The sequence below is a fragment of the Shewanella sp. QJM3NY_23 genome, assembly GCF_056173105.1.
Genome location: NZ_CM149657.1, coordinates 2,422,203 through 2,479,873 on the forward strand (window position 1 = coordinate 2,422,203; position 57,671 = coordinate 2,479,873).

Genomic DNA, 57,671 nt, shown 5'->3' on the forward strand with positions numbered 1-57,671 from the left:
TAGCCCGGTAAACGATAAATTCGCCTACGGTGTGGCGCTGTTCAGTAACTTCGGTACAGGTACCGATACCACAGACTTATCGACTCAACTCGTGGGTGGTAAACTACCCGCGCCGCTCGATCTATTGGGCAAGACTGAAGTCACCACGCTTAACTTCAACCTAAGTGCATCATATCGCTTCAACGACCATTTTAGTGTCGGTGCAGGCCTTGATATGATCTACGGTAAAGGCACGCTCACTCGTGGCGGTACAGTGCCCACGCAAACTGGTAGCATTGAGCAAGAGCTAGTTGATGTCGATGCCGATGGCGTGGCGTTTGGTGGCATTATCGGCGCTGTGTATGAAATCAATGCCGATCACCGTTTTGGCATGAGCTACCGCTTTAGCCCAGACTTTAAAGCCTCGGGTGATATTAATATCTACAACCCACAAGCACAGGCAACAGTTGCCTTTGATGAGATCAATATTCCACTACCCGATATTTTCCAAGTGGCTGGTTTTCATCAATTAACCGATAAATTTGCGCTTCACTATACTGCGCAATTAACCACTTGGGGTGATTTCCACGAGCTAACCGTGACTGATGGGACGTTAGGGCCAGTATCTGTTGGCTCAAGCAGCTTAAAGACCTACGCATGGGATGACTCATGGTTGTTCAGTGTCGGTGGTACTTATAGTCTAAACAACACTTGGACTCTGCGTGCCGGCTTTATGGCTGATGAGGGCGTTGTGGGTGAGCTGAGTTCAATCTCTATCCCAGACTCTGATCGCAAATGGTATACCGCAGGCGCGACCTACGCCTTATCGACCAACACCAGCATCGATTTTGGTATCGCCGTGGTGCGCGGTGAGGATGTCCACCTGATCGAAAACAGCTCAGTCACGGGCGGCTTACCTATTGGGCCAAACACTGGTATGGTCAATGCCACGACGCGCTCAAATGCAACCTATTATTCAATGCAGTACAACTACACGTTTTAAGTACAAGACTGTTTAAATTGTACTGAGCGATAACTGCAATAAAAAAACCGCACATCTGTGTGGTTTTTTTATATTGCAGCCCCCCCTTTTTGATTCAAATAAAACAAAATAGACTATTTAATCAAATATTTAAATAAATAATTTTATCAGACAACCTTGATAATCAAAGCCATTACACACCTAATCTCATAAGAGTAAGAGCTGGTAAACAAGCAAGCTCACCCCATCACAAGACAAGCCTAAAAAATAGGCTAGATAAAAAACCTTAACAAGCATATGCTTTATAAAGCACAACAAGCAATTAGGACGCTTTTTTATGCAAAAATCACTCCCCACGATCCTGCTCGGCGCGTTTATCTGTATTGGTCTCTATCTGCTGGGCAGCCAAGTGGGCAATAGCCTCATCACTATGCGCGCCATGGAGCGCACCGTCACCGTAAAAGGCTTAGCTGAATTGGAAGTGAATGCTGATACCGCCATTTGGCCCATCCGCTTCACTGAGGTGGATAACGACTTAAATAATCTCTACCTCAATGTGCAAAGCAAAACCGATAAAGTGGTTGCTTTCTTGATAAAACAGGGATTTAGCAGTGATGAGGTGTCGATATCATTGCCTTCTATCCAAGACAGACAAGCGCAAGGCTATGTCGATCCTAATGTGCGTTATCGCTACGCCGCACAAGTGACTATCTCCCTTTACACTCAGCGCGTTGAGTTATTACTGCGCATACAAAGCAATCTATTGGAATTAGCCAAAGAAGGTATTGCGATATCGAGCCAAGATTATGATAGCCGCACCGAATTTATTTTTACTCAGTTAAACGACATTAAACCGCAAATGGTGCAGTCTGCCACTGAGAATGCGCGCCAGACAGCAGAAAAATTTGCCATCGATTCGGCCTCAAAACTGGGCAAAATCAAACAGGCCTCTCAAGGGCAGTTCACTATTTCCGATCGCGATAGCAATACGCCCAGCATCAAAAAAATAAGAGTGGTCTCAACACTGACCTATTACCTTAATGATTAATCGCGCAGACAGAATCTTAAACAATACCACTTACCTAACGGGTGCAAGTGTAAAATAAAATACGATAAGTCATTAAATGCCTTAAATTAAGTCGATAAATGCCATAAATGAAGTCGTAGCGCAAACGTCTCACATCACTTCATCGCATTTTTCTAATTAAAGATTGCACAAGCTTGAAAAGTTCATTAGAATTTTCTTATGAAGTTTTTGGAGGTCGTTAGTCTCATGCGTATTCAACATCTATTATCAATCACATTGCTGCCATTACTGCTGAATGTTACAGCGTCCGCTAATACCTTGCAGACGCTAACCGTCACCGCAAAAGAGCAACCCCAATGGGTCACCTTAGATGCGCAGCTTGAAGCGGTAAAATCTGCCACCGTATCGGCGCAAACCTCAGGCAGGATCATTAAGCTTTATTATGATGTGAATGATATTGTGCCCCAAGGCGCGCCATTACTCGAGATCACCAGTAAGTCTCAAGGTGCAGAGCTCGACGCTGCAGAAGCCGAATACGCCCGAGCCCGCGCACAAAATGAAGAAGCGCAAAAACAACGTCGCCGCTTTGAAGAGCTGTTTCCACAAGGTGCGATTTCACAGGGGCAGATGGATCAAGCCATTGCCACCGCCCGCTCGGCCGCGCAAGCCGTTAGCGCCGCCAAAGCGCGGATCGTGCAAGCCAATGAGTCATTGCAATATACCGTGGTCAGCGCCCCTTTTGCTGGCGTGTTGACTCGGCGTTATGTTGAAGAGGGTGAAACGGTCGCCCCAGGTCAAGCTTTACTCAGTGGGTTTTCAACCGAGCACATGCGCGCTGTGACTCATGTACCACTGCGTTATATCGACGCCCTACGTAACCAATCTAGCGTTGAACTGCAGCTTAGCGACGGCCAAAAAGTGGTATCACAACAGTTAACCATATTCTCCTTTGCCGATCCTTTGAATCATAGCTATAAAACGCGCATTGATTTACCTGAAGGCATGAGTAACTTAATGCCGGGCATGTGGGTTAAAGCCAAGTTTATTGCAGGCCAGCGCAGCACTATTACCATTCCTCAATCGGCGATTATTTATCAAAATGAGATGAGTGCAGTCTACCTTGAGCAACAAGGGACATTCCAACTCACCCAAGTGCGCCTAGGCGCGCAACGAGATGATCAATTTGAAGTGCTTGCAGGCTTAACCGCAGGTGATGTCATCGCGACTGACGCTTATCAAGTCCGACTTAACCTAGCCCAATAATATGAGCGCTGTAATGGACTTGGCCGTTTAATAGGAATCGTAAATAAGATGAAGCCGTCACATAATCAAGATAGCGACAAGCAACAAAACAAGCCCTATTCACTGGGTTTTTCCGGGCGAGTCGCCGCACTATTTCAACTCAGCGCCATCACACCGCTATTGGCATTGCTCGGCATTTTACTGGGGCTATTCGCGGTACTCGTCACCCCTAAAGAGGAAGAGCCACAGATAGATGTTACCTTTGCCGATGTCTATATTCCTTTTCCTGGAGCAACTCCGAGTGAAGTCGAACAATTAGTCACCCTACCAATGGAGCAGGTACTGTCGCAGATAAAAGGGATAGATACCCTGTATTCGTTTTCACAACCTGATGGCGCCTTACTGATCGCCATTTTTGAAGTGGGTATTCCCCGCAACGAGGCGATTGTAAAGCTGTACAATCAGGTCTACTCCAATATGGATAAAGTGGCCACTCAAGCCGGGGTCGGCGAGCCCCAGATCAAGCCACGTGGTATCGATGATGTGCCCATTGTCAGCCTGACCCTCTGGTCAAAGTCGACCTTAACCTCTGCCGAACAATTAACTCAAGTGGCTAAGGGGCTCGAAACTGAGCTAAAACGCATTCCGGGTACCCGCGAAATTTACACTGTTGGTAGCCATAATGTGAGCCTTAATGTACGTATCGATCCGGCAAAAATGAGCTTTTACGGCTTAACCTATGACGCGATCAGCAATAGCCTTGCCAGCAATAACCATGTATCCATGCCGGTATCACTTATTCAAGATAACCAAGAAATTAAGATTCAAACCGGGCAGTTTTTACAATCCCAACAAGAAGTTGAGCAACTGGTTGTCGCTGTCTATCAAGATGAGTCCGGCCGCAGTGCGCCTGTGTATCTCGCCGACATAGCCGATATTAGCCTTAGCAGCGATATCCCGACCCAAAACGCGTGGCACAGCGACAAACAAGGCACCTACCCTGCGGTCACTATCGCCATTGGCAAACAACCTGGTGAGAACGCGGTTGATATTGCCAATGAGATCTTGGCTCGCGTTGATGCGGTCAACAACGTGTTAATTCCTGCCGACGTAGAGGTGACGGTATCGCGTAACTACGGTAAGACCGCCGGAGATAAAGCCAACACCTTAATCTTGAAATTGGTGTTTGCCACCTCGGCTGTGGTGGTATTGGTATTTCTTGCCATGGGGTTACGCGAAGCCATCGTGGTCGGTATTGCCATTATTATTACCTTGGCCATCACCCTCTTTGCCTCTTGGGCATGGGGTTTCACCTTAAACCGAATCTCATTGTTTGCACTTATTTTTTCAATAGGGATTTTAGTTGATGATGCCATAGTCGTGGTAGAAAACATCCACCGCCATATGGCGCTGGGACAACGGGAATTTACCCAATTAATTCCGATTGCCGTGGATGAGGTCGGTGGCCCTACGATATTGGCCACCTTCACCGTCATTGCCGCCCTAATGCCGATGGCTTTTGTGTCTGGACTCATGGGTCCTTACATGAGCCCAATCCCCATTAATGCCAGTATGGGGATGTTAATCTCACTGGCGATCGCCTTTATTGTTACCCCGTGGCTGGCCACTAAACTGTTAAATAAATCTCACAAACATCAGGAGAGCAGCGACACCTCCAGCAGCAATCGTATGGTGGCGATCTTTACGGCGCTCATCTCACCCTTTGTGCACGGTAAACAAGCGGGTAAAGCTCGTCTGGGTCTGGCTGCTGGGATTGTGGTGCTCATTGCCATTGCTATCTCTTTGCCTGTGACTCAACTGGTGGTACTCAAAATGCTGCCTTTTGATAATAAATCAGAATTTCAAGTGATGCTTGATATGCCCGAAGGCACGCCGGTGGAACAAACTCAGCGCGTACTTAAAGCCTTAGGACAGCAGCTTAACCAAGTGGCCGAGGTCGAGAATTACCAGCTATATGCAGGCACCAATGCACCGATGAACTTTAACGGCTTAGTGCGCCATTACTTTTTACGCCAAACACAGGAGCTTGGCGATATTCAGGTCAATTTAGTCGATAAATCTGAGCGCGATCGTGACAGTCACAGCATCGCCGTAGCGGTGCGCGAATCACTGCAAGCTACTGCGGCGCACTATAATGCCAATGTGAAGGTGGTTGAAGTCCCTCCTGGCCCACCGGTATGGTCACCCATTCTGGCCGAGGTGTATGGGCCAAACGAAGCGCTCAGAGAAACCGCCGCCCTGCAGCTGCAAGCGTTATTTCATCAAACTCCAGATGTGGTCGATATCGATATCTATCTGCCTGCGATGCAACAAAAATGGCAGGTGTCCATCGATCGCGCTAAGGCCAGTTTATTAGGCGTGCCTTACAGCAATATCGTTGATCTGGTGACCACCTCCATTGGCGGCAAGCAGGTGAGCTACTTACATAAACCCAATCAAACCACACCTGTGCCAATTAAATTGCAGCTTGAGGAGGCTGCCAAGATGGATCTTGAGCAGGTACTAAACCTCAGACTCACCACTCAAAGCGGTGACTCAGTGCCGGTGTCTGAATTGGTGCGCATTAATAAAGGCAGCATAGATGCGCCCATTATTCATAAAAACATGATCCCCATGATCATGGTGGTTGCCGATATGGCTGGGCCGCTAGACAGCCCGCTATACGGTATGTTTGAGATGGCCGCCGACATAGATAGCGAGACAGGCTTGGGCTTTGATCAGCATTATGTCAACCAACCCTCAGGCTTAGACACCATTGCTGTATTGTGGGATGGCGAGTGGAAAATTACTTACGAAACATTCCGTGACATGGGGATCGCCTATGCAGTGGGCATGATTGCGATTTACCTCTTAGTAGTGGGTCAATTTCGCTCCTACTCCGTTCCGCTGATCATTATGGCTCCCATTCCGCTTACCATCATAGGAGTGATGCCGGGTCATGCCCTGCTCGGAGCTCAATTTACCGCCACCTCAATGATCGGCATGATCGCCCTTGCCGGGATTATTGTGCGTAACTCAATATTACTGGTCGACTTTATTAACCAGGAGACAGAGTCGGGCGTACCCTTTGAACAGGCGGTTATTCACTCTGGTGCGGTCCGAGCAAAGCCCATTATGTTGACAGGCCTTGCGGCCATGATTGGTGCCTTATTCATTCTGGATGATCCCATTTTTAATGGATTAGCCATCAGTTTGATCTTCGGTATCTTAGTCTCAACCTTGCTTACCTTGGTTGTGATCCCTGTGCTCTATTACACAGTGATGCGCCACCGCATACCACAAAAAACGGCAAATACTGCCGCTTAATTAAGGAGTTAATTATGTCTATCGAACGTAGTATTTTCGCTTTTGCTGGCTTTATGGTGTTACTGTCTCTCGCGTTGACTGCATTAGTACATCATAATTTTATCTGGCTTACCGCCTTTGTTGGCGCTAATCTATTACAAAGCGCTTTTACTGGGTTTTGCCCTGCAGCCATGATAATGAAAAAACTGGGTGTAAAGAGTGAAGCCGAGCTTGAACGCGCTAAATCACACAGTTAATACCAAGGAGTTTACGTGGGACAAGCCACTACATTACTTAGCCGATTCGGCGCACTGATTGCGCTACTTTTTGTGACCGCTATCGGCTTATCATCACCTAGCATCGCGGCTGAACAAGACATTGAAACCGCATGGAAGATGATAGATAACGGCGCCATGATAGTCGATGTGCGCACCCCTGAAGAGTTTGCCCAGGGGCATTTAGCTAATGCGATTAACATCCCATTTGAAAATATTGCCGCTGAATTTGCTAAACGTAATATAGATAAAGCGACCGATGTGGTGCTGTATTGCCGTAGTGGACGTCGCAGTGATATTGCCCAAATGAGTTTAATTGAGCAAGGTTATACCCACACTTATAATGGTGGTGGCTATCAGACTCTAAGCCAGCAGCAAACCAAATAAGCTGCAGGGCCTGTGTAAATCAATGATAAAGGCACCTATGGGTGCCTTTTTTATGAATAACTTGGCGTCTCCCCTTGGCTACACATCCATTAACAGCATATCCTTTAAGCTGAACTGATAGGTTATCAGCACAAAACACCAACCATGCGTCAATACGAACATGCAATAAGGCAACCTAATACCGATAAAACCCAATAACGCCAAAGCGGGAAGCTGGAGCGAGTGGTTTTTTATCAACCCACCTCCATATAAACTGATATAATCAGCCTAATTTACATGGACAATCGCACAATATGACACAAGCAAATAATCCTCTGCACGGCATTAAACTCGAAACAATTCTCACCGATTTAGTCGACCATTATGGGTGGGAAGAACTGGGCACACGTATCGACATTCGTTGTTTTAATCATGATCCTAGTATTAAATCTAGCCTTAAGTTTTTACGTAAAACGCCTTGGGCCAGAGAAAAAGTGGAATACCTTTACCTCAAAATGAATAAGCTACCGCTACCTAAGCCGAAAGCGGACAGTGAGGTACGCACATCTACTCGAGTGGCAAGCCCTGCCAGCAGCAACAAGAGTGCAGCTAAAGGTGCTGATACCGACAGTACTAACGCACAGATTTGGGGAAAGAGTTAAGCTGGCATATTAATGGGCTTTACCGCCGTCATCATCAGCTTATTGCATAAGATGACCCGCTCAAATAGACTGTTTGCGATTCACATAGATAGGCGCCAAAGCTAAAAGTGCGATGAAAGCACAACACCGCAACTATCATTTTGAGGTTGCAGGTTTTGCAGGTTTTGCAGGTTTTGCAGGTTTTGCAGGTTTTGCAGGCAGAGAGTAAAGAAGCTAAGCGCGGCAAACAAGGACACTGCCGCAATCGCCGCAGTGTCTTGATAGCGTTGACACACTAAAAAAAGCGCGAACGTTACTCAGCCTTAGGGGGCTTAACGACGTTTGCTTCTTCAGTAAAATGATACTCAGACATCATATGTCCCAGCTCTGTTGACTTGGTTTTTAAATATGCTTCATTGTAGCGATTTTTGCCTACTTGCAGCGGAACACGTTCAACCACATCAATACCGAGCTCTTTCATTGCTTTAACTTTACGAGGGTTATTGGTCATCAATTTAACTTGATGTACGCCAATTTTCTCCATCATCGGCTTGATCATGTCATATTTGCGCATGTCGGCTTCAAAACCGAGTCGCTCATTTGCTTCGACCGTGTTAGCGCCTTGATCTTGTAGTTCATAGGCACGGATTTTATTGAGTAAGCCTATACCTCGCCCTTCTTGGCGAAGGTATAAAATAAACCCTTGTCCTGCCTCGGCAATATTTTGCATCGCCGTTTGTAGTTGAAAACCGCAATCGCAACGCAAACTAAACAGCGCATCGCCAGTTAAACATTCTGAATGAATACGCCCAAGTATGGGGGTATTGGCATCTAGTTGACCAAAAGTGAGTGCGACATGTTCTTTGCCAGTGTCTGTGTCTTCAAAACCATGCATGGCGAATACGCCCCAAGGCGTAGGTAACTTTGAAGTGGCGACATACTTAATTGACATGAAATAACCTTTACTACTCGCTCTGTCCGAGTCAAAAAAAGAGGTAGAAAATAACTAAGGCTAGGATGCGGCCTTACTATCAGACTGAGCATTTTATGTGTTTTTGCCTTACAGTGAAATAGCCGAGTAATTGAATCGGTTATTACTTCACCCGCAGCGTATTAAAGAGCGCTAAGCATACGCCGAGCGAACGATAAGCAATATGATATCGCTCACGTACGCTAATCAAATATCGGCAATTGAGGATTAAAACGCTTTCGGGGCGAAGCCTGTGACTTGGGTTAAGCCCATTTCACGCCCTAATGCTGTCATTGGATGTACAACGACTAATCCTTTGACTGATTTTTTTAATTTACCCATATCGGCTTGCTCAGCTTTAGTCAGTGCACGACTAAAAGGCAGTGACTTTACATCGGTGCCTTTTTTGTTCAACAAGCGAGTCTGTTGGTTTTTAACATGGGCAATCTGTTTCGTTACAGCATTGATCTCTTGCTTAAACTGCAAAATCACCGCTTGATCACCGCGTTTTTCTGCCGCATCTAATTTACGACGACATTTGTCGAGTCGGTCATTAAGTTGCTGTAACTCTTGCTTTAAATTCATTAACTTGCCTTAAAATAAATCTATAATACTCGGCCAATCAAGCAAGATTGCTGACTGCGCCTATCTGTTTGGCCGACATTATATCACTATTGCTGGAAATGGTGGATCACCTGATTGCTACTGCCACGAAATCTTAAGCTTGGATCGGCAAGCGATTGCTCAAATTTGCCATCCACCAGCACATCAACATAATGCAGCACCTGGCGCTGGGCTGTCGATAATTCATCTAAGCGATAACCGCTCCACAGCCAAATATCTTTATCTGGACACTCATGCTTAACACGCTTTACTAGCGCAAGTATCTGGGCAACATTTTGAGGGTAAAGCGGATCGCCGCCTGATAACGATAAACCCCGGCGCACGATACGTGTATCTTGCAGATCCGTGATGATCTGCTCAACCATGGCGGCATCGAATAGATGACCCGCTGCCGGACTCCAAGTCGACTGATTATAACAGCCGCGGCATTGATGCTCGCAACCAGACACAAACAGGGTCGCTCGCGTACCAGGGCCATTGACCACATCGACTGGAAAGTATTGCTGGTAATTCATCTAAGCCTCAAGCTTATTAACACTTAGGCGCGCATCAGCGCGCCAACCGTTACACCCTAACGCCTACAGGTGTTTTACCCGGCGCTTAACCTCTTCTTGCTTACCATAGTTAAATGGCCGCGCATCTGGGCTGCCTAAATAACCGCACACTCGACGCGTCACTGAGACTCGACTGGGCTCATGATTACCGCATTTAGGACAGGTAAAGCCCTTACTGGTACAGCTAAATTCACCTGTAAAACCACAGTCATAACACTCGTCAATCGGCGTATTTGTGCCGTAATAAGGCACGCGGCTATAACTGTAATCCCACACGTTTTCGAGCGCTTCAATATTATGCTGCATATTGGGATATTCGCCGTAGCAGATAAATCCACCGTTGGTCAGTGCTGGATAAGGCATCTCAAAATCCAGCTTATCGTAAGGATTGACCTTTTTTTCCACATCTAAGTGGAAACTGTTGGTGTAGTAACCTCTGTCGGTCACGCCATCAATCACCCCAAAAGCCTTAGTGTCGAGTTTACAAAAACGGCTACAAAGGTTTTCACTCGGTGTGCTGTATAAACTAAAGGCATAACCGGACTCGTCACGCCAGCGCACTGTTGCCGCTTTAAGGTGTTCAATAATGGCAATTGCTTTGGCGCGCAGCTGCTCACTGTCAAACAGGTGGATTTGATTGCCGTAAAGCGCATTAACGGTTTCATGTAGCCCTATATAACCTAACGAAATTGATGCGCGGCCATTTTTGAAAATCTGGCTAATATCATCATCGGCGCGCAAACGTACACCACACGCCCCTTCCATGTACAAAATCGGGGCAACGCGCGCTTTCACTCCTTCTAGACGCTCAATACGTGTATCTAATGCGCGTCTGGCAATGGCTAAACGTTGATCTAAAATGGCAAAGAAACGCGCTTCATCACCATTGGCTTCTAAGGCGACTCGCGGCAAGTTTAAGCTCACCACACCCAAGTTATTACGCCCATCATGCACCAGTTCGCCGTCTTCTTCGTAGGTACCTAAAAAGCTGCGACAGCCCATTGGCGTCTTAAATGAGCCGGTGACTTTTTCCACTTGCTCATAATTTAAAATATCTGGATACATGCGCATGGTGGCACATTTTAGTGCTAACTGCTTGATATCGTAGTTACAATCACCTTGCTTATGATTTATACCATCTCGAATAGCAAACACCAGTTTGGGGAACACAGCCGTTTTACGGTTTTTACCCAGCCCAGCCATACGCACTTTCATCATTGAGGCTTGAATTAATCGCGACTCCCACGAGGTGCCTAAACCAAAACCAAAAGTCACAAACGGGGTTTGCCCATTGGCGGTATGTAAGGTGTTGACCTCATATTCCAACGACTGAAACGCATCGTGACACTCTTTTTCTGTCTGCGCGGTGGCAAAGGCTTTAGCATCTGTAATGCCCCACTTTAAGGCCACTTGATAATGTTTGTCATAGCTTTTAGCCACAAATGGCGCCAGCACTTCATCGATGCGGTTAATGGTGGTGCCACCATAAATATGGCTTGCTACCTGAGCAATAATTTGCGCCGTAACTGCTGTGGCCGTTGAGATCGATTTTGGGGTTTCAATTTCGGCGTTGCCCATCTTAAAACCATGAGTCAACATGCCGGCTAAATCAATTAGCATGCAGTTAAACATCGGGAAAAAAGGCGCGTAATCCAAATCGTGATAATGGATCTCACCCGCTTCATGGGCCGACACCACATCTTTGGGTAAAATATGGCGAGTCGCATAATGCTTGGCCACAATACCGGCGAGCAGATCACGCTGAGTGGGGATCACTTTTGAGTCTTTATTGGCGTTTTCGTTAAGCAAGGCAGCATTACTTTGTTCAACTAGGCCACGAATATCGCGATTAAGTCGACTGCTCTGCTCTCGATGGACATCTCTATCGTGACGATATTCGATATACACGCGCGCTAAGGCTTTATAGGGGCCTTCCATCAGTTGGTTTTCAACGGCGTCTTGCAGATCGTGAATATCCACTTCGGCCACATCAGCCATGGCACGGCTCACTTGACTCGCGACTTGAGTAGCATAGGCAACATCATCAATACCTGCTGAGTTTGCAGCGGCAATTACCGCATCTCTGATCCTTGTTTCGTCAAAAGGCGTGCGGTAACCATCCCGCTTAATAACTACTGGCATTGTTTAATATCTCCTCAAGTAACGTTTAAAATGACACCATATATAGTGCCAAGAAAACATTAAGACACAATATGTAGCGCATTAAGCTACAAAGTCACTTGAAGTACCTTGATCCAGATCATGATTTTACCGATGGTATTTTGCGACAAAAGATTACTGCAAACTAGGCCACTTATCTTAAAAAGTGGCCTTGACCAAGCATCGAAACAAGGCTAGATAATGTAAAAAGTCGGGACAAACTGTGGATAAGTGTAGGTAAGTTACGTAAGCCGCTTAGATAACGCCAAATAACTGCTTAATTGGCCGCTCGATTGTTGTGAATTTCCCATCGAGGCAGCTAATTGCATGGTCGATTTTAATCCTTGCCACTGCTCTTTTTCCATGGCAGGCATATTGGTATCGGCATTGATCAACACAGTTAACTGCGCCGATACTCGAGCGGCGGTTTGGCTGTATAATGCGCCATCAATACCGTCCATGTTATTCAGCACGGTTTTAGCGTCATCGAGCATTTTATGCTGCGCCTTATCAGGCTCCGATTGCGTTAACCCTGCTTGCTTACTGTCAATAAAGTCCAGCAGTGATTGCGACGCCTCATTGGGCTCTGGGATCTCAAACCCTGCAGAGCTTAAGCGATTTAGCTGGTTATCTGACAAGATACCATCTTGATGTAACCGCTGAATAAGCTTAGGGATATCATTGATACTAAACTCGCCAGCACTAAAAAAGTCGCCCGCCATCGCCTCAATTTTTTGTGCTCGCTGCGCCCGAGGCGATAACGACACTTCTTCTTGAGGGATAGTCGCCCCGTTTGCCTGTACTGGGCCTGTTCGCTCGCCTAAGCTCACCCTGTCAGCTGGAGCATTAGCGCCTTGAGTTTGATGATTAACCGCACCACTATAGGCGTCGGCAACCTGTTGATGACTTGAAGTTGTTGGAAGATGACTAATTGAATTCATTGTCAAAATATCGACGACAGCTAAACGAATACTCTGTTAAAGCAAAAACTAGGCCGTTTTTTAACAAAATACCGCAAGAGATCCGATGATAGCTAATAAATACCTTAGGTCTTACCTGATTAAATATCATCGAATCACTATCAAGTCCGCATAGCGTCTATTGACACGCTAGGCAACCAAATTTAATCGCCTTAACTGATAAGCAAGTAATAGCCGTTTAAATTGATTATTTATGCGGAAACTCTTCCAGCATAGTGGTGATAACATGAGCCACCTGCTTCACCGCTTGCTCTCCGGCGGCTATCGCTTCATTAGCCCGATGAAATTCCATGGTGCCGATGTCAGCCACATTTGGGGTGATCAGCAGTTCGGGAGGATCGCCCATTAACCGTACCCGTTTATGGCGCTGCTCTAAAATATCCATCGATTGTGACATCACAGCCAACATCCCTGGTTGATTGCGATTACCCAGAGAAAACTTATCGGTTAATCCCGACACATATTCTCGGCCTCGCGCCAGCAGATCCATAAAGCCGACATCTTGTCCTTGAGCCTTTGCCTCCTCTGCGGTTGGCACCGACGCTTGCGCGCTAGACGACAACGACACGGGCAGTTGTTCTAGGCGTGTCTTGCGATGACCATAAAGATCGACCGCAATCACTAAATCGACCCCCATGGCTCGGCTCACCGATATTGGCACAGGGTTAACGACGGCGCCGTCAACCAGCCAACGATCGCCAATGCGCGCCGGAGGCAAGATGCCAGGCATAGAGCAAGAGGCGCGCACCGCATGACGCAAATCCCCTCGTTGAAACCAGATCTCCTGACCACTATATAAGTCGGTTGCCACGGCGGCAAAGGGACGCTTCATCTGTTCAATGTCGAGCACGCCAATGTGCTGTTGCATCACATCAAACACCTTTTCACCACCAATTAAGCCTCCTTTACGCCAGCTTAAATCCATTAAGCCAAGGACATCCCAACTAGAAAAGCCACTCACCCATTGCTGCAGTTCACTGAGGTTATCTTGGGCATAGGCAGCACCGACCACAGAACCAATAGAGCACCCTGCCACTTTGTCTGGCTTTATTCCCATTTTAGCTAATTCATTGAGCACCCCAATATGGGCCCAGCCCTTAGCTGCGCCGCTGCCTAACGCGATACCGATAGTCGCCATCTATTATCTCCCTTACTCATCACTGCCTCGTATCAATTAAAGGCATAACCCTTATCTGCCATCATAGGCTAAAGCATGACGCGCGAAAATGGCTTATTTGCCTTGATTACGATATCCGTCCTCCACAAGCACTAATCCTAATGGCTGAAAGCCCCAAGTCGATGTATAATGCGCTCTTATTGATATTTTGGAGCACACCTTTGCAATTTTCAGATTTTTCACTCGATAAACGCCTACTAACCAGCCTAGAACATATGGGCATCGACAAGCCGACCGAGATCCAAGAGCAATCGATACCTGTAGGCCTATCGGGAAAGGATCTAATGGCATCGTCTAAAACCGGCTCGGGTAAGACCTTGGCGTTTTTACTGCCCGCTATGCAGCGTATTATCTCGACCAAAGCATTGAGTAAACGCGATCCTCGCGTACTCATTTTATTGCCAACTCGAGAGCTGGCAACGCAGGTATACAGCCAGTTACGACTGCTGGTCGCCAATACGCAATACAAGGCGCTTAAAATTCTTGGTGGCGAAAATTTTAATGACCAAGCGAAAGCCCTCGCCAGAGACCCACATATTGTAGTGGCGACGCCTGGTCGCCTGGCCGACCATCTTAAACAGCGTCATCTGCACCTCAACGGGCTCGAATTACTTATCCTTGACGAAGCCGACCGAATGCTGGACTTAGGCTTTGCCGAACAGCTGCGCGCCATTAACCAAGCGGCCGATCATAAACGTCGTCAAACCTTGATGTTCTCTGCGACGCTAGATCATGGTGAAATTAACGAGATAGCGGCTGAGCTGCTAAAAGAGCCCGTGCATGTGTCGATTGGGGCTTCAAACGTTGAAAACCAAGATATTACCCAAAAAGTCTATCTGTGCGATAACTTAGGCCACAAAGAAAAGCTGTTACTGACGCTACTGAAGCAAGAACAACATAAGCAGGTGATCATCTTTACTGCCACCCGCAGTGATACCGACCGTCTAGCCACAAAACTCGCCGATGAAGGCTTTACCACCGCCTCACTGAGCGGCGAGCTAAAGCAGTCAGCCCGTAATCAGATAATGGATCAATTTAGCCGAGGTCAACAACAGATCTTGGTCACCACAGATGTGGCTTCACGCGGCTTAGACTTACTCAACGTCTCTTTGGTGATTAACTTCGATATGCCCAAGTTAGCCGAAGAGTACATTCACCGCATTGGCCGTACTGCCCGTGCAGGTGCTAAAGGTGATGCTATATCACTCGTGGGTCCAAAAGATTGGGATAACTTCAAACAAGTGCAGCTATTTTTACGCCGCACATTTGAGCTAAGCGAAATAGCAGGATTAAAACCCAAGTTTAGCGGCCTCAAAGCTAAACCTAAAGGTAAGCCCGCCACCGCTAAAAAAGCGGCGCAAAACAAGACTAGGCCCGCTAAGGCTAAATCGACCACTAAGACTAAAGATAACCGCGATAAACGCTTTATCACAGGTGTCGATATTGGCGATGCGCCTATGCTGCGCAAACCTAAGTCTACCTTGCAAGACACCCCTGAAGAATAACCGCACTTTGTAAAATGAGCGGCCAACCAGCCGCTCAACGCTTTGGGATCCCTTGCATAACGGCTAGGATTTACAGCAAAAGATGATTTTTATGGCGTAATTTGTTTTAGCAACTGCTGCTCATTATGCCAATTAAGGTTACAATAACCCCCATTACAGTTTTATTATTAGGTTTATCATGAGAGTTTGTGGCGTTGAGTTAAAAGGTGGCGAAGCCATCATCAGTTTATTAAGTTATGAAGGTGAAACCTTTAACGTGCCAGAATGCCGTTCTCGTTCATTAACGGTATCAAATTCGGCTAAAACAGAATCGATTAAAGAGTTTCATTTTGCCTTTTGTAAATTGATGGAAGACTACAAAGTCGATGAAGTGGTTTTAATCGAGCGTGAGCAAAAAGGTAAGCTTGCTGGCAGTGCCACCAGTTTTAAGATGGAAGCGGCAATCCAGTTGTGCGGCCTACCTGTACACTTGATCTCACCTGTTACCATCAAAGAGCAACTCAAGCGCAACCCGCCTATGGTGGATTTTGATGGGCTCGACCTTAAGCGTTTCCAAAAGAATGCCTTTGAAGTGGCTTACGCTTATCATAACCAACGTATCTTTGCCAAACCTGAATAATTGCCGCCATCGCGCAAGCTTTATTCATCAAAGCACGCCGGGCACCCTAGCCCGGCCGATATGAGTTCGACTAAGATCACATGACCCATCTTCATTACCTACAAGGTTACCGCCCCGAGATAATTACTCAGGTCGAGGCACTTATTGCACAAAATCGACTCAAGAACGTCCTGCAACAGCGTTATCCCGACATTCACGATATCCGCAGCGACAAAGCCCTGTACGATTACACTATCGCGCTTAAAAACCGTTATCTCAAAAAGTCGCAACCACTTAATAAGGTGCTCTACGATGACAAGATCACCTTAAAGAAGCAGGCCTTGGGTTTACACAGTTACATCGCTAAAAATCATGGCGGCAAAACCAAGACCAAAAATGAGATCCGCATCTCCTCTAAGTTGCGTTATATCCCCGAACCCTTGCTACGCATGGTGGTGGTACATGAATTGGCGCATTTAAAGGAGAAAGATCATAATAAAGCGTTTTATCAACTCTGCTGCCATATGGAAAATGATTACCACCAACTAGAGTTTGATTTACGTTTGTGGCTCACCATGCTTGAACTAGAGTCCAACGTAACGACATAAAAAAGCCGCTATATTAGCGGCTTTTTTATAACGAGATGTAGGGTGAAACAACTACCACGCTTGGGAACACTAGCTTTGTCCCATGATCATTTTGCGCACCTTCACTAACTGCGCAAACTCCTTCATCTGTTTATTGGACAATTTACTCGCCATGGGAATATTCGCTTTCATCGGATCGACTGGGCGACCATTAACGTGAAACTCATAATGCAGGTGTGGACCGGTTATTCGCCCCGTTTTACCCGATAACGCAATCACTTGACCCCGGGATACTCGCTGGCCTTTATGCACTAAGGCTTTGGAAAGGTGCAGATAACGGGTGCGATATTTGTTGCCATGCTCAATCACCACATACTTACCTGCATAGCGATGATCTGTCACTAACGACACGATACCATCACCTGGGGCCACAATTTTGGTGCCCACTGGCGTGGCAAAATCGGTACCATTATGCGGTGCAGTGCGCCCCGTGACAGGATGGTGACGGTGACGGTTAAAACGAGAGCTAATACGGTAATTTTTGTCTAATGGTATACGTTGAAATGCTCTGGCTAAGCTGCGGCCTTGTTCATCATAAAAGTTACCATCACTGTTTTGATAAGCATTAATACTGCTGCGGCCACGCTGAATGTTGACCCCTAAAATGTCACGATTTCCCGTGACTTCGCCGTCAATATACTGTTCGCTCATTAATACTGAAAAGGTATCACCGGCACGCAAGTCACGGGCAAAGTTGAGCTTTTCTTTGAGTAGTGATTCGATACGTTGAATGTCAGCAGCGTTAAGCCCAACGCGCTGCGCCGATAGGTAAAAGGAGCCTTGGATATCCCCCGTCAGTGAGCGATTTTGCCAAATGCCCTCAATATTGATCTCTTCAACATTAAAGCCGCCTTCCTCGTAGCGGCTAAAAACCACCTGACGAGCGGCATTAAAATACAGCTCTAGTTGCGTTAATTGGCCACTGTCATCGAGCCAAAATCGAATAATATTGCCCGGTTTTAATGTGTCTAAGGCCAAAATATTGAGATCGGCTTCGAGCACCTTATACATGGTTTGTTGATCGACATTGGCATCTAAAAACAGGCCGCTTAAGGTATCGCCGCTGACGATGGTTTTGACGTAATCAGGACGAGCAACAACCGTCTCAGTTAGCATCTGCTCTGCTGGCTGCACGAATGATTCAATATCAAGCGCGACAGGGATCCGCTGGGGTAGCATCTGTTGCTGACTCGGCCATAACAGTGCGATGCCGACTAACCCACCCGTGATCATTAACAGTTTCTTATGGGGTGACGGCAGCGCCGCCAAACGGGATAGAGACATAGTGACCAAAGAAAATTTATTTGTTCGCAACCTAGCCTCTACTTTTTATTATGGTGGTTATCAATTAAACGGTCTTATCCCATGAGCAGGAACGCCAAGGGCAAGTTATATCAAAATTTTCGCCAGATACAAATAGATCGAGAGCACAAAATAAGCTGATCAAACGCCATATTAACGACTCAGAAGGCTAAAAGTAGCATTTTACCTATAAAAAACGTGCCATTACAGCACGTTTACCTTCAGCAATAACAAATTAAGATTAAGGTAAAATAACCTTAATGGTACTGCCCGTCGCCGTTTTAATGATATCGAGGCGGCTACCAATCTGCTCTTTCATCTCACTCACATGGGAGATCACCCCCACCATTCGTCCAGCCGATTGCAGATCCATTAATGTTCTTATGGCCAGTTCGAGTGAATCTTGGTCCAAACTGCCAAAACCTTCATCGATAAACAGGGTATCGAGCTTTATGCCGCCCGCATAGGCTTGCACCACATCCGATAATCCCAGCGCCATCGATAGCGCCGCCATAAAGCTTTCTCCGCCACTTAAGGTCGCCACCGAGCGTACTTTTGCGGTGTAGGCATCTTCCACCTCAAGTTCGAGCCCTGAGGCTTTGTTGCCTTTAGCCCTATCCTCTTTACGAAGTAAGCGATAACGCCCCTTACTCATCATTTGCAATCGATGACTGGCTTCAAGTAACACATCATCGAGTAGCACACTGAGCACGAAACGCTGCAAGCTTATCTTATTACCCGTATTGCCATTGGCGACATCGGACAATGTCCCGACTACCGCATACTGGGCTTCAAGCTTTTTCGATTGCATGTCTAGGCTGTTGAGCTGCTCTGCAGTTTGCTCCAGTTGTCGCATACGGCCGCTCAGTTGTTGCCACTGATTAAGCACATTTTGCTGCGCTATTTCAAGCTGTGTCTTACTGTCTGTTATCGCTGCGATATCGGGTCGTGTGCTGTCAGCAAGTTTGGTTTCTAATTGCGCAATATTAGCTTGATTAGTAATACAGCGCTGCTCATATTGCTTGATCTCCTGCTCTAAAACCGCAATTTTATCGTCTGTTTGCATGGCAAGATTAAATGCGGATAAGGAGTCAAACTTAGAGGCTTGCAACTGTCGTTCAAACTCATTGACGGCAAGCAGATGTTGCTGCTGTGCTCTTGCTAATGTTTCATTCGCTGATTGCAGTTGCGCCGCAGCGCTGGCTACTCGCTGCTCGGCTTGAGTATGTTGCTCACGCAAAGATGAAATCTGCAGCTTCAACTGCGCTGCAGTTTGCTCCAGCTTATCGATCTCTTGCTCGAGTGCCGGTAAGTCAACGAGTTCTTGCGGTATCGCGGCCTGTAACTGCTTAAGCTGACCTGCGCTTTCATTAAACTGTTTTTCCAGTTGACGATATTGTTCGCGCTCTTGCTCAAGCTGCTGATTAAGCAGCAGCTCTTGCTGCTGCAAGGCCGTCAGGCGGCTGTCAATATCAACCAGTTGTTGCTGCGCTTTCGTCGCCTCTGCAAATTGTTGTTCAAGCTGCCCCAGCGTGGTTTCAAGGCCAGCTTGAGTGAGGCTGTCGATACCGGGTAGCTGCTCAGCTAACTCACGATTTCTTTGCTCAACATCCTTTAATTTTTCTATTAGCTGACGATAGTCTGAGCGAGCATTGGTCAACTCAGTTAATGCGCTCTGCTCATTAGCTTGCGCCGCTTCGCGCTCCTCATCTGTAGGCACGACCTGTTCACTTTGTGCGGGCTGTGGATGATCAAGACTGCCGCAAACGGGACACGCCTCGCCAGCAGATAGCTGTGCCGCTAAGATGGCCGCTTGGCCCTGATGCCAACGTAACATCAACCCTTGATTGTGGATTTCGCACTGTTTGTGGTGCGCTTGTAGTTGCACCCCATGCTCTTTTGCGCTAACTAAGCGAGCATTGATTTGCTCCATCTCAGCGCTGCCGCGCAGCCACTGAGCATAAAACTGCAAATGATGTTTGGTATCGCTTATCTGTTGCTGCAACGTGAGCAACTGCTGGCTATGGGCTTTTAGCTCTGGCACTTGGGCCTGGGCTGCCAGCTTTTCATCATTTAACTGCGCCAGTTTTGCTTTTGTCTGCTTACCTTGCTGCTCGGCATGAGTCATCTGCTGCTGACTGTCACTCACATGGGCCTTCAGTTGCTCAAGCTGTTTAAGTTGCGGTAATAAGGTACGACGCTGCTGGACCGTGGTTAATGTCTGTTGCTGCTGAGTTTCTAGTGCGGGGAGCGTCTCTATCGCAGCAAGACTTTGATTGAGCATAGCTTCACTTTGCTGCTGATGCGCCTGCGACTTCAATTGCTGCTCAGTAGCCTGGGTTAACTCAAGCTTGCGAGCCTCAACCGCCTGATAAACAGGTTGCAGCTGCTTGGCATTACGCGCGGCGAGTAACTGCTGTTGCTGCTGGTCGATCTGCGTTTTTTGCTCATCGAGTTGCCTAGCTAATAAGTTAAGCTGCTCTAGCGAGGAAAACTCAGCAGTTAACTGCTTAGCCTGCTCCAGTTGCTGACTCACCAGTTGAACCTGTTTATCTATCTTAGCCTTTTTTTCAGTCGCGCTGGCAAGCTCGGGAGCCAACGCCTTAAGCTCATCATTGAGCGCCGCATCGCTTTCAAGGTCAGCGCCTTGCAAAACACCGTCGCGGCGATTGCGCATCGCCTCGACCTCTTTTTTAATGCCTAAGGCTTGCTGCTTGAGTTTGTCTTCAATCTTGCGATAAATATGAGTTTGAAACAGTTGGCTGAAGATTTTTTCGCGCGCCTTAGAATCGGCCATCAGCAGCTCGCGAAACTTACCTTGTGGCAATACCATCACTTGACGAAATTGATCCACATCGAGTCCGGTTAATTGCTCTATCTGCGCTGTTGCTTCCGACACTTTAGCAGCCACCAACAGCACCTCAGTGCCATCGCGTTCGATACACGTAAGCTGAGCTTCAGGTTTTTGTACCGTATACCCATCGCCACTTTTTTTGGCTCTAGGTTGCTCTGGTACACGGCGAATATGGTATTGCCGCTCACCGAGTTCAAAGGTAAAGCTCACCTCTGTGAGGCGCTCGTCATCGGCCATATCACAGCGCATCTGTGATCCTTCGCGCTCATCACCGGTGGTTTTACCATAAAGCGCAAAACAGATGGCATCTAAGATGGTGGTTTTACCCGCGCCGGTAGGGCCATTGATTAAAAATAAGGGGTTTTTACCCAGCAATTTAAAATCAATCACTTGCTCAGTAGCAAAAGGGCCAAACGCTGCCATGGTCAAACTTAACGGTCTCATTGGCTAGCCTCCGCTTTATGCAAGCTGTCGAGAAGCTCGGCCATTAATTGCTGCTGCTCTTCGGACATCGGCTCGCCGGCCACTTGACTAAAGAAATCGGTAAACATGGCTAACTCACCCTTTTTGATATGGTCACTGCGAATGGCAAGCTGATCGGTTTGGGCCATTAGCCCTGTGCGCTCAAGATGCAGCACATTGGGATACACCGCCCGTAGTTTGCCCATCGCATCTAAAATGGCGCTTTTATCGGATAAACGCACCATCAAATAATCGTCTCGCTGGGGATCGTTAACACCATCGGCTAATAACTGCGCCAGTTCACCTTCGATAATACGTACATCTCGAAGCGGTGTGAGTGGCAACAGCTCAATATTGACCTCGCCTACCTCATCGAGTTCTACCAAGGTGACCGATTTATGTTGATGCTGTTCGCTGAAGGAATACTTCAAAATGGAGCCCGAATAACGGATATAAGGTTGGCCCTTGTATTGTGGGCCATGCAGATGCCCCAGTGCGGTATAGCTAAAATCCTTAAACAGCTGTGGGGCAATTTTATCGGCGCCGCCAATACTCAAGGGGCGCTCTGAATCTGACTCACTGCCGCCATCTAAGAAGCAGTGGCTAATCACTACCTTTGGCAATCCTTGACTATCATGCTCTGTGACCTGCTCAAGCAGTGTAGCCATCGCCTCTTCATGGCTAGACACATCACAATCGAGCACATGGCGCACCGTTGCTGGCTCAACATAGGGCAGCGGATAAAAGAGGGCATCACCACTTGCACTGGTAAGTTTAATCGGCCGTACTGTGTCACTTAGCGGCCCAATAATATGTAAACCACTGCTCAGCATCTGCCGCGAAGCAAAGGCTAACCGCTCATGCCCATCATGGTTGCCGGCAATTAAAATGGCCGGAATGCCCAGTTCATTGACCACCTGATTAAGCACATCATCGAGCAGCGCCACAGCGTTGGCGGGCGGCACGGAGCGATCGTAAATATCACCCGCCACCACGATGGCATCGACTTGGTGCGCCTTGGCTAATTGGATAATTTGCGCTAACACATGGCGCTGATCGTCGAGCAAACTTTGATTATGTAGCTGACGACCAATATGCCAGTCCGAGGTATGGATAAATTTCATCAGTTCTCGTTTAAAAATGAGGAGGATACGAACGTATCTAATGCTTGTTATAGTAAGAAATGCCGCAACAGATGGCAACGACCTTAGGTGCCTCCCGAAAATTAATCGCGCCCCTCAAGCCATAAGAAGCAGGTACACCTGTAGTTGAACCTGGTCGATAGCATAAGCGGCGCCACATATTAGCCGTCTAATACCTGCTATTGTTCACGTGTATCACACAACTACACGCCCAGCTGTCCTCAATGTGCTTTATATTTGAGAACTAACTTGTCTAAAAATTGAAACAACAATCGATTCATGGCGCGCGTGTCCGTAGCAGCCATGTCAGCGGGATGCTGCACCCATTGCTCACCAAACATAGCGCCTTGCTCGAAAGCAGAGGCGATAAGTGCAGATATTGATGTTTGAGTAAACTCTAAGTGGCATTGAAAGCCATAGATGAGATCGCCATACTCAACAATCTGTCTCGGACAAGCTTGGCTGTAGGCAAGTACTTTAGAGGTCGGCAATAGACCGGGCATATCATTATGCCAATGGCCAACCACTTCTGTGAGTTGAAAATATTCAAATAATGGCGAAGCTAACGCTGCATCAGTCATAGTGATCGGGAAGTAGCCGATCTCTCGTTGCGGGCTATGTTCAAACTTGGCTCCGAGAGCCTCACCAATTAACTGTGCTCCCAAACACACGCCCACCAAAGCTTTGCCCTTAGCAATACATCTATTAATCAAGCTAATCTCCTGTTCTACATCAAAATAGGCGCACTCATCACGCCGAGTTAATGGAGACTGAGGGCCGCCTAAAATGACCAGTAGGTCAAAATCTATTACCGCAGGGAGCGATTCACCTAAATATAAGTGTGTCGAGGTTTGTTTAAAGCCGTTATCAGTAACCCACTGACTAAAAGCCGCTGGACCTTCGTAGGATTCATGAATAATAAAGTGAATATGCATCTAGTTACCTTGATGGTGAATATCAGTAGGGTATGATGCTATCTGAAAAACAGCTGTCTCAATTTACCTGTTAAGACATAAAACATCGATAAGTCGCCACATATGCCTGCAAATGAAAAAATAGCGCTATTTTCACACCATCAAATGGTGAGTAAAACCATCGACATGCAAGCCCATTATATTGACGATTGGCATACACACCCATGGCATCAAGTCATTTTTCCTGTCTCGGGCTTACTACAATCCACTATCGAGCAAAATACTGTTATTGTTCCTCACAATGCCATGTTGTACATACCGGCAAACACACGTCATAAATCAGTGGCGGTCACCCAGACACAATTTTTAACCTTATACCTAAATCCCAACCACACCGTTAGCTTCAGAGCACACTCAAATCGTGTTTTATCACGCCATTTTTGAAAAGCCTGATATTACTGTTAATCGACCATGCTCACTGCAACAACACAGAACAGATGCTGAGTAATCTACTTATTGTATTGCAAGATCAAATCACCATCGCTAACCCCTATGAAATCCCTCTGCTTATTCCTAGCGATAGAAGATTAATGTCGATATTTATACAATTACAAAAACAGCCTGACTCAGCATTAACACTCACACAATGGGCAGAAAAAGTTGGTGCATCGGGCAGGACGTTGTCGCGGTTATGTAGCAAAGAGTTTGGCCAGTCATTTTCGTCATGGCGCCAACATATTAAACTGGTCCTCTCGTTACAATTATTAGAAAGCTCCTTATCAATACAAAGCATTGCCATCGAGTTGGGTTACCACTCTGACTCAGCCTTTATTCATGCTTTTAAAAGCATTTTCACTCAAACACCGAGTCAATATCGTAAATCTCATTTGTCCCATTGTGGCACAAATCTAAACGACTAATGGTGATGAGAGTAAGTAATCAATTTGTAGGACTTGCCTATAAAACCCCGCTTCGTATTAGCCCGCGCCTGACGTTTTTACACAGTTTACCGAAACGGGAGATGTCACCAAGCTGCGGCATATCACCATTGGCAATGGCGGTTTCCCAATAAGATAATTCACTATCAACCAACTCGAGTAATTTTTTAGGGCAACCGATACAACTCCCTTCTGGGCCGCAGACAAAATGAGCCGGCTCAGTTAAAGGCAACTCCTGTTTCACTTGTTCGATAAGCTGCAGCATCGCCGTCTTAGGATCAGGTTTTGATGGCATACGTGACCTACTTTCATCTTGGCAGTTGGTGCAACATTGAGTGGGATAATATTTTAAATCAATAAGATAAGTACAATAAAACAAGTGCAATCATAGATTACGTCACTGCCAAGGTGACTCGTAGTTCACCACGCCAAGCGGACCATTTAAAGCAGATACACCTAAAAAACCGAATAAGAGACAAATACATTGTACGATTTACACTCGACGTTTGAGTTACGCGTCACCCCGTAAGAAAACAAAATAACGCGTTATCAGAGACGTATTATTTTGCTGGCCCCATAAAGTGAGTCGCACATATTTTATTGCCCGAAGGATCGCGCAAATAGGCCAGATAAAGTCGCCTCTCTCCACTACCACGCACACCTGGCGGCTCTTCACAAGCAGTCCCACCATTAGCAATGCCGGCGGCATGCCATGCATTGACTTGTTCAGGAGTGCTGGCTTTAAAGCCGATGGTCATGCCGTTGCCATGGGTGGCGACTTCGCCATTGATCGGTGCAGTGAGGCCTAATACGCCATCGGGTGTAAAATATAGGCAACGACCTTTTTCATCTATCACCCCTTCGGGGTACCCCAAAACGTGTACTATTGCATCGTAAAATATTTTTGATTGCGCGACATCGTTGGCCCCAAACATAACATGACTAAACATGGTGTATCCTTGTAGAAAATGAGTTTTGACTGTGCAACATCCCATGGTGATTGTCTAGCGCTCAGTTTCAGTGAGCGCGACCGGCGGCGATGGCGATTTGCCAATAAAAGTTAAAACCATGCCATGAGATCGTACTGATCCGACAATAATTTTACACTCATCGCGATCGACATGGTCACCACTAGCGGCTTAATAATGTTACTGCCTTTACTCATCACCATCCGCGAACCAAGCGTGGCCCCCAGTGCTTGACCAACAAGCATAAATGCACCGAGTAACCATACCACTTTACCACCAAGCGCAAAAAATATGAGCGAGGCGATATTGGTTGAGAAGTTAAGCACCTTAGCGTGGGCAGTCGCTTTTGCCAGCCCAAATCCTGCCAATGACACAAAGGCAAGTGCAAAGAAGCTGCCAGTCCCCGGCCCAAAAAACCCATCGTAAAAGCCGACACCTAGGGCCGCAGTAAAGCCAAACACCGTGGGGGTGAGCAATTGTTGTTTGTCCTCTTCGCTTATCTTCTTCGAAAAGAGGAAATAGCCGCCAATGGTTAACATTAAAAATGGCAATACCAATTGCAATACTGAGGCATCGATCAACTGCACGGCAACCGTACCCAACGCTGAGCCGATAAACGCACAACTAATAGACAGCTTCATTTGCGTTAAATTAACCATGCCTTTACGGATAAAATACAGGCTGGCAAAAAAACTACCACCACACGCCTGCAACTTATTGGTCGCTAATGCTGCGGTTGGTGGTAGACCCGCCCACATCAGCGCAGGGATAGTCAATAGTCCGCCGCCACCGGCGATTGCATCGATAAAGCCTGCCACAATAGCGACGGCAAATAGAATAGCGATAAGCTCATAAGTTAATTCGAAAGACATAGTGACTGCGTTATAAATCGATAGAGTAGAATTGCGGCTATTAAACTTGGTTTGTACTAACAAGGCAAAGAAGTTTTATCTTTTTTAGCATTGTTTTATGTAACCCAGCCTAAAATCAGTGCTAGTAAGACCCAGCTAAAAACAACCTGTCTCAGTAAAATAGGCAATAAAAAAGCCACTGTATACAGTGGCTTTAATCGTCGGTAGCATTAATGCTGACAGTCATCACTGCATTGGTGTTCATCATCAGCAAATTCATCATCGCCTTCCTGATGCTGCATGACGCCCCAGCCATCAGTGGCACCACCGAACTCGGCGGCAAAGGTATTGAGTTCGAGCTCTTGGCTAACAATCGCATCGTACTCAGGCACCATGTTAACGCACACGATAAGCTCCCACTTACCAAGTTCATCGTTGAGGTGTAATTCCATTTCGCCCTCGAGTTCAGATTGAGCTAACTCTTCTGCGGCTGACTCAGCATCACGCTGATCTTCAAACACAAGGAAAAAATCAACATCAAGCGCCTTGCTCAAATCAATACCGGACTCCGCCATTGCGGCCAGCATTTTGCCATTATCATCATCTGGAAATTGCATTATTAACTCCACTTACTTAAGGACGTTATTCGCCTGCGACAATCATTACGCTTTCGCCATTGAAGCTCACCACTTGCCCAGGTGAAACCTTCTTGCGCTTGCGAGTTTCCACTTCGCCATCGACTGTCACCATGCCTTCGCTTATGACGAATTTAGCTTCGCCACCACCGCCGGTCATCGACTGTACTTTTAATACTTTATAGAGCTCTATAAACTCTTCGCCTGGCAATAATGCTAGGGTTTGTGATGCTGTGGTCACACTTTATACCTTTTTCAAAAAAATCGGCGCGATTATAACACTTGTGCATGATGACACGCTACAGTGCGCGCTCTGAAGCCAATAAACCGTAATAACAGTCATCCACCCAAAGATCGTCAAGCTTGTAGTTATGGCGCAAAATGCCTTCAAGTTGAAAAGCACATTTCTCTAACACCCGAGCAGAAGCACGATTGTCCTTAACACAGACGCCGACAAACTTGTGAATTTGATACTGTAAACACCCCCAGTCAATCACGGCATTGAGGCTTTCGGTTGCATAACCTTTACCATGACTCACTGGGCTGAGCATATAACCGACTTCGGCGTGGGCAAGCGTGACATTACTAGCGTAAAGACCGGTAAATCCCACGATTTGCCCCGTGGTTAACTCTTCAATAGTCAAGGTTAACCAATCACCCGACTCAAATACCCAAGGTGTTAGCCGCGATGCAAATTTATCGGCGATAACCTCAACACTATCCGGTCGGCGAACAAATTGATTCACTCTAGGATCTTGGTGGATTGACAAGTAAACTTGCCAATCCTCACGTTGCAACGACCTAATCTTTAACCTGTCGGTATATAGCTCAAGCATCGTGTTGCCTCAGTTTAGCCGCGGCTGGTCACTTCAAGTAAGTGATAACCAAACTGGGTTTTAACTGGACCTTGAACTTCATTTAATGGCGCACTAAATACCACTTCGTCAAATTCACGCACCATCATGCCTGGGCCGAACGAACCTAAATCACCACCTTGAGCGCCAGATGGGCAAGATGAATGGGCTTTGGCGACATCAGCAAAATCAGCGCCGTCCAGAATTTGCTGCTTTAATTGCTCGCATTGTTCTTCGCTGCTGACTAATAAATGACGTGCAGTTGCTTGTACCATGTATCGCTCCTAAAAAATGTGTCAAAAGTAAGTAAAATAAAACCCAGCAAGTATAAAACATTTGCTGGGCTTAATGAACGATGATGTTCAGCCGAGAGGATTATGCCTTGGTCGCGGCGATCCAGTGGTGGATTTTTTGCTCCATCACAGCCATTGGCAGTGAACCAGAGGTCAAAATTTGATCATGAAACGCTTTTAAATCAAACTTATCACCTAAGGCTTGTTCAGCCTCTGCGCGCAAGGCCAAAATTTTCAACTGGCCCACTTTGTAAGATAATGCCTGACCTGGAATGGCCATGTAGCGCTCGACCTCAGCAATAATATCTGACTCCGCCATTGGCGAATTATCTTTCATATACTCAATCGCTTGCTCGCGGCTCCACCCTTTGGCGTGCAGGCCAGTATCGACCACTAAACGCATAGCGCGTAGCATCTCGTCTGATAACTTACCAAAATATTGGTAAGGATCATTAAACATGCCCATCTCGATGCCTAAGTACTCCGCATAGAGTGCCCAGCCCTCTTCAAATGCGGTGTAGCCGCCAAAGCGCTGGAATTGAGGAATGTCACTAAGCTCCTGTTTAATAGCAATTTGAAAGTGATGTCCAGGAGCAGCCTCATGTAGCGAGAGAGTGGTCATGCCCCACTTCGGCTGGGCTTTTAAATTAAAGGTGTTGATATAAAATACCCCAGGACGCGAGCCATCAACGGCAGGAGCATCATAGGAGGCGCCAGCAGCAGACTGCTCACGGAAACGCTCTACTGGTTTAACAATGTAATCTGCTTTTGGCATCACATTGAAGTAGTTAGGTAGCTCAAGATTGATTTTATCTTTCAACACCATATAACCATCGATAAGCCCCTGACGATCAGTGAAAAAATATTGTGGCTCAGATGACAGTGACGCAAAAAAAGCGTTTAAATCGCCTTCAAAACCCACTTGCTGACGTACTTTATCCATTTCAGACAAGATACGGGCCACTTCAGATAGACCAACCTGATGAATTTCATCAACCGACATGGTAGTGGTGGTATGTGAGTTGGCTAAGTGTTGATACCAGACTTTTCCATTAGGGAGTGCCCACCAACCGTCACTGCCGCGGGCCATCGGCAGATAAGTGTGCTGAAAGTAGTTTGTGAGCTGGCTCAGTGCAGGTAGTAACTGCTCATCAATAAAGTGGGTATATTGCTGCGTCAGCTGTGCTTTTTCTTGTGCTGTAAATGAAGCCGGCAATTGCGCAATTGGCGCGTAAAATAGGCTTTGCTGCGGCTGGCTGACCAACTGCGCTTGCAGTTGCGGAATAATGCGCTCCACTAAGACTCGAGGCAACACCACTTTACTAGCAATGCCTTCATCCATACGAGTTTGTGCCAATTTAGTCCACTCAACGAACCCAGCTAAACGCGATAACCAATTAGTATAATCTTGCACAGTATTAAACGGTTGAGCACTTTCACCGCTGCCTAATTGCACCATGCTGATCACTGTGCTGTAAAACTGATTCATGGGCATGAAATGCTCAGGAAAGGTTTCAGAAACAAGTGCGACATTTCTGTCGTAAGAAAACATGTCATAGCTCAGTTGCAACGCTGGCGACAATGCATCTCGGTCAATGACTTTGACCTGCTTTAAGTAGCGAGTGTTTAACTCATGGCGCTGTTTTAAATAGGTTTCAGTCAATGCGCCGCCAAATTGGTCGTTATAATCATTAACTCCCACAAAAGTCGCATAAATCGGCTCAAGCTTTAGGCTGTCGTTAAAATAGTTATCAGCCAGAGCCAAATACGCTTGTTCGGCAGTTTGCGTGCTGCCACTGATAGTGGTTTGCTTAGCTGCAACAGTGGCCTGCGTGCCTTGCTGTGCCTCTGAGCAACCTACAAGGATGGTGCTCGCAGCGATAGCCATTGCGAGAATGGTTTTCTTCATTTTTATGCTTTCCTTCATATTTTGTGCAATTGCTAGTTAGTTATTTTTCAGTAGATTAATCTAAGAGGTTGGCAGCACACGACTCATTAGCCCCTCTGATTTTGGTAACTCGAGACAGTTACTTTGACCAGGCTAACCTTATGAAAATCGTTCATCGACGATAGTGTCGCCCAGTTTTACAGCGTTAACATTAGCCCTATTGTATCTATGCCCGCATATTGATGAAACCAGCAACTAACCTTAATTACTGGAATGATTTATTAAATAAACACTGAGGTAGCCACCTCAAGCAGCCGACAATTTATTTGCCCCATAAAAAAAGCCCCATGAAGGGGCTTTTTAGACTTAGAAAAGTTAAAGCGCAACGTTATAAATACGTGCCTTTTCTTTGATGTAAGCAAGATAGCTGTTAGCTGTACGTTGAGTTTTCTCGTCTTTGGCCGCTTTTAAGCACGCATTATATGCCGCTTTATACTGCTTAGTACCGAGATAAGCTAATGCCAACTCAAATTCAACCTCACCTTCACTCACATCACCCGCTGCTAGCGCGTTTTTGAGTACGGGAATCGCTTGCTTGTACTCTTCTTGCAATGTCAATAAACGTGCCTGTTTTAGGTATAACTTACCATCATTATTGATGGCAGCGGCTTTACCATAATAGGTCGCTGCCTTATCAAGTTCTTTGGCATTATGATAAAAGCCTGCCAAGATTGAGAGCGTTTTTTCATCCTGCTCAATCAGACCGCTTTTTAAATGCTTTTCATAGATTTTAGCCGCGTTGTAAGGTGACCCATTTTGCGCTAAAAGCTGCGCTAAACGGGTGATATTACCTGCGGTTTCTAAAAATCCATTCTTGTAAGCCAGATCATAGGTGGCCAACGACTTGCTGTAGTCTTCGGTTATCAAATAAAACTGCGCTAATTGTACCCAGAGACGACCATCTTGTTGGAACAATGGCACCATGGTCTCGAGCACTTTAACGGCATTTTTATAATCTTTCTTATTGAAGTAAGCAGTCAGCTTCATCTGATATAAGCCTTTATCTGGCTTATCACTGATAGAAAGACCTTTATCAACGACTTGAAGTACTTTATCCCACTCTTTAAGTTCAGAGTAAGCAATACCGATACGGCGATACACTTGTGCATCTTCCTTACAGGTAAACTCCATCCACTTATAATACTGTGGAATCGACTCTTTGAACTTCTTCTCTTGGATTAACAAATCTGCATATAAACGCAGTGTTGCACCATGATCGGTTCCACCAAGAATGTCAGCATCTACGGCCGTTTTAAGGTACTTAATCGCAGTGCCCATCTGATTCTTTTCGGCGTAAAAATTACCCAGCATACGGGCAATATAGGCCTTATCAAAATCATCACGCGGGTTGGCTTCCAGCAATACCGCAATCGCTTCGTCAATGTTGCCTTCTTGATAAGCTTCAAAAGACTTCTGCACTTTTTTAGCAGAGTTTTGACCAACAGCCTTAGACTTGCGCTTTTCAATTGGACATTTTTCTGCGGCATGTGCCACAGGCAAAACAGCCAAACTACCACCGATAGCAAACAATAGGGCAGCTGCAAGCGTATTTACTTTTTGCATCTCTATTTGCCTCCATCGAGTTTAAAGTCTAATTGAACCGTCATGCCAGGCTGTTTAAGTGCTTTACCGTCAACAATCTTTGGCTTGTATTTCCACTTCCTGAGTGCGCGTTTAGCTTCTCTGTCGAAAATACGTTTTGGGTCTGCATCAATCACTTCGATATCGTCAACACCGCCCAATTCATTAATCGTAAAGCTAAGTTGTACCCAACCTTCTTTACCATCACGAGCTGCTGCAATTGGGTATTGTGGCTCAATACGTACAATTGGCGTGGCATCACCATCACGAGTCATCATGTTGCCTAGCTTAAAGCCCGTACTTGCTGAACCTGCCACTACACCGCTCATGTTAAATGACATATTAGTGTCAATATCAGATGAGCTATCTGGTGGCGGAGTGTCGGGCAAAGGTGGTTGCTCAGGCGGCGTAGGTGGCTTAGGTTTTACCCTAGGCTTATCCTGCACTTTTGTATCCTGTTTATCCATACTGATCTCAATTACTGGAGATTCAGTTGCGGTGTCGGCGCGTTTAGCGCCGCCACCGACCAAGAAGGCCATGAATACAAACAGGGCAAAAGTAACAGCACCACCAATTAATAATGATACTATTGCTCTCAGCATATTAATCTTTCCCCGCTGATACCGAAATTTTGTCGATACCGGCTTTCTTCACGTTGTCCATCACCTTAATAACCAGGCCATGCTCAGCTTCTTTATCTGCTTCAATCAATACAGCCGCTTCTGGTGATTCAGCTAACATACGCTCTACGTTGGCTGTTACACGTTCGATGTCGACCTGACGGTTTTCCATCTTAATCACGCCTGTCTTGCTCACACCAATAAAGATGTTTGCAGACTTCTGAGTAGTCGCTTGAGAAGCTTCAGGCTTGTTATAGTCAAGACCTGATGGCTTAATAAACGATGTTGTTACGATAAAGAAGATCAACATGATAAACACGATGTCTAGCATCGGTGTCATATCAATCTGTGCTTCTTCTTCTATACTTGAATGCTTTTTACGTGCCATGTTCAATCTCTCTCTAGTGGTGTGGCAGGCTGTCTTTTAGCTTTTCCATACTGATCTTCATTTTTGCATCAAGGCGAGTACTGAAAAATACTCCCGATAATGCAGCGACCATTCCCGCCATTGTCGGCATGGTTGCCATTGAAATACCAGCTGCCATCATACGAGCGTTACTCGTCCCATGAACTGCCATCACATCGAATACCTGTATCATACCGGTTACGGTACCTAGCAGACCTATCATCGGACAGATAGCTACTAAGGTTTTGATAATCAGCATACGAGCATTCATATCTTGTTTCGCTTGGGATACCCAAGCTTCACGGATACGGTGTGCATGCCAAGAGGTAGAGTCCTCTCTGTTATTCCATGCGGTGATAATATTGCTATGCTCTTTTGGCGCAATCAAATTGAGATACCAAAAACGCTCAAGCATTAACACCCACATTAGAAATAGCACTGCCGCAACCAACCAGAGGACGTCGCCTCCGGAGGCCATGAAGCCCCTGACGGAATCCCAGATGTCCATCAGGTATAGCATCATTACGCGTTCCTCTTCTCAGCGTGCTCGGCAACGATACCTGCACTTTGCTCTTCAAGCACTTGAACAACAGACTTGCTGCGTGCAATAACAATCGCGTGCATCAGCATTAGTGGTAATGCCGCAACTAGACCTTGTACTGTAGTCATTAGTGCCATAGAGATACCACCCGCCATAAGCTTAGGATCGCCAGTACCGAATAACTGGATGCTCTGGAACGTCGCAATCATACCGGTCACAGTACCAAGTAGACCCATCATAGGCGCGATAGCCGCAAGAACCTTAATGATAGAGATGCGAGTTTCAAGCGCTGGCGTCTCTTTGAGGATCGCTTCGTCAAGTTTCAGCTCTAAGGTCTCAACATCGACATCTTTATTGTCATGGTAAGCCTTTAACACACGACCAAGTGGGTTGTTACCTGGATTTTCAATATCTTTGCGCTGTGCATTAACTTTCGCACCAACAATATAAAGAGTAACTAAACGTTCGATAGAAATTAGCGCACCAAGTACCAATAGTGCGATAATGATGTAACCGATCGTGCCGCCCGCTTCAATGCGTTCTTCTAATGTGGCTTTCTGTGTAAATACATTGAGTAGTACACCGCGCGCAGGGTCAACAAACAATTTGTGCACACCTGACGTTTGACCTTCGAATTTTTTAACGCTTGCAACTTGCTCACCACCAGGCTGTTGAGATAACTGCTGGATAAGACGCAGATCAGGGTTATAGACAACATATTGGCCATCGGCTAATAGGTTATAGGCACCGACGCGGATCACATTAGTGTTGCTTACATTACCGTCTATACCAGTGACATCAGCATTGAATGAAACGACTTTACCTGACTCAGCCATTTCGAACAGCTGCGCTTCCCAGAACTTCTCTAACTCTTCAATTTTTGGCAGTTCTTTACGAGCACCTAATTCAGAGATAAACGCAGCACGACCAGGAAACTGAGCGCTAACGTTTGAAGATATTAGTTTGCCTGCAAAATCACCGGCCTCACCTTTAACGACACCGAACATTTCACCCAAGTCACCTTGAGCAATTTTGCGGTCTTCTTCTAACTGAGCAATTTTACGCTCGTTATCAGCAAACGCTTGTGCCAGATCTTTACCGCGTTGTTCTTCAGCAGCTAACGCGGCTTTTTCACGCTTAAGTAGTGCAGCTTTATCGCCACGTTCAGCTTGAAACTCAGCTTCACGCTTCTTATTGACTTGAGCTGCATTAGCGCGATCGGTTTGAACTTGCTTAAGGAGTTGATCAATCGTCTTAGGTGCGTCTGCTGCACTGACCATTCCAGCTGTTAAAGATAGGGTTGCAGCAACAATTGCTGTAGAGATTAACTTTTTCATTATTGTGCAGCCTCCGCAGCAGGGATTGGTAACGCGAACATATCTGGTGCACCTTGGCCACGAGCTTGGCGGATAGCTTTAGTTATGTTACGCAGGTAGCTATCTTCTAGCTTATCCCATGCTTTTGTCTCTGGATTGAACATCCATGCAGACTTTTGATCTAGGCTTTGCGCGTAATAGCCCACACGGCCAAAGTTGATGAAATCAACCAAGATCTCTTTGCTATCAAGCTGCAACTTACCCGTTTCAACATTCAACTTTGAACCATATTCGCGTTCGATATTGTATGCATCAAGAATAAGACGATATTTTTCAGCAAGCGTTACGTTTGCAGTATTGAGTGTTTCACGCAGGCGCTCGATACGAGCTTCACGCACTTCTTTGTTAAATGGCAGATCTAAAGCGACAAACTGCTCTAGCGCATCCACCATTTTAAACATTAATGGCACGACACCTTGACGTAACTTATCAACACCATTGATGTCTTCTTGGATAAGTTTCATCGTCGCTTCTTGGTCTGCAACCAATCCAGCAACGTAGTCGTTATATGATTTTGTTGATTCACGCGTATCAGCGACTTGGCCATATTCAAATGCCATGTCTTGTGCCTGATCGTAGAATTTATCAACTTTCTTTTGCGATGCTGCTGCATCTGAATGAATTCTCGCATCCGCATTCTGTACATCAGAAAGTGGATCGGCAACCACTAAGTTACTGCCTGCTAAGGCCAGCGCGCCTACGAGCGCTGTAGCGATTTTAGTTCTATTGCTTACCTTGGACATAGTTCCCAACCAATTTGAAGTGAAAATAAAAAGTTTAACTTTGTAGCAACATGGGTTTCTGCTTATCTTGCTAGAATGCCGTTACTATAAGTGTGTATTTCTCTTGTGATTGTTAGTTATTATCTTCCCTCTCCACACCATACAAAGTGCAGACCCGCTGGCATCATTTCACAAAATGTTGACTGATGTCAATATTTCAAAAGGGCTAAAACCCTATGAAAAGGCGATTACACAGCTAAATTTACATAAGATGAGCTTTTTCAACTAACTCCTTTGGGGAGGTATTACATTTACAAGCTAGTAGACATAAAAACCTCAAACATAAATCATTGAAAATAAATAACTTTAACCAAAGCGCGACACAACGCCCGACACGAAACAAAAAGGTAACAAATGGAGAGCAAAAAAGATTTTGAGTGACCACTTGTTGCGCAGATATTACAGCTAGTTAACTGCCATGATTCATTTTGACGTATTTTTCATAATACCCCATGACGCAAAATCGGTTTGAATAAGAAGAGGAGTATCGCAAAACAGACTTTTAGTAAAATAAGAGTCTTTGACTATAAATTATCTAAGTCTGAGGACATCAACCATGAATGATTCATGGCTTACAGTTAAATTGTAATAAAAAGGGCAATGTTTCCATTGCCCTTTTTTATCTATTATTTACGTAAGTGAAATATTAAAACTTCACACTCACACCAGCATAGAAGTTACGACCAGTGACATCATAAGCTTCTGACGCAGTATTGATACCAGTACCGCCATTGTTAGTGCCTTGCGGTAGCATCGGAGGCTTCTTATCAAATAGATTTCGAATACCAACAAATGCTTCCACACCATTGTTGAAGTTATAACGGGCATTTATGTCGTGATAAACTACAGCATCAATTTCATTACCTACACTAAGAGCTTCACCAGTATAGAAGTTTACGTTATTGCCATCGACTGAATCGACAACTTTATCCCAGTAACGCATGCGCCATGACAAATCTAAATCATCTAAACCGTAAGATAAGTTCAAGTTAGCTCTGTGTTCTGGAGTTAAAACTTCACCCACATAGTCAGTTGCCTCACCGCTTTCAATACCCGTAATTACGTATTCAAAAGTGTAGTTCCAAACTAATTGTGTACGGAATGTACCTGGGCCTAAATCCATAGCAAAGTTAACTTCTGTATCTAGACCAGATGTATCAATTTGGTTTTCATTGCCAGTACCTGAATTCACTGCTGTTAAAGCACCATCTTCATTACGTACAGCGTTGCCAGCACAATTAGGATCAAACTGACCTGGTGCGACATCAAAACAACGGCGCATCACAGTAGAGCGACTAGTAGTAGAAATCGCATCATCAATAGCAACGTTATAATAATCTAACGTAATAGATAAGCTATCAATTACCTGCCAAATAGCACCGACACTGTATGTTTCTGCAGTTTCAGGCTCTACATTAGGACTACCACCGATAGTGCCGCCTGTACCTTGAATTTCTGTTTGTGTTGGTTCAAAAGCACCATCAGCAGCAATTCGGTCGCTAATCGCTTGGATTGAACGACAGTTTTCAGCCACATTACCAGCCGTTGTCGCAGTGACACCAGCACAAGGGTCAGAGACCGCAGCAAATGTTTCACCGCGACCAGAATACAGGTCGGCAATATTTGGAGTACGTACTGCTGTTGCAGCAGAAGCGCGCAGGCTCAACGACTCAATCGGTGTAAACTTAACACCCGCATTCCATGTAAAATCGCCACCAGTGATATTATGTTCACCATAACGTCCAGCAAGGTTAAGCTCTAAAGTATCTAGAATTGGAAAAGCGGCCTCTGCATAGATATCTTTAGTGATTAACTTACCATACGTTGGTTCAGACTTATTGGTGCTAGATGCACCGATCTGTGCCATGTCGCCAGGGCTGTAACTGCCAGTTTCTTCACGGTATTCAGCACCAACAGCTAATCCCATTAAGCCACCAGGAAGTTCGAGTGGTAATTCACCAGTGAAGGTTGTTGAAAGAACAAACTGCTCAGCCTGACCAGCCGCTTTCGCTGGAACAAACACGAAATCTGCAGCTTCAGGAGTAATTGTGCCTTCACCAAACATATTAAGTGGAACACACCCTTGCAACACAGCATAAGGATCTGCACATACAAGGTTTCCATCACTATCTTCGATAACGTTTAATGCCATATTGGCTCTATCTACGTTTACCTGACCGCCATTTTCTTGTAGCTGATCCGTTTTACCCCAGCTTAAATAGGTATTATTAGCCCATGAATCATTTATAGCCCAATCAAAACCTGTTGCAACTCGAATAGTATTACGTTCAACATCTGTTGAGCGAGCACCTAGTTCAACCATTCTGCGAACAAATGTGGTTTGATTTAAGTTAGTAACACCTGCAGCGATCAACTGTGAACGCAATGCTTCAGGGATTAATGGATTATTCACATCCATACCGCCTACACCATTACGATCTTTAAGCCAAATGTCATTTACAACATCTAACGGAGTTGGTTCGATAGTAGAACCAATTGTTTTACTCGAGTTCCAGTTTAATTCACTAAAAAGAGAGATACTGTCATTAAGTTCATGGGTCAACCCTGCAGCCGCATATTTACGCTCCAAGGGAGTAACAAGCTGACGATAAGCAGCACGATTAAATGTTCCACTAAAAGGAGTGCCATCAGCATTCAATCGAATAGTTTTCCCATCTTGATCTTTAAACTGAATGCGGCCTTGTGGAGGATATGAAGATTCAACGGGACCAATTACCTCATTACCTTCATCATCAGTTATCCATGCAAGATCCTGATTTGAGAAGTCACGATCTGATGATTTTAAACCGTCATCTTCATCGTAACCAAGTGACAACCAAGCATTGCCACCATCCCAATTACCACCAGTCGTTAAACTGAAAGTACTTGTATTTCGGTCGCCCTCACCGGAAACTCCAGCTTGCGCATTGATGTCAACGCCTTCAAAATCTTTACGAGTAATAATGTTAACAACACCTGCAACTGCATCTGAACCATAAGTTGCAGAAGCTGCACTCTTTAAAATTTCGATACGCTCAACCATCGACGTTGGAATGGAGTTCAAATCAACAGCATAACCACTAGAGGGTGATACGCCTGATACAAACCGTCGACCGTTAAGTAAAACGAGTGTTCGTTCTTCGCCTAAATTTCTTAATGCTGTCGTATTTAAACCAACACTTGTTGTCGAGAAAGAGCTATTTGATTGATCTGAGCCCGCAAATGCAACTGGTGATTGATTTAGAACATCAGCAACATTAATAGCACCTGTTTGAAGAATATCGTTACGTGACAGGACAGTGATCGGAGTCGGAGTTTCGAGATCATTACGCTTAAGGCGAGAGCCGGTAACTTCGATACGTTCTACGTCAGCAGTCTCATCTGCAGCAAAAACTACCGGTGCGGTAAAAGCTGTTAATGCAGCGCCACTAACTAGTGCAAAACGCACAGAGTTAGCCAATAGGCTATTTTTATACATGTTGTTTCTCCCTGGACATCATTTTTATTTTATTACGAACATCTAACCCAACAACGTAAGTAACACCATCGGTTAAATTCAACCAAGATGAAAACACAAGGGAAACAATTTCGCAACACCCACAGCCCATTTTTTACAAGTTAAATATTGGAAGCCGAATTTATGAACGTTTAAACGGAAATATTGTATAACTATTTTTCTTATCACAACCCATAAACCTTTGTTAACTCGACAATACAATACCTTATTTATCAATGGTATGGAAACATCTTCAACTCATCTTTACTGCAACACGTAAACACTAAATTAGATGATCGAGATAAATCAGCACCTGAATTGGATGTTACAAATCGCTCTAAAAGCAAATGGATGAAAAATCTTATTAAATATATGATTTGTAGACTTTATCGTACTAAAAACTAAGCAGTGTAGACTATCAACATTAAATATCATTACGAACTAACCTCGCCACTATTGTTTTTAATGAGATTGAAAAATATAAAAAATATGTCATTCGATGCTCGCAAACATCAGCGGCATGAGTGTTTTATAAAGCGGATGTTTTTTCGTTTAACAGACAAATGACGCTATGTAATTCTCAATTCCGCTATCCTCCTTCACCGAAAGCTTCACCTATCACTCGTGATTAAGTGTAAACAATAAATTACAGTTTAGAATGAAAAATTGATAACCAAATACGACTGCATAACACCATCATGCTAGGGCAAAAATATTGACAAAAGTGATAAGTAAAATAGGCCGCTAAAATGAAAGATACACAACTCGAACACTGAGCATAAATGCGGGTGCTATCAAAACAGTGAGCGATTGCTCACGGTAAAAACGATATTGGATAGGACAACTATCAAAAAGTCATGTAAAAATGCAGTGACCAGTCAAACAAAAAGCGCTTCATGATGAAGCGCTTTTTATAGCAAGATGACGACGTTAAACCGTCAGCTTATAGGGTGTAGCGAATACCGATCGCGATACCATCATCTTCAGATAGCGACATTCTCGCTTCTTGCTCTTTATCAGCACTGGTGAAATCACTGTAGTCTTTACGACCTTCGATATAAAGCACAGTATTGTTATCCCACACATAGTGCAAACCAACAACCACAAATTGGCGCTTAAACACGTCGTTAGGATCAGCGTTGAAGTTAGGCTGGATAACATAATCATCGCCCGCATCTAAGATGTTGTACGATACAAATGGACGCAGGCCATTATCGAAGGTGTAAGAGAATAAACTTTCTACGCCCCACGCATCTTTGATTAAGCGGCCGATGTTATCGGTATCATGGTTTTCTTGCTTATTTACGTTAGCTGCCGCATAGAAACCGGCATCATCGAAGTTACCCCAAGTCACACCCGCACCATAGATAAGATCGACTGCTGTTGTTTGTTCACCATTACCAAAACGAACGTCAAACTCACCACGGTTTACACCTGCGGTCAGGGTCAATTTATCAGTTGCTGCATAAGTGATTGCACCGCCATAAGTGTAGTTAAACTCCACTTGCTGGGCAGTTCTGTCACCACTAACCCATAGTGCTTCACATGCTTCTTCAGTTATGTTGTCTGAATCACAAGTGTAGAAACTGCTATTTTTTAACTGTGCTTGTACAGCAAAACTGACATCACCAAATGCGTTACGGTATTGAACAGTTTTATCACCACGGCCTACACCGTTTACAGCACCATCATCTTTGTTGTAGGTGTATACACCAGCGGTATTACCATCCCAAACAAAGCCATAGTTTGTGCTGTAAACCACATCGTACCAAGCGCCCCATTGCTTACCAATGGTCAGGGTACCGTAGGTGTCGTGGGCGATGCCGACATAACCTAGACGGTTATAAAAAAACTCATCCTGAACAGATTCAAAACGGTTGTTATAAACAATGTCACTATTACCAACAGGGTTTACGCCCCATTCCAATTTAGTGAACGCTTTCCAGCCATCACTCATATCACGAGTAAAACCGAAGTTAATACGTGACGCGCCATTAACAACCTCGGTCTCACCTTGAGTGTTAATAACTCGGGCGTCAATAAAACCACCAATTTCTACAGCATTTTTATCGTCTTTATAAATTTCGATAGCAGATGCTGCTGGTACAAAAATGACAGCCGCTAATGCTGTTGCTATTAAACTCTTTTTCATGTGTTGGCTTAACCTTTTATAATGTTCAGTTTGCTGTTAACTTTTACTGCTAACTTTTCATGTTAACTTTAGTGCTACATTCCGTTGCTTTATTTCACTCCCATTTCAAATTGAGACTAACAAAAGATCAGTTGTCACTCAAAGCTGAATATCACATAAATTGCAGTTTTATTTCACTCAATCATCAAATGAAACCATACACACTCAAACCAAAAACCGCGCATTAACATTCACGCTCACAACCATTAAAATAACCACACCTAAATTAACGTTAGCTGTTTTGATGTTATCTCGGTGAAACTAAATTCTAGAATCGTAAGTATTGGATCAGAAATAGGCGCGATTTGCTTATCCAAATAATACTGATAATCGATATTACCCTGACAATACTGTCTTGGTTCAGCCCCATTGGTCGTCATCAAATACTCCACCTTACACCCTCGTTTACCAAAACGTGGGTCACCACTGCGCTCACACCACAATGTGGCCGCTTTGACATGGGGCGCAGACTTTGCAGTGTAATCTTCTATATTGCGGCGTAATCGCTTAGAAAACACTAATAGCTCATCTAATTCGCCACGTTGCAGCGCGACTATCATGCTTTTTAAGTACTCCACCACATCTTGCTTGGTAAACAAGCGAAGATAGAGTTCAGCCTGTATTTGCCGTGCCAGTGGACTCCAATCGCTTCTCACCTGCTCCATCCCCTTAAAAACCAGTTTTAACTCACCATTTTGCTGGGTATAGGCACCGACATAACGTTTTTTTGAACCTTCTAATGAACCACGCAGGGTTGGCATAAAAAACTGTTCAAAGTGGCGTTCATACTCCAACTCAAGATAACAGGCTAAATTATAGTCACGTTTTAGCTGTTGCTGCCATTTTCTGTTGATTTTTGTCACCAGTGAACGCGCGAAGTCATCGATATTGCCAATTGAGCTAACATTAACTAAATGCACAAAAGTAGAATCGGTATCGCCGTAGATCACCGTTAACCCCATCTCTTCAAGCCATCGACGGGTTTGTTTCATGATCTCATGTCCACGCAGGGTGATTGAGCTAGCTAACTTTGCATCATGAAACACGCATCCCCGCGATCCCAGTACCCCGTATAAGGAGTTCATGATGATTTTTATCGCCTGTGACAATGGTGCGTTCGCCTCTCGCTTGGCTTGCTCACGCTTAGTGGCCAGCTCCGCCACTAAGCCAGGTAAAATAGGCGCATTGCGGCTAAAACGCGCGCCTAAAAAGCCTGCAACGGTATCCGTATCGCTCATCGCCTGCCCTTCGATTAGCCCTTTAGGATCAATTAAAAAGGTACGGATGATAGAAGGGTATAGGCTCTTAAAATCGAGCACTAAAATATGCTGATAAAGCCCGGGGATGGAATCCATCACATAACCGCCTGGGCTTTCTATGCCATCACTTGCTGGCTCACTTGGCGCTACATAACCGGCGCGATGCAGATGCGGTAAATAGAGATTATTGAACGCCGCGACAGAAGCGCCTACTCGGCCAAACTCCAAACCTGTTAGTCTTGAACGCTCAAGGGCAAACTCTGTCAGCGACGTTTTTTGAAAAATGTCCCACACCAGACGGCTATCTGTGATGTTGTAATGGGCCAACGCCAGCTTATCTTCATTAAATAAGGTGGTGATCTCCTCGCCCCGATTGGCCACATTATCAATCGCTTTGCCCTCATCAAGCAGCTGACGAGATACATTGTCTAAAGAATAACTATCAAACTGATAAAATGCGGCCTTGAGCCAATCGATGCCATCGAGCACTACTCGCCCTGGAAGCACCAAGGTTTCAGGACGAAACTTACCTTCCACCTTCCACGTTAACAGCTGATGATGTCGCCCCAGCTTAAGCGGGATTTGATGGAGAGCTGCACGGCGATACAGTAAGGCTAAATCGAATGTGACCACGGCCCATCCAATGATAATGTCGGGATCAAAGCGAGCAAACCAGTTAATCAAGGCTATAATCAGCGCCGCTTCATTATCTACCCATTCAATATGGGTTACGCTGCTAGCATCCAATGGCGGATTAACGCCGTCGCCCACCATGATAACTAACTCAATCGCCTCACCCTCATTATCCTTGCCATATAAGCCAACGCTATAAAGCTCGCCACTCATTGAGCATTCAAAGTCCAGAGAGACAATAGAAAGAGTGACATCAATATCTGTACGGCGCGCTCGATGCCCGATAACCGTAGTGATACTCTCATTTGGCACCAACTCACCAATAAACTCCACATCCAAGGCGATAAAACGCTCAATGAGGTAGCGTTGCTCAGGGCGAATATCAGCTTCGTGCAGCGCTATCCCTAAGTCGGTCGCCTCTCTAACTAACTGACGAAAACTTTGACTATTACCACAGTAAAGCGCCGTTACCGCTTGATGATCAAAGGTCTTTAGTGTCAGCGCTTCGGTACGAACAGACTGGTGCGCTAAAGGCGATAACAGCTGAGCGACATCTTGGGTGCGACAAAAGCAGACTCGCTCACTGTCGTTAATCACCACACGTACAGGACCATCGAGGGTTTTTAGGTAATAATGCAGGGCGTTGCCCACATGATGGCGGGTCAATATTCGGCCTTTAATCGATTGCATCGCAGCAGAGATTAAGCTGGTAGGCTTAGGTGTGGCAGCGCTGGGTGTTACAGATTGAGATGTCACGTAAGGTGGCCTGTCATTGTTTAACTGCGCCAAAATTAAAGAGGTAAATCGATGATACTGTCACGAATGCAGCACGCCATAAATATAGGCGAGTTCTGCCACGGTTTTGGCGGCAAATTTTTTCAATAAACTGGCACGATGTACTTCAACGGTACGCATAGCAATACACAGCTCATCGGCAATTTTTTGATTGCGTTTACCGGCAACAATTAACCGCAAAATATCTTTCTCACGCTCGGTTAATGACCGATACGCATCGATACTGGCCAATTTATCCAACTGTTGCATTGAGGTTTCCAAGGCGTGGTTGATCGCAGCTACCAGCTGATCGGCATTAACCGGTTTTTGGAAGAAGTTGACCGCCCCAGCATGCAGTGCATCAACCGCCATGGGCACATCACCATGACCAGTTAAATAGATCACCGCCAGCGGACTTTGATTATCGCGTAAATGTTGATGCACTTGCTGACCGCGCAGCACTGGCATACGGCTATCTAAAATCACGCAACCCGGTTGTGTCAGCGCTGCGTTGTCAAGAAAGTGCTGACCATCGCTAAACACAGCAACATTAAATTCATACTCTTCGAGTAAAAACGCCAAAGACTCTCTGACAGATTGGTCATCATCGACAACATACACGGGCAAGTTAGTAAGGCGATTATTCATGGGACTTTCTACTCACTGAGATAACGATACAGGGATAACAATAGTGACTTTACAGCCATGAGGCGCAATAGGGCTCAGACTCATTTGCCCTGCATGATCTTCTATCACATCACGACAAATTGCTAGTCCTAACCCCAACCCTTGTGTTTTTGTGCTCACAAAAGCCTGGGTCACATCGGCGTGTTCTGGTGAGATACCAATGCCGTTATCGCTAACCGTTAAAGTTAAAACGTTATCCTGATAATGGCTCTCAATGACGATTTCTGGCTGCCAAGTCACATCGGTATGCTGCGCACTGACGCAAGCATCAATGGCATTAGTGACGAGGTTCACTAACACTTGTTGCAAGCCAATCGGATCGATATAACACAGTGGCAATGACGTCTGTAGTGACAAACGGTAAGGGATCTCAAGTTTAACAAGGCGAAAATCAAGCAGCTCCATGGTGTCAATAATCAATTGATTCATATCGGTAAAACTCTTTTCAGCCGCATGCTTTTTGATCATAGTTCGCAGTCGCTGCACTATGCTGTCGACTCGCTCCACCTGATGTTGAATTTTTTCAAGTACAGGAACCAGGTCCTCAAGCGGACGCTGCTTAGCGATACGCAATAACCCCGCTTCGGTGTAATTTCTTATCGCCGCCAAAGGCTGATTAATTTCATGGGCCACACTGGTGCCCAGTTCGCCCACTATGGCCACTCGCTGGGCATGTTCGAGCAGCTCGCCATTGTGTTTAAGCCGATGCAACGCCTGCTCCAACTGCTTTTTATTACGGTTAAAACAGTACTCTAACCAGAAGTGATAGCCATTAAGCAGCACTAACGTTATAAACAGCAACCAGCCCCACTGCTGATTATCATCAAGCCAGATAAAGGCCTCCTGCCACCAAGGCAGATGCAAGGGATGCATATTAAGTTCTTGATACAACTTATCGATAGCTAACAAGCTCACCGGCGATGTCCAACCTGACGCTCTAGCAGCAATGGCCGCCTCACTCTCAGCAGGCATAGCCAATAAGGCTTGGGACATCTGTTTCGCTAATTCGTTAGAAGCGCGCTGGGTCTTGGCAAATGACCAATTAGGATAAAGCTCACTGGTCACTTGACAGGGAAAGTAAGCCGGTGAGCGGGACTGGATCACCCGATAGTTATCCTCGAGTAACCCATCTGTCACCATGCTTTCTAATAAACAGGCAGGGACGACCGCAGCCTCAATATGCTTATCGCGTAACTGATACAAACTGGCATCGATGGGGAAGCCTAAAAAGCGTACACGTGAAAAAAACGCATTAGCATCAAAACCCTGGCTAATTAAATGGTAGCGCAAACTTAAATAGCCACCAAAGGCGTTACTGGCCACCGCAGAGACGGGTTTACCGTAAAGCGGCTCGAAGCTGTAATAGGGTGAATCGCGGCGCACCACCAGCGCTGAGCCAATACTGTTGGTTCGACTCTCACCTGTGTGACTGGTCATGGTCGCCAGCCAGGATAGGTCATACTGCCGGCCAAGCTGCACCGCTTGCCCGGGGTTGGTTATCACAAAATCGACCTTAAGCTGCTCAACGGCGTTAGCCATTTCATCCAAGGTTAGCGGATGCAATATAAAGCGCGTGTTAGCAATATGCGACTCTAACCACGCCATCGTTGGCTGCCAGCGATTACGCGTTGCCGCCTTACCGCGAGTGGCTAATACCGCGACATCGATCACTTTCTCCGCAGCGGACTGGTTAGCATCAGCGATGACAATATCGCGCTGCGCCCCCCTTTGGCTGCTTACGCTATCGGTTGGCATTCCTGCTAGTGCAGGATTAATAGCAGAGCAAATAACAGCGCACGCACTGAGCCATAGCCCCCTGTACAATAAGCAGCCGCGCCATGCTGTTTTTAGCCATGCGGTGCTTGGCCATAACGCATTATTAAATAGCGCTCTTTGACATGGGGATATCAAGCATAGACTCAAGGCCTTACTCTCCTGTTTACGTATCATATCTTCTTAATTATTAGAGATATATCACCCTATAGCGGTCATATAACTTGTTCTAGATCAATATTGATCTGGGTATGTGGAAATCCACAATACCGCCACTGATGTGAATAACGAACAATGGCCGCAGTACATTTTATCACCCACCCAAGTAGGCGTTATATGGATACTGATAAACGACATTTTCTTAATCGCATGGCGGGTATTACTGCCGGTGCGGCGCTCATTCCCGTAGCAGGAGTCAATACTGCGGTTGCCAGTACGGTTATTCGCAACAACCAACAAGCCGATCGTAAAGGTCACATAGGTAAACGCTATGCCATGGCTATCGATCTGCGTCAATGCGTCGGGTGCCAAGCGTGCACCGTCGGCTGCAGCATAGAAAATCAGGCACCAATTGGCCAATTCAGAACCACTGTTAAACAGTACGAAGTCAAGCTAGACGGTAAAGAACAACCCCAGCAGGTGAAGGCATTTATGTTACCGCGTTTATGTAACCATTGCGATAACCCGCCTTGTGTCAAGGTCTGCCCAGTGCAAGCCACCTTTCAACGTGAAGATGGCATCGTCATGGTCGATAACGAGCGCTGCGTTGCCTGTGCCTATTGCGTCCAGGCCTGTCCCTATGATGCCCGCTTTATTAATCATGACACCCTAACCGCCGATAAATGCACCTTCTGCGCCCATCGATTAGAACAAGGCTTACTCCCTGCCTGCGTCGAAACCTGTGTGGGCGGTGCTCGTGTGATTGGCGATATCAACGACCCTAATAGTGTGATCAGCCAATTACTGACCGCAAATAAAGACGATATCAAGGTATTAAAACCTGAACATAATACCCATCCACACGTGTTTTACATCGGCATGGATGAGCGCTTCGTCAGCCATGTCGACGGACAAGCCGCCCTCTACGAACCTGTGGGAGAATAATCATGAACATCACCGAAATCTTGATTCCAGCACAAGAAGTGGCCTGGCTTCCCTGGGCAGTGCAATACTTTTTCTATATTGGCGCCTCTTACGCCGCGGCAATCTTGTTTCTAGTCGCCTTGGTTTTTAGCCGTCAAACCACCCACCATTTTCGTGCTGCACTCGCGCTCACCATGGCCATTGGCGCCATTGTTGGCCCGCTGGCGCTCACGGGTGATCTACATCAACCAGGCCGTGCTTGGCATTTCTATTTTCATGTCACGCCTTGGTCTTGGATGTCGTTAGGCTCGTTTTTCTTACCACTATTTTCTGGGCTAAGCGTGCTGACCGCCTGGCTTTATTTGCGCCGCGATATTGCCGCGTGGCAGTTTAGCGAGTCCCCTTTGCTGCGCAAGGTAGCGCTGTTAACCTTGGGGCAATGGCAAAGTACTCCCAAGCAGTTACTGATGGCCGCCAGCCTTACCGCGCTATCGGGGCTGAGCATTGCAATCTATACCGGCGCCGAAATTTCAGTCATCGCCAGTCGCCCTTTATGGCATCAACCCGCTTCAGCGCTACTGTGGTTTACCAGCGCATTTGTTGGCGCCATCGGCTTTACTCTGCTCACATGGACACTGCTGCCTAACGCGACAAAACCGGCGTTAAGCTGCGCCGATCGCAACATCATCCAACGCACTAGCGTTATTGGTGCGACCTTGGCATTAGTGTTAGTGCCGATTTGGGCCTCAAACAATCCCCACTTTTCACTGTTCGCCGATCCCGTTTGGCTCATCAACCTTACGCTGATGGCCGCGTCCTTATTAGTGTGTATTGGTTTAGCGCTGCTGTTCGGCGCCCTTGCCACGCGCACATTCGGGGTCATTGCCATGTTAGTTAGCAGCCTACTGTGTGCGTGGATCATACGCTGGGTAACCATTTTGGAAGTACAAACCATTGCTCGCTTCGATGTGGGAGATTTTGCCTATCAATTACCCGCAGGTAGCGCTGGCTGGCTTGGGATCATTGGCATATTCGGCCTATGGCTGGCGCTGGCACTTGTCGCCTCAGAGCTTATCAACGCTAAAGCCACTGCGGTTCGCCAATCTCAAGCTCTGCAGCAATAACCAACATATTTAAGGATTTTAAAATGGATAATAAACGTCGTCTGCTACTAAAATCAGGGTTTGCTGTTGGTGGATTAGGTGCATTTTCAGCCGGTTACAGTGACACCATTCATCATGCAGTCAAAGGAACCTTAGAGGGCACTGCGGGTAAAAAGACTCAGCACATCCACCACGGCAACTCGTTAGCACCAGAGTATCATCTCAATGCGAATGGCAAACTAATGCCTAATCCAGATCAAAGAGTCGCCCCGTCTATGTGTTTTGGGTGTTGGTCTTTATGTGGCCTACGGGTACGTATCGATAACCGTACCGATGATATTTTGCGCATTGCTGGCAACCCATACCACCCACTATCGCATCATGAGCAGATCCCTTACGCGACCCCTGTGAAAGAGGCTTATCGCTCATTAATGGGCGAAGCTGGGCTCGCGGGACGCTCCACCGCCTGCGCCCGCGGCAATGGCATGTTAGAGATACGCAACAGCCCTTATCGTATCACCCAACCGCTTAAACGTGTGGGTAAACGCGGCGAAGGCAAGTGGCAACCCATTAGCTATGAGCAGTTGCTCAGCGAAGTGGTAGAAGGCGGCGATCTGTTTGGTGAAGGCCAAGTAACTGGGCTGCGTGAAATACGCGACATTCACACCCCGCTGGATCCCCAAAACCCCGAATATGGCCCCAAAGCCAACCAGCTATTAGTCACCAATGCGGGAAACGAAGGCCGTGATGATATTTTAAAACGCTTTGCCTTCAACAGTTACGGCACGCGTAACTTTGGTCACCATGGTTCCTATTGTGGCTATGCGTTTCGTGCAGGCTCGGGCGCCATGATGAATGATTTGAATAAATTCGCTCATCTCAAACCCGATTTAGACCACGCCGAATACGTGCTATTTATTGGTATGTCACCGGCGCAAGCGGGCAACCCCTTTAAACGCCAAGCAAGGCAATTGGCCGAAGGACGCACTAGCGGTCGGCTCAAATACACCATCATCGCCCCGAGTTTACCAGCAGGTTCATCGAGCTTAGCCGCGGGTGATAACAACAATTGGCTGCCCATCAACCCTGGAACTGACTCCGCTTTAGTGCTGGGCATGATCCAGTGGATCATCGCTAATCACGCTTATAACCAATCCTTTTTGGCCCAGCCTAGCGCCGCAGCTATGGTAAAAGCCGATACTGCACATTGGTGTAATGCGACACACTTGGTGATAAGTGACGAGAGTCATGCCGATAATGGCCGCTTCCTGCGCGCCTCCGATATTGGCCTGAGCTACAGCGGTGAGCCGTTATCTGACAGCGACCCTTTTGTGGTTGTTAATGCAAGATCAGAGCAACTCAACGTTAATACCCAAGACGATGCGGCGCAGCTGTTTGTCGATAGGCAAGTCATTAGCCATGGCAAAAATATCCGCGTAAAATCATCATTGCAACGCTTAAAAGAGGAAGCCTTTAAGCATGACTTGGCGTTTTATAGCCAGCAGTGTGGCATAGCTGTAGCACAAATCGAAGCCTTAGCGCGCGAGTTCACCAGCCACGGCACCAAAGCGGTAGTGGATACGCATGGCGGCAATATGCACACCAATGGCTTTTATAACTCTTTTACTATTTTAATGCTTAACGCGCTGATTGGTAACATCAATATGAAAGGTGGCGCCATGGCTAAAGCCGGTGGTTACCCCACATCGGCCGCAGGCCCACGTTACGATTTCACCCAATTTAATGGTAAAACTAAGCCAAAAGGGATTTTCTTATCTCGCAGCAAATTCCCCTACCAAAAAACCAGCGAATATAAACGCCGCGTCGCCGCAGGAGAGTCACCTTACCCTACTCGCGCGCCTTGGTACCCGATATCAGCCCCACTGCTTACAGAGCACTTATCGGCGGCTATCGACGGTTACCCTTATAAAGCCAAAGCCTGGATTAACCACATGGCCAACCCGCTTTATGGGGTACCCGGGCTAAATACCCTGCTGGGCGATAAGCTGAAAGATCCACAGCAATTAGGCCTGATTATCTCTATTGATGCCTTTATCAATGAGACTACTGCACTGTCTGATTATATTGTGCCCGACACTGTCACCTATGAAAGCTGGGGCATGTCTACCCCTTGGCACGGCGTGCCGACCAAAGCGGTCACCGCACGCTGGCCCATTGTTGAACCGCGCACCGACAAAACTGCCGATGGCCGAGCGATTAACCTTGAAAACTTCGTTATCGATGTGGCTAAACGGATGGAACTAGGCGGTTTTGGCGACAATGCGATACCTGACAACCAAGGCAACTGGCATGGGATCCACAACGCTGAAGATTTCTACCTGCGGGCGGCGGCAAACCTTGCCTATGTTAAAGGCGGCGTTCCGAGCGTCGAAGCAGAAGACATTGCTTGGTCAGGGCTTGAGCGCCTAATGCCGGCGATGACCCGTACCTTAACAGGTGAAGAGATGCGAAAAGTGGGCTACATCTTTGCCCGTGGCGGTCGTTTTGAAGACGCCAGCCAAGCTTACCAGCAAGATAGAATGAAGCATCGCTGGGCCAAGCCACTGGCCATTTGGAATGAAACCGTCGGTACGTCAATCAATACCATGACCGGCGAGCGCTATCTAGGTTGTCCTACTTGGTCACCGCAGCGCTTGGCTGACGGCACGCCATTTGAGCAACAATACCCTAAAACACAGTGGCCGTTTAGCTTGACCAACTTTAAGTCAAACATCCACAGCTCGGTGTCTAATTTATCACCACGCCTCGCCTCTATTAAAGGCATTAACCCTGTGTATATTCACCCCGTTGACGCTAACAATGCGGGGATAAGCACCGGCGATCACTTTATGATTGAAACCCCAAGCGCTAAAACCCAAGCCTTAGCAATGGTTGTTGAGGGGATAATGCCCGGGACTTTAGGTTTTGAGCATGGGTTTGGCCATACCGAGCTAGGTGAGCGGGCTCATTGGATTGGTGACAAACAACAGCCCGTTAAAATGAAATCCAGCGATGGGGTCAATATTAACGACATCGGCCTTATCGACCCTACTCGCAAAGGCCAAGGTGTGATGCTCGACTGGGTGGTTGGCGCCGCGGTTCGCCAAGCCTTACCCGCTAAGATTTATAAGGTGTAAGCACGTCGCTCGATTGACCCTTAGTCAACGCCGTTATGATTAACATGACGGCGTTTTTTTGTGCCTTTTACTGATGCTATTTAGTCGATGCCAAGCCAGTTGCAGCCTAAAACCTAGGCATTAGCCATTAGCCATTGGGCGCAGTCTCATGGAATTAACCAGCTGGCATTAGCCGTGCTGCATTGAGCGCTTTAAGTAGAAGCATACCGATAACAGATACACGTTACTTGGTTATTTTATGGCTTGGTTGTTTGGTTGCTTTATTGCCAGTCGCTATAGACATAAAAGCGCCGCGGTATCAGCGTATGGTCGCACTCATTTCGACTTTAACTCACAGGCCTCAATCCACAAGGCCTGCAATTTAAGAGACTTAAATAAAGAGAAGTGACGATGATGAGGATAAGTGATTGTGCTTAAGCAATCGCGTTATCGCTTTTGAAATTGCTGCATCAAACGTTGTAAATCGCCTAACTGACTCACCAACTCAGAACCACGGCTCACCGAGTGATCGCTGCGCTCAATATTGGCTAATGACAACTGCTGAATGGAGATGATGTTGGCATTAATGTCTTCAGTTACACTCGCTTGCTGATGCACCGCGGCGGCAATTTGTTGGCTAGCACTGGCCACTTCGCTCAGCATACTATTGGCATGTTTAAGCACATCACCGGTACGTACGGCATTATCTCGGCACACATCTGATAAATGACTGCCTTGTTGTGTCGCCGTCACCGCTTGGCCTGCGGTATGTTGCAGGTGGGTTATCATGCTGCGAATTTCTTCGGTGGAAGCTTGGGTTTTTGAGGCTAACGCTCTAACCTCATCGGCCACTACCGCAAATCCGCGGCCACTTTCACCCGCTCGAGCCGCTTCTATCGCTGCATTAAGCGCCAGCAGGTTAGTCTGATCGGCTATGGTACCAATCACTTCGAGGATCTTTTCAATCTCTTGGCTGCTCACCGACAGATCGTTAATAATTGCATTAGCACGCTGTAATTCTGAGTGCAGTTCAGCCACCGAATCTATCGTGGTTTGCACATTATCGAGACCGTCATCAGCAAGCTGATTCACTTGCTCCACCAATTGTGATGCGGCCATCGCATTATCAGCCACGTCACGAATTGAGCTGGACATTTCAGTTACCGCGGTGGCTACCGAGTCAGTTCCCGCGCCTTGTTTATCTAAATTTTGCTTGATCTCTTCTTGATTGACTAACTCCTGCTCGGCATTAACGTGGATCCCCTCAGCCGTTTCACTGGCTCTGGCAACAATCGCACGTACCTCAGCTTTACGCTTTTGCAGCGCCAGCTCAATCATAGAATATTCATCATAGCGCCCGGTATAGACAAGCTCCATCAACGGATTATCGTATGCTTGCGTCGCAAGCGTTATCACCTGCCTTAAACGTCGTTGATGAAAAAATTCATTGAGTAAAAGCCCGGCCATCGCCAGTATCGACACTGTCCCACCTAAGTGCACCGATGCCCCGCTCATCATAGCTATGGTGCTGGCAAGTGCAATTAACACAGCAGTATAACGCGCCCAACGATAACTAAAACGTGGCCTTGATAACTTAGACGGCGTTTCTTTTTGGCTCATTTCACTATAAAGAGACTCTGCACGCTTAACCCACTCTCGGTTAGGTTTTGTACGCACAGACTGGTATTCAATAATCTTGCCCTTAGCATCAGTGATGGGGGTAATAAACGCAGAGACCCAATAAAAGCCGCCCTCTTTGCGCGCGTTCTTCACAAGACCCATCCAGCTGCGGCCAGATTGTACCGTTTGCCACAACTGCTTAAAAGCCGACTTAGGCATATCGGCATGACGCACAATATTATGTGGTTTACCAATTAATTCATCTACTTGATAACCGGCAACATCACAAAAACCGGCATTCGCATAGGTGACAATACTGGAGGGATCTGTGGTGGAGATGAGATTAGCATCGAGATCAAATTCGACTTCACGTTCTGCGTTAGTATGTTTACTGACCATATTAAGGTGACTTATTCCCGAGCTGATGTTGGCTTGTTTGCCTTGCAGTGCATTATGACTGACAAACCCAATACGTAAAAGAGGTCGCTGCCGATCACAGTTGTTAGTCTTACAAATGTTAACAATGTAAGAACAGAAACTATGGTATCAATTTCGCCACTCAAGCAAATGATTTACAGGGTGCAGTATGAGCTTGCTCACTAAAATCTCATTTGTGCTACCAAGCGCACAGCAAGCAAAACGTCAAAACCCTGAAGCACAAACAGATAACCGCTTATGCTTATATCGACTGATTAAGAGCTTAATCATATTCCGCTGATACTGTTTTACTGTTATTATGTACAGCTGTATTTCTCTGCTATGTGCCTTCATGTTATCTGCCAATGTCAAAACTCAGATCCGCACCATCTATAAAGATATTGCGGCCGCCTTGCCCAACTTTCGCTCCCGGCGTGAGCAAAACTACATTGTGGCAGAGATCTCAAAAACATTAGCAGGTGAATATGACAAACATAGGCGCATCATTGTCGTCGAAGCCGGCACAGGGATTGGTAAGTCGTTGGCTTATATTCTAGGTACCATTCCACTGGCCTTAGCGAACAAGAAAAAAGTCTGTATTGCCACTGCAACGGTGGCGCTGCAAGAGCAGTTACTCAATAAAGATTTGCCCTTCTTTTTACAGCAATCTGGACTCGACTTTACCTTTGGCCTGGTCAAGGGACGTCAACGCTACGTCTGCTTAGCCAAACTCGAAATGCTGATTGGCAGCGATGACGGCACGCAGATGGCCATGTGGCAAACTAAACCCGATAACAGCCAGATAGCCTTATTACAAAGCTTATTAAAAGATTTCCATGAAGGCCGTTGGAATGGTGAGCGCGATACCCTGACGCAACAACTGCCCGATCACCTTTGGAGCCAAATTGCCTGCGACAAGCACAGCTGTCATCGGCAACTGGCCAGTCATCGCCACTGCCCGTTTCATAAGGCCCGTGAAGATATTGATAACTGGGATGTGTTAATCGCTAACCACAGCCTCCTTTTTGCCGACCTCGAGCTAGGCGGCGGGGTGATTTTGCCCGATCCTGAAGATCTCTATTATGTGATAGATGAAGCACATCACCTCCCTATCGTCGCCAGAGACTTTTCCAGCGCGCAAGCGACCCTGAGAGGCGCTGTCGATTGGTTAGAAAAGATCGGCAAAACCAGTGCTAAGCTGCAAAATCAGCTTAAGAGTAACCATATTATTGCCCCAGCTCAGGCGATGTTAGACCACATTAACGAATTAACCGGTTTGCTCAACGCCGTGGCGCAGTATTGCGATGGCCAAGGCGCGGCATTTGATAACCCTGAAAACCGCATCCGTTTTGAGCATGGCAAATTGCCGCAAGCTTTGGTTATTCAAGCGGAAAACTTAGCGAGCGCCTCTAATAACGCCCTCAAGCAATTTAATAAAATGCTAACCCTGCTCAACGAAGCCATAAAAGATGGTGAACTGCCCAAGCATCAGGCCGAGCAACTGCTGAGCGAAACCGGGTTTATGCTACAGCGCTTAGAAAACCTGCAAAAATTGTGGAAGATGATGGCCAAGACCGACAGCCCCAAAGGGGCGCCTATGGCCAGATGGATAGAGCAACTTCCGGGAAAACAACACGACTACCTGTGTAACGTCTCACCGATTGAAGTGGGCTTCATGCTCGAATTCTTATTGTGGGAAAAAGCCGCTGGCGTCGTTCTGTGCAGCGCCACTTTACGCGCACTGAACAATTTTAATCATTTTACCCATCAAGTGGGCCTGTCGATAAACGATGGTAGTCGTTATCTGGCCATGGATAGCCCATTTGATTTTGAGCAAAATGCGACCTTATACCTGCCTAAGATGCGCACCGAACCAACGGACGACCGTTATACCGATGAGCTTGCCGAGCAGATATTGACCCTTATCGAAGGTGAAACCGCCACCTTAGTGCTGTTTGCTTCCTACTGGCAGATGGAAAAAGTGGCTGATATTGTTCGGCCCAAAATTGACAGCCCATTATTGATCCAGGGGGAAGACTCGCGTCAACAACTGCTGACACAACATAAACAGCGCTGTGACGCTGGCGAAGTGAGTATTATCTTCGGCACGGGCAGCTTCTCAGAAGGGCTTGATCTGCCAGGGGATTATCTTACCAATTTAATTATTACCAAATTACCCTTTGCAGTGCCAACCTCCCCCGTTGAGCAAGCCCATGCAGAATATATCAAGATAAAGGGCGGTAATCCGTTCTTACAACTGACCATACCCGACGCATCACGTAAATTGATCCAAAGTTGTGGTAGATTACTGCGTAAGGAAGAGGATTATGGCCGTATCACTATCTTAGATCGGCGCTTAGTGACTAAACGCTACGGTAAGTCACTGCTTGATGCCTTACCTCCATTCCGCCAAGTGATAGAGTAGGAACCACATTGGAGTTACTTTTAGACCCCAGCGTTTGGGTTATTTTAGCCGCCACAGGTTTTATTGCCGGCTTTATTGACGCTGTCGCGGGCGGCGGTGGCTTACTGTCGATCCCTGCGTTATTAACCATAGGCATACCGCCACACGCGGCGCTCGGTACCAATAAATTGGCCGCAAGCTTTGGCTCATCCATGGCGGCATTTACCTATTACCGCAAACATTTTTTTGAGCCACGCTTTTGGTACCATGCCGCAATAGCCACCTTTATTGGCGCTGTTATCGGCACTTTCGTGGTGTATTTAATTGATAATCAATGGCTCGAAAAATTACTGCCACTCATTATCATCATCATTGCCATCTACACCTTGCTAAAACCCAGCGTAATGGGAGCTAACACCCACTTACCTCCAACTCGCGCACCATCGGCCTTTAAGCAATGGCGCCAAGGGATACCGCTGGGATTTTATGATGGTTTTGCAGGGCCTGCTGTTGGAGCGTTTTGGACAATCAGCAGTATTTCGCAATACCAATTACCAGTACTCAACAGTTGTGGATTAGCACGCGCCATGACTTTTATCAGTAACTTAACCTCTTTAATGGTCTTTTTAGCCTTGGGACAAGTCAATATTGTTATCGGTTTGTCCATGGGCTTATGCATGATGTTAGGCTCGTTTGTTGGCGCTCGCACCGCAATCAAATTTGGCGTACCATTTATCCGTCCGCTATTTATCACCGTGGTTATTTTGATTGCCATCAATTTGGCGTGGAGCGCATGGGCATGAACACCTCAGAACTAATTCATCGTTTACGAGTCCAACTTAAGCAATTAGAGCAAGAAGTGCTGCAACATGACAGTCAACTGGCAAAAGGACAACGTAAGCTACTGCACGATACCGAGCGTTTTAATCATGGCTTATTTAATCAATCTGGTGCCCAGCTTGCCCCTTGTATCAGTCAAATCAGCAATAAAATTGCGCAGCTCGAAAAACTACTCAAGGGGAATATCTCGACATCGACCATAGCGCTCAGTTGTGAAGGCATACAAGATAGATTTACCGCACTGCGCCGTGCGCTGAACACCACCACATTAGATGTAAAATCGGCTGAACAACAAAAAACATCACGTATGGCTAATGCCAAGCAACGACGACAACAATCCCATGCAGATAGTGGTTTTAGTTGGATTGCTTCTGGCGTGATGCATAATAGCCACCAGCTGTACGAGGAATTAAACAAACATTTGAACTGGGTTCAAACATTTGAGCAAAAAATTGCAGATTTACAATCAAAACTTGAAAACTGTCATAGTGCTGACAAAATTGCACTGCAAAATGAGATACTTTTAGTCCACCGTCGCTTAGGCAAGTGTCGGCAAGCTATTAGTTATATAGAAGATCGCATTCAGGCGTTTGAACGCCCGTATAGAAGTCATAATCGTTAAGGAGTAACAATGAAATCAGTAATGCCAATCACCGCTTTAATCGCTTTGCTTGGTGCCTCATCGGCAATGGCTGCCAATCTCACCATTCCCATGGCATTTGAATACTTAGCCCTTAATGGTCAAAAAGTAGAAAGTAGCTTGTTTAACCATAAG

The 57,671-nt window shown here is 46.2% G+C and carries 49 protein-coding genes (2 of these 49 cut by a window edge); 19 read left to right on the forward strand and 30 right to left on the reverse strand.

Annotated elements, in window-relative coordinates; all coding sequences use genetic code 11:
- The 7 genes from AC0VXX_RS10895 to AC0VXX_RS10925 form a co-directional block, all read left to right on the forward strand.
- Positions 1 to 982, forward strand: partial view of an OmpP1/FadL family transporter gene (locus tag AC0VXX_RS10895; protein WP_475514250.1) — the 3' portion only. It extends 335 nt beyond the left edge of the window; only the last 982 of its 1,317 coding nucleotides appear in the window; the start codon falls outside the window, past its left edge; its stop codon occupies positions 980 to 982.
- Positions 983 to 1,298: 316 nt separating this feature from the next.
- A complete protein-coding gene (locus tag AC0VXX_RS10900) occupies positions 1,299 to 2,009 on the forward strand; it encodes an SIMPL domain-containing protein (RefSeq protein ID WP_475514251.1) in 711 nt (236 codons plus the stop codon).
- A gap of 198 nt (positions 2,010 to 2,207) precedes the next feature.
- Positions 2,208 to 3,251 carry an efflux RND transporter periplasmic adaptor subunit gene (locus tag AC0VXX_RS10905; protein ID WP_475514252.1) on the forward strand — a complete coding sequence of 348 codons (1,044 nt, stop codon included), beginning with the start codon at positions 2,208 to 2,210 and terminating at the stop codon, positions 3,249 to 3,251.
- Between the two features lie 48 nt (positions 3,252 to 3,299).
- Complete coding sequence (locus AC0VXX_RS10910; protein WP_475514253.1) at positions 3,300 to 6,557, forward strand: efflux RND transporter permease subunit; 3,258 nt, start codon at positions 3,300 to 3,302, stop codon at positions 6,555 to 6,557.
- A 14-nt stretch (positions 6,558 to 6,571) separates the two neighbouring features.
- A complete protein-coding gene (locus AC0VXX_RS10915; RefSeq protein WP_475514254.1) occupies positions 6,572 to 6,793 on the forward strand; it encodes a YgaP family membrane protein in 222 nt (73 codons plus the stop codon).
- Between the two features lie 15 nt (positions 6,794 to 6,808).
- Positions 6,809 to 7,198 carry a rhodanese-like domain-containing protein gene (locus tag AC0VXX_RS10920; RefSeq protein WP_475514255.1) on the forward strand — a complete coding sequence of 130 codons (390 nt, stop codon included), beginning with the start codon at positions 6,809 to 6,811 and terminating at the stop codon, positions 7,196 to 7,198.
- Between the two features lie 293 nt (positions 7,199 to 7,491).
- Positions 7,492 to 7,839 carry a VF530 family protein gene (locus AC0VXX_RS10925; RefSeq protein ID WP_475514256.1) on the forward strand — a complete coding sequence of 116 codons (348 nt, stop codon included), beginning with the start codon at positions 7,492 to 7,494 and terminating at the stop codon, positions 7,837 to 7,839.
- Positions 7,840 to 8,131: 292 nt separating this feature from the next.
- Here the strand turns inward: AC0VXX_RS10925 and ribA are convergent, their stop codons facing one another.
- The 6 genes from ribA to rssA all read right to left on the reverse strand — a co-directional run bounded on the left by ribA (position 8,132) and on the right by rssA (position 14,244).
- Positions 8,132 to 8,770, reverse strand: a complete 639-nt coding sequence (gene ribA, locus AC0VXX_RS10930) for a GTP cyclohydrolase II (RefSeq protein WP_475514257.1) — start codon at positions 8,768 to 8,770, stop codon at positions 8,132 to 8,134.
- 246 nt (positions 8,771 to 9,016) lie between these two features.
- Positions 9,017 to 9,373, reverse strand: a complete 357-nt coding sequence (locus tag AC0VXX_RS10935) for a YibL family ribosome-associated protein (protein ID WP_475514258.1) — start codon at positions 9,371 to 9,373, stop codon at positions 9,017 to 9,019.
- An 86-nt stretch (positions 9,374 to 9,459) separates the two neighbouring features.
- Complete coding sequence (gene nrdG / locus AC0VXX_RS10940) at positions 9,460 to 9,927, reverse strand: anaerobic ribonucleoside-triphosphate reductase-activating protein (RefSeq protein ID WP_475514259.1); 468 nt, start codon at positions 9,925 to 9,927, stop codon at positions 9,460 to 9,462.
- A 63-nt stretch (positions 9,928 to 9,990) separates the two neighbouring features.
- Positions 9,991 to 12,108 (reverse strand): anaerobic ribonucleoside-triphosphate reductase, encoded by a 2,118-nt coding sequence (gene nrdD / locus AC0VXX_RS10945; protein WP_475514260.1) that lies wholly within the window; start codon positions 12,106 to 12,108, stop codon positions 9,991 to 9,993.
- 260 nt (positions 12,109 to 12,368) lie between these two features.
- Positions 12,369 to 13,067 carry a hypothetical protein gene (locus AC0VXX_RS10950; protein WP_475514261.1) on the reverse strand — a complete coding sequence of 233 codons (699 nt, stop codon included), beginning with the start codon at positions 13,065 to 13,067 and terminating at the stop codon, positions 12,369 to 12,371.
- Between the two features lie 226 nt (positions 13,068 to 13,293).
- On the reverse strand, positions 13,294 to 14,244 hold the full coding sequence (rssA, locus tag AC0VXX_RS10955; protein WP_475514262.1) for a patatin-like phospholipase RssA: 951 nt from the start codon (positions 14,242 to 14,244) through the stop codon (positions 13,294 to 13,296).
- A 200-nt stretch (positions 14,245 to 14,444) separates the two neighbouring features.
- Here rssA and AC0VXX_RS10960 point away from each other — a divergent pair, with 200 nt between their 5' ends.
- From AC0VXX_RS10960 to AC0VXX_RS10970, 3 genes are all read left to right on the forward strand, one after another.
- A complete protein-coding gene (locus AC0VXX_RS10960; RefSeq protein ID WP_475514263.1) occupies positions 14,445 to 15,788 on the forward strand; it encodes a DEAD/DEAH box helicase in 1,344 nt (447 codons plus the stop codon).
- Positions 15,789 to 15,966: 178 nt separating this feature from the next.
- Entirely contained in the window at positions 15,967 to 16,407 is a 441-nt protein-coding gene (locus AC0VXX_RS10965; RefSeq protein WP_110456136.1) for a DUF3010 family protein, read from the forward strand.
- An 80-nt stretch (positions 16,408 to 16,487) separates the two neighbouring features.
- Positions 16,488 to 16,994 carry a M48 metallopeptidase family protein gene (locus AC0VXX_RS10970; RefSeq protein ID WP_475514264.1) on the forward strand — a complete coding sequence of 169 codons (507 nt, stop codon included), beginning with the start codon at positions 16,488 to 16,490 and terminating at the stop codon, positions 16,992 to 16,994.
- A 69-nt stretch (positions 16,995 to 17,063) separates the two neighbouring features.
- Here the strand turns inward: AC0VXX_RS10970 and AC0VXX_RS10975 are convergent, their stop codons facing one another.
- The 4 genes from AC0VXX_RS10975 to AC0VXX_RS10990 form a co-directional block, all read right to left on the reverse strand.
- Entirely contained in the window at positions 17,064 to 18,317 is a 1,254-nt protein-coding gene (locus AC0VXX_RS10975; RefSeq protein WP_475514265.1) for a peptidoglycan DD-metalloendopeptidase family protein, read from the reverse strand.
- 259 nt (positions 18,318 to 18,576) lie between these two features.
- Positions 18,577 to 21,633: an AAA family ATPase gene (locus AC0VXX_RS10980; RefSeq protein WP_475514266.1), complete on the reverse strand. Its 3,057-nt coding sequence runs from the start codon at positions 21,631 to 21,633 to the stop codon at positions 18,577 to 18,579.
- Positions 21,630 to 22,775: an exonuclease SbcCD subunit D gene (locus AC0VXX_RS10985; protein ID WP_475514267.1), complete on the reverse strand. Its 1,146-nt coding sequence runs from the start codon at positions 22,773 to 22,775 to the stop codon at positions 21,630 to 21,632. Before AC0VXX_RS10985 ends, AC0VXX_RS10980 begins: the two co-directional genes overlap by 4 nt.
- A 239-nt stretch (positions 22,776 to 23,014) precedes the next feature.
- Positions 23,015 to 23,728, reverse strand: a complete 714-nt coding sequence (locus AC0VXX_RS10990; RefSeq protein ID WP_110456686.1) for a glutamine amidotransferase-related protein — start codon at positions 23,726 to 23,728, stop codon at positions 23,015 to 23,017.
- Between the two features lie 165 nt (positions 23,729 to 23,893).
- On the opposite strand from AC0VXX_RS10990, the gene AC0VXX_RS10995 reads away from it, so the two are divergent.
- Together AC0VXX_RS10995 and AC0VXX_RS11000 are read left to right on the forward strand one after the other, a co-directional pair.
- Positions 23,894 to 24,151: a cupin domain-containing protein gene (locus AC0VXX_RS10995; protein ID WP_475517000.1), complete on the forward strand. Its 258-nt coding sequence runs from the start codon at positions 23,894 to 23,896 to the stop codon at positions 24,149 to 24,151.
- Between the two features lie 146 nt (positions 24,152 to 24,297).
- Entirely contained in the window at positions 24,298 to 24,627 is a 330-nt protein-coding gene (locus AC0VXX_RS11000; RefSeq protein WP_475517001.1) for a helix-turn-helix domain-containing protein, read from the forward strand.
- A 37-nt stretch (positions 24,628 to 24,664) separates the two neighbouring features.
- Here AC0VXX_RS11000 and AC0VXX_RS11005 read toward each other — a convergent pair whose 3' ends face one another.
- The 19 genes from AC0VXX_RS11005 to AC0VXX_RS11095 all read right to left on the reverse strand — a co-directional run bounded on the left by AC0VXX_RS11005 (position 24,665) and on the right by AC0VXX_RS11095 (position 46,295).
- Entirely contained in the window at positions 24,665 to 24,940 is a 276-nt protein-coding gene (locus AC0VXX_RS11005; protein ID WP_475514268.1) for a hypothetical protein, read from the reverse strand.
- Positions 24,941 to 25,205: 265 nt separating this feature from the next.
- Positions 25,206 to 25,595 (reverse strand): VOC family protein, encoded by a 390-nt coding sequence (locus AC0VXX_RS11010; protein ID WP_475514269.1) that lies wholly within the window; start codon positions 25,593 to 25,595, stop codon positions 25,206 to 25,208.
- A 110-nt stretch (positions 25,596 to 25,705) separates the two neighbouring features.
- Positions 25,706 to 26,485, reverse strand: coding sequence for a TSUP family transporter (locus tag AC0VXX_RS11015; protein ID WP_475514270.1), 780 nt, complete (start codon positions 26,483 to 26,485; stop codon positions 25,706 to 25,708).
- A 209-nt stretch (positions 26,486 to 26,694) separates the two neighbouring features.
- A complete protein-coding gene (locus AC0VXX_RS11020) occupies positions 26,695 to 27,081 on the reverse strand; it encodes a ribonuclease E inhibitor RraB (protein ID WP_475514271.1) in 387 nt (128 codons plus the stop codon).
- A 25-nt stretch (positions 27,082 to 27,106) separates the two neighbouring features.
- Entirely contained in the window at positions 27,107 to 27,340 is a 234-nt protein-coding gene (locus tag AC0VXX_RS11025) for an RNA-binding S4 domain-containing protein (protein WP_110456692.1), read from the reverse strand.
- 58 nt (positions 27,341 to 27,398) lie between these two features.
- On the reverse strand, positions 27,399 to 27,935 hold the full coding sequence (locus AC0VXX_RS11030) for a GNAT family N-acetyltransferase (RefSeq protein WP_475514272.1): 537 nt from the start codon (positions 27,933 to 27,935) through the stop codon (positions 27,399 to 27,401).
- A gap of 14 nt (positions 27,936 to 27,949) precedes the next feature.
- Entirely contained in the window at positions 27,950 to 28,228 is a 279-nt protein-coding gene (locus AC0VXX_RS11035) for a peptidylprolyl isomerase (protein ID WP_475514273.1), read from the reverse strand.
- Positions 28,229 to 28,328: 100 nt separating this feature from the next.
- A complete protein-coding gene (locus AC0VXX_RS11040; RefSeq protein WP_475514274.1) occupies positions 28,329 to 30,155 on the reverse strand; it encodes a DUF885 domain-containing protein in 1,827 nt (608 codons plus the stop codon).
- A gap of 354 nt (positions 30,156 to 30,509) precedes the next feature.
- Positions 30,510 to 31,757, reverse strand: coding sequence for a tetratricopeptide repeat protein (locus AC0VXX_RS11045; RefSeq protein ID WP_475514275.1), 1,248 nt, complete (start codon positions 31,755 to 31,757; stop codon positions 30,510 to 30,512).
- Positions 31,758 to 31,759: 2 nt separating this feature from the next.
- On the reverse strand, positions 31,760 to 32,377 hold the full coding sequence (locus AC0VXX_RS11050; RefSeq protein ID WP_110456698.1) for an energy transducer TonB: 618 nt from the start codon (positions 32,375 to 32,377) through the stop codon (positions 31,760 to 31,762).
- 1 nt (position 32,378) lies between these two features.
- Positions 32,379 to 32,783 (reverse strand): ExbD/TolR family protein, encoded by a 405-nt coding sequence (locus AC0VXX_RS11055; RefSeq protein ID WP_110456699.1) that lies wholly within the window; start codon positions 32,781 to 32,783, stop codon positions 32,379 to 32,381.
- A gap of 13 nt (positions 32,784 to 32,796) precedes the next feature.
- On the reverse strand, positions 32,797 to 33,324 hold the full coding sequence (locus AC0VXX_RS11060; RefSeq protein WP_475514276.1) for a MotA/TolQ/ExbB proton channel family protein: 528 nt from the start codon (positions 33,322 to 33,324) through the stop codon (positions 32,797 to 32,799).
- On the reverse strand, positions 33,324 to 34,679 hold the full coding sequence (locus tag AC0VXX_RS11065) for a MotA/TolQ/ExbB proton channel family protein (protein ID WP_475514277.1): 1,356 nt from the start codon (positions 34,677 to 34,679) through the stop codon (positions 33,324 to 33,326). Before AC0VXX_RS11065 ends, AC0VXX_RS11060 begins: the two co-directional genes overlap by 1 nt.
- Positions 34,679 to 35,461, reverse strand: coding sequence for a DUF3450 domain-containing protein (locus tag AC0VXX_RS11070; RefSeq protein ID WP_475514278.1), 783 nt, complete (start codon positions 35,459 to 35,461; stop codon positions 34,679 to 34,681). The genes AC0VXX_RS11065 and AC0VXX_RS11070 overlap by 1 nt, the downstream gene beginning before the upstream one ends.
- A gap of 685 nt (positions 35,462 to 36,146) precedes the next feature.
- A complete protein-coding gene (locus AC0VXX_RS11075) occupies positions 36,147 to 38,978 on the reverse strand; it encodes a TonB-dependent receptor (protein WP_475514279.1) in 2,832 nt (943 codons plus the stop codon).
- Positions 38,979 to 39,939: 961 nt separating this feature from the next.
- Entirely contained in the window at positions 39,940 to 41,148 is a 1,209-nt protein-coding gene (locus tag AC0VXX_RS11080) for a porin (RefSeq protein ID WP_475514280.1), read from the reverse strand.
- 260 nt (positions 41,149 to 41,408) lie between these two features.
- Positions 41,409 to 43,769: a DNA polymerase II gene (locus AC0VXX_RS11085; protein ID WP_475517002.1), complete on the reverse strand. Its 2,361-nt coding sequence runs from the start codon at positions 43,767 to 43,769 to the stop codon at positions 41,409 to 41,411.
- 126 nt (positions 43,770 to 43,895) lie between these two features.
- Positions 43,896 to 44,501, reverse strand: coding sequence for a response regulator transcription factor (locus tag AC0VXX_RS11090; protein WP_475514281.1), 606 nt, complete (start codon positions 44,499 to 44,501; stop codon positions 43,896 to 43,898).
- Between the two features lie 12 nt (positions 44,502 to 44,513).
- Positions 44,514 to 46,295, reverse strand: a complete 1,782-nt coding sequence (locus AC0VXX_RS11095; RefSeq protein WP_475514282.1) for a sensor histidine kinase — start codon at positions 46,293 to 46,295, stop codon at positions 44,514 to 44,516.
- A 354-nt stretch (positions 46,296 to 46,649) separates the two neighbouring features.
- Here AC0VXX_RS11095 and dsrO point away from each other — a divergent pair, with 354 nt between their 5' ends.
- The 3 genes from dsrO to AC0VXX_RS11110 are packed head-to-tail and all read left to right on the forward strand — an operon-like array spanning position 46,650 to position 51,636.
- Complete coding sequence (gene dsrO / locus AC0VXX_RS11100; RefSeq protein WP_475514283.1) at positions 46,650 to 47,417, forward strand: sulfate reduction electron transfer complex DsrMKJOP subunit DsrO; 768 nt, start codon at positions 46,650 to 46,652, stop codon at positions 47,415 to 47,417.
- 2 nt (positions 47,418 to 47,419) lie between these two features.
- Positions 47,420 to 48,520, forward strand: coding sequence for an NrfD/PsrC family molybdoenzyme membrane anchor subunit (nrfD, locus tag AC0VXX_RS11105; protein ID WP_475514284.1), 1,101 nt, complete (start codon positions 47,420 to 47,422; stop codon positions 48,518 to 48,520).
- A 23-nt stretch (positions 48,521 to 48,543) separates the two neighbouring features.
- Complete coding sequence (locus AC0VXX_RS11110; RefSeq protein WP_475514285.1) at positions 48,544 to 51,636, forward strand: molybdopterin-dependent oxidoreductase; 3,093 nt, start codon at positions 48,544 to 48,546, stop codon at positions 51,634 to 51,636.
- 426 nt (positions 51,637 to 52,062) lie between these two features.
- Here AC0VXX_RS11110 and AC0VXX_RS11115 read toward each other — a convergent pair whose 3' ends face one another.
- Positions 52,063 to 53,634 carry a methyl-accepting chemotaxis protein gene (locus AC0VXX_RS11115; RefSeq protein ID WP_475514286.1) on the reverse strand — a complete coding sequence of 524 codons (1,572 nt, stop codon included), beginning with the start codon at positions 53,632 to 53,634 and terminating at the stop codon, positions 52,063 to 52,065.
- 370 nt (positions 53,635 to 54,004) lie between these two features.
- On the opposite strand from AC0VXX_RS11115, the gene dinG reads away from it, so the two are divergent.
- The 4 genes in view from dinG to AC0VXX_RS11135 are tightly spaced (at most 9 nt apart) and all read left to right on the forward strand, a layout consistent with a single transcriptional unit that may run on beyond the window.
- Complete coding sequence (gene dinG / locus AC0VXX_RS11120; protein ID WP_475514287.1) at positions 54,005 to 56,077, forward strand: ATP-dependent DNA helicase DinG; 2,073 nt, start codon at positions 54,005 to 54,007, stop codon at positions 56,075 to 56,077.
- Positions 56,078 to 56,085: 8 nt separating this feature from the next.
- Positions 56,086 to 56,859: a sulfite exporter TauE/SafE family protein gene (locus tag AC0VXX_RS11125; protein WP_475514288.1), complete on the forward strand. Its 774-nt coding sequence runs from the start codon at positions 56,086 to 56,088 to the stop codon at positions 56,857 to 56,859.
- Positions 56,856 to 57,518, forward strand: coding sequence for a primosomal replication protein (locus AC0VXX_RS11130; RefSeq protein ID WP_475514289.1), 663 nt, complete (start codon positions 56,856 to 56,858; stop codon positions 57,516 to 57,518). Before AC0VXX_RS11125 ends, AC0VXX_RS11130 begins: the two co-directional genes overlap by 4 nt.
- A gap of 9 nt (positions 57,519 to 57,527) precedes the next feature.
- Positions 57,528 to 57,671: the start of a DUF2057 domain-containing protein gene (locus AC0VXX_RS11135; RefSeq protein ID WP_475514290.1), read on the forward strand. It continues 540 nt past the right edge of the window; only the first 144 of its 684 coding nucleotides appear in the window; the start codon lies at positions 57,528 to 57,530; its stop codon lies beyond the right edge, outside the window.

What these genes read in the sequence shown, in the direction of transcription:
- AC0VXX_RS11030 (WP_475514272.1), bottom strand. Translation starts at nt 27,935, where the DNA reads ATGCTTGAGCTATATACCGACAGGTTAAAGATTAGGTCGTTGCAACGT.
- AC0VXX_RS10905 (WP_475514252.1), top strand. Translation starts at nt 2,208, where the DNA reads ATGAAGTTTTTGGAGGTCGTTAGTCTCATGCGTATTCAACATCTATTA.
- AC0VXX_RS11035 (WP_475514273.1), bottom strand. Translation starts at nt 28,228, where the DNA reads ATGGTACAAGCAACTGCACGTCATTTATTAGTCAGCAGCGAAGAACAA.
- AC0VXX_RS10965 (WP_110456136.1), top strand. Translation starts at nt 15,967, where the DNA reads ATGAGAGTTTGTGGCGTTGAGTTAAAAGGTGGCGAAGCCATCATCAGT.
- AC0VXX_RS11015 (WP_475514270.1), bottom strand. Translation starts at nt 26,485, where the DNA reads ATGTCTTTCGAATTAACTTATGAGCTTATCGCTATTCTATTTGCCGTC.
- AC0VXX_RS11130 (WP_475514289.1), top strand. Translation starts at nt 56,856, where the DNA reads ATGAACACCTCAGAACTAATTCATCGTTTACGAGTCCAACTTAAGCAA.
- AC0VXX_RS11020 (WP_475514271.1), bottom strand. Translation starts at nt 27,081, where the DNA reads ATGCAATTTCCAGATGATGATAATGGCAAAATGCTGGCCGCAATGGCG.
- AC0VXX_RS11055 (WP_110456699.1), bottom strand. Translation starts at nt 32,783, where the DNA reads ATGGCACGTAAAAAGCATTCAAGTATAGAAGAAGAAGCACAGATTGAT.
- AC0VXX_RS11060 (WP_475514276.1), bottom strand. Translation starts at nt 33,324, where the DNA reads ATGATGCTATACCTGATGGACATCTGGGATTCCGTCAGGGGCTTCATG.
- AC0VXX_RS11065 (WP_475514277.1), bottom strand. Translation starts at nt 34,679, where the DNA reads ATGAAAAAGTTAATCTCTACAGCAATTGTTGCTGCAACCCTATCTTTA.
- AC0VXX_RS11070 (WP_475514278.1), bottom strand. Translation starts at nt 35,461, where the DNA reads ATGTCCAAGGTAAGCAATAGAACTAAAATCGCTACAGCGCTCGTAGGC.
- AC0VXX_RS10900 (WP_475514251.1), top strand. Translation starts at nt 1,299, where the DNA reads ATGCAAAAATCACTCCCCACGATCCTGCTCGGCGCGTTTATCTGTATT.
- nrfD (WP_475514284.1), top strand. Translation starts at nt 47,420, where the DNA reads ATGAACATCACCGAAATCTTGATTCCAGCACAAGAAGTGGCCTGGCTT.
- AC0VXX_RS10975 (WP_475514265.1), bottom strand. Translation starts at nt 18,317, where the DNA reads ATGTCTCTATCCCGTTTGGCGGCGCTGCCGTCACCCCATAAGAAACTG.
- AC0VXX_RS10915 (WP_475514254.1), top strand. Translation starts at nt 6,572, where the DNA reads ATGTCTATCGAACGTAGTATTTTCGCTTTTGCTGGCTTTATGGTGTTA.
- AC0VXX_RS11095 (WP_475514282.1), bottom strand. Translation starts at nt 46,295, where the DNA reads ATGCCAACCGATAGCGTAAGCAGCCAAAGGGGGGCGCAGCGCGATATT.
- AC0VXX_RS10985 (WP_475514267.1), bottom strand. Translation starts at nt 22,775, where the DNA reads ATGAAATTTATCCATACCTCGGACTGGCATATTGGTCGTCAGCTACAT.
- AC0VXX_RS10990 (WP_110456686.1), bottom strand. Translation starts at nt 23,728, where the DNA reads ATGCATATTCACTTTATTATTCATGAATCCTACGAAGGTCCAGCGGCT.
- AC0VXX_RS11050 (WP_110456698.1), bottom strand. Translation starts at nt 32,377, where the DNA reads ATGCTGAGAGCAATAGTATCATTATTAATTGGTGGTGCTGTTACTTTT.
- nrdD (WP_475514260.1), bottom strand. Translation starts at nt 12,108, where the DNA reads ATGCCAGTAGTTATTAAGCGGGATGGTTACCGCACGCCTTTTGACGAA.
- ribA (WP_475514257.1), bottom strand. Translation starts at nt 8,770, where the DNA reads ATGTCAATTAAGTATGTCGCCACTTCAAAGTTACCTACGCCTTGGGGC.
- AC0VXX_RS11045 (WP_475514275.1), bottom strand. Translation starts at nt 31,757, where the DNA reads ATGCAAAAAGTAAATACGCTTGCAGCTGCCCTATTGTTTGCTATCGGT.
- rssA (WP_475514262.1), bottom strand. Translation starts at nt 14,244, where the DNA reads ATGGCGACTATCGGTATCGCGTTAGGCAGCGGCGCAGCTAAGGGCTGG.
- AC0VXX_RS10995 (WP_475517000.1), top strand. Translation starts at nt 23,894, where the DNA reads ATGCAAGCCCATTATATTGACGATTGGCATACACACCCATGGCATCAA.
- AC0VXX_RS11010 (WP_475514269.1), bottom strand. Translation starts at nt 25,595, where the DNA reads ATGTTTAGTCATGTTATGTTTGGGGCCAACGATGTCGCGCAATCAAAA.
- AC0VXX_RS11110 (WP_475514285.1), top strand. Translation starts at nt 48,544, where the DNA reads ATGGATAATAAACGTCGTCTGCTACTAAAATCAGGGTTTGCTGTTGGT.
- dsrO (WP_475514283.1), top strand. Translation starts at nt 46,650, where the DNA reads ATGGATACTGATAAACGACATTTTCTTAATCGCATGGCGGGTATTACT.
- AC0VXX_RS10950 (WP_475514261.1), bottom strand. Translation starts at nt 13,067, where the DNA reads ATGAATTCAATTAGTCATCTTCCAACAACTTCAAGTCATCAACAGGTT.
- AC0VXX_RS11075 (WP_475514279.1), bottom strand. Translation starts at nt 38,978, where the DNA reads ATGTATAAAAATAGCCTATTGGCTAACTCTGTGCGTTTTGCACTAGTT.
- AC0VXX_RS10970 (WP_475514264.1), top strand. Translation starts at nt 16,488, where the DNA reads ATGACCCATCTTCATTACCTACAAGGTTACCGCCCCGAGATAATTACT.
- AC0VXX_RS10925 (WP_475514256.1), top strand. Translation starts at nt 7,492, where the DNA reads ATGACACAAGCAAATAATCCTCTGCACGGCATTAAACTCGAAACAATT.
- AC0VXX_RS11000 (WP_475517001.1), top strand. Translation starts at nt 24,298, where the DNA reads ATGTCGATATTTATACAATTACAAAAACAGCCTGACTCAGCATTAACA.
- AC0VXX_RS11085 (WP_475517002.1), bottom strand. Translation starts at nt 43,769, where the DNA reads ATGCAATCGATTAAAGGCCGAATATTGACCCGCCATCATGTGGGCAAC.
- AC0VXX_RS11040 (WP_475514274.1), bottom strand. Translation starts at nt 30,155, where the DNA reads ATGAAGAAAACCATTCTCGCAATGGCTATCGCTGCGAGCACCATCCTT.
- dinG (WP_475514287.1), top strand. Translation starts at nt 54,005, where the DNA reads ATGTTATCTGCCAATGTCAAAACTCAGATCCGCACCATCTATAAAGAT.
- nrdG (WP_475514259.1), bottom strand. Translation starts at nt 9,927, where the DNA reads ATGAATTACCAGCAATACTTTCCAGTCGATGTGGTCAATGGCCCTGGT.
- AC0VXX_RS11005 (WP_475514268.1), bottom strand. Translation starts at nt 24,940, where the DNA reads ATGCCATCAAAACCTGATCCTAAGACGGCGATGCTGCAGCTTATCGAA.
- AC0VXX_RS11115 (WP_475514286.1), bottom strand. Translation starts at nt 53,634, where the DNA reads ATGGTCAGTAAACATACTAACGCAGAACGTGAAGTCGAATTTGATCTC.
- AC0VXX_RS11090 (WP_475514281.1), bottom strand. Translation starts at nt 44,501, where the DNA reads ATGAATAATCGCCTTACTAACTTGCCCGTGTATGTTGTCGATGATGAC.
- AC0VXX_RS10980 (WP_475514266.1), bottom strand. Translation starts at nt 21,633, where the DNA reads ATGAGACCGTTAAGTTTGACCATGGCAGCGTTTGGCCCTTTTGCTACT.
- AC0VXX_RS10935 (WP_475514258.1), bottom strand. Translation starts at nt 9,373, where the DNA reads ATGAATTTAAAGCAAGAGTTACAGCAACTTAATGACCGACTCGACAAA.
- AC0VXX_RS10910 (WP_475514253.1), top strand. Translation starts at nt 3,300, where the DNA reads ATGAAGCCGTCACATAATCAAGATAGCGACAAGCAACAAAACAAGCCC.
- AC0VXX_RS11080 (WP_475514280.1), bottom strand. Translation starts at nt 41,148, where the DNA reads ATGAAAAAGAGTTTAATAGCAACAGCATTAGCGGCTGTCATTTTTGTA.